The sequence below is a fragment of the Pseudomonas sp. NPDC088885 genome (assembly GCF_044750025.1).
GTDB lineage: Bacteria > Pseudomonadota > Gammaproteobacteria > Pseudomonadales > Pseudomonadaceae > Aquipseudomonas > Aquipseudomonas rustica.
In genome coordinates, this window is the sequence record NZ_JBIVJB010000021.1 from 1 (window position 1) to 57,671 (window position 57,671).

Below are 57,671 nucleotides of genomic sequence, written 5' to 3' on the forward strand. Positions count from 1 at the left end.
GTACTGTTCGAGCCTCTGAAAAACCGCGTGCTGGGCATGATCTTCGAGAAATCCTCGACCCGCACCCGGATCTCCTTCGAGGCCGGCATGATCCAGCTCGGCGGTCAGGCGATCTTCCTCTCGCCGCGCGACACCCAACTGGGCCGTGGCGAGCCGATCGGTGACTGCGCCATCGTCATGTCGAGCATGCTCGATGCGGTGATGATCCGTACCTTTGCCCACAGCACCCTGACCGAATTCGCCGCCAACTCGCGCGTGCCGGTGATCAACGGCCTGTCCGATGACCTGCACCCGTGCCAGTTGCTGGCCGACATGCAGACGTTCCTCGAACATCGCGGTTCGATCCAGGGCAAAACCGTGGCCTGGATCGGCGACGGCAACAACATGTGCAACAGCTATATAGAAGCGGCGATTCAGTTCGACTTCCAGTTGCGCGTCGCGTGCCCGGAAGGTTACGAGCCGAACCCGGAATTCGTCGCCAAGGCCGGCGATCGCGTGACCATCGTCCGTGATCCACAAGACGCCGTGCGCGGCGCGCATCTGGTGAGCACCGACGTCTGGACTTCGATGGGTCAGGAAGAGGAAACTGCCAAGCGCCTCAAGTTGTTCGCGCCGTTTCAGGTCAACCGTGCCCTGCTCGACCTCGCTGCCGAGGACGTGTTGTTCATGCATTGCCTGCCGGCGCACCGTGGCGAAGAAATCAGTCTCGACCTGCTTGATGACCCGCGCTCCGTCGCCTGGGATCAGGCAGAAAACCGTCTCCACGCACAGAAGGCCCTGCTCGAGTTCCTCGTTGAACCGGCATATCACCACGCATGAGCCATGAATTACTGCTGAACCTGCGCAATCTCGCTTGCGGCTATCAAGATCAACGCGTGGTGCAGAACCTCAATCTGCACCTCAACGCCGGTGACATCGGCTGCCTGCTCGGCTCGTCCGGCTGCGGCAAGACCACCACCCTGCGCGCCATCGCCGGTTTTGAACCGGTGCACGAGGGCGAAATCACCCTTGGCGGCGAGACCATTTCCAGCGCCGGTTTCACCTTGGCGCCGGAGAAGCGCCGGATCGGCATGGTGTTCCAGGACTACGCGCTGTTTCCACACCTGAGCGTCGCCGACAACATCGCATTTGGTATCCGCAAGCATCCGAACAAGGAGCGCGTCACCGAAGAGCTGCTGGAACTGGTCAACCTGAAAAATCTCGGCAAGCGTTTCCCGCACGAGCTATCCGGTGGTCAGCAACAACGTGTCGCCCTCGCCCGTGCGTTGGCGCCGGAGCCACAATTGCTACTGCTCGATGAGCCGTTCTCCAACCTCGATGGCGAGCTGCGCCGCAAGCTCAGCCATGAGGTGCGCGACATTCTCAAGGCCCGTGGCACCAGCGCGATTCTGGTCACCCACGATCAGGAAGAAGCCTTTGCCGTCAGCGATCACGTTGGCGTGTTTAAAGAAGGTCGCCTGGAACAGTGGGACACGCCGTACAACCTGTATCACGAACCGGCGACGCCATTTGTGGCGAGTTTTATCGGTCAGGGTTACTTCATTCGCGGTCAGCTTGGTAGCCCGGAATCGGTGCAGACTGAATTGGGCGAACTGCGCGGCAATCGGGCTTATACCTGGCCGATTGGCGGGGCGGTGGATGTGTTGCTGCGTCCGGATGACATTGTTTATGCACCGGACAGTTCGTTGAAAGCGCGGATTGTCGGCAAGACGTTCCTCGGGGCTTCGACCTTGTATCGCCTGCAACTGCCGACGGGTGCGCAGCTGGAATCGATTTTCCCGAGCCATGCGGATCATCAGGTTGGCGCGGAAGTGGGAATTCGTGTTGCGGCTGAACACTTGGTGCTGTTCCAGGCCTCCGGCAGCACCGCTGCGCAGATCCCGGCAGTTGAGAACGGCGTCCGCCGCTACAACACCGCCCTCTGATCCAACACCGAATCGAAATGTGGGTGGCTTTTGTGGCGAGGGGATTTATCCCCGATGGGGCGCGAAGCGGCCCTTAATCCTGCCAGCGCGGAGCATCTGTTGCTCCGCATGCAATGGTTTTGGGGCTGCTACGCAGCCCATCGGGGATAAATCCCCTCGCCACAAAGTTTCACTCCTACAAGGGGTTCGGACTCATCCCAATAACAGGGTGCCGCTCGCGACGAGCGTTGCATGCCCGCCAATCTTCACCCGTTCACCTTCCAGCCGACAAAACAACTCCCCGCCCCGCGCCGAGCGCTGACACGCGGTCAGGCTCGATTTGCCCAGACGTTTTGACCAATACGGAATCAAGCTGCAGTGCGTCGACCCGGTCACCGGGTCTTCATTGATGCCAATCGCCGGGGCGAAATAGCGCGAGACAAAATCGTGCTGATTGCCCCGCGCGGTGACGATTGCACCGAGCCACGGCAGTTTGGCCAGCGCGACCATGTCCGGCTTGCAATCGAGTACGGCCTGCTCCGACTCCAGCACCACAAACAGTTCGTTCGAGCCGAGCACATCAACCGCTTCAACGCCCAGCGCCCGCTCGACATCCAGGGTCACGCCAATCTCTGACGGCACGATCGAGGGGAAATCCAGCCACAAAAGCCCATCTGCCCGCGTCACGCTCAACGGCCCGGACTTGCAGGTGAAGTCGATACGCTCGGCCGTTTCCTTGTAGATCTCGAACAACACATAAGCGCTGGCCAGCGTCGCATGGCCGCACAACGGCACTTCAGTAGTAGGAGTAAACCAACGGATATGCCAGGCCGAACCTTCACGCACCAGAAACGCGGTTTCCGCCAGGTTGTGTTCACCCGCGATCTTTTGCATCAAATCATCGGCGAGCCACGCCTCCAGCCGATAAACCATCGCCGGGTTGCCACTGAACGGCCGCTCACTGAATGCGTCAACCTGATGAAACTCGAGCTGCATAACCTTCTCCTTAAGTCAGTCGGCAGAGCATGCAGCGCATGCCGGATCAGCGCCAGCGACAGAACCGGCCAATTTTCTTCATACAGAATCAGCCAACATTACGCACGACCGATGTCGGCGAATTTGGCCTGGGTGTGTTCTGCGAGCACGGCGGGTGCCAATTCGACTTCCAGCCCACGCCGGCCGGCGCTGACATAAATAGTCGCAAACGCCTGAGCCGAATTATCGATGAAGGTGCGCAGACGCTTTTTCTGCCCCAACGGACTGATACCGCCCAACAAATAACCGGTTGATCGCTGCGCCGCTGCCGGATCAGCCATCTCGACTTTTTTCACCCCCGCCGCCTGCGCCAGACCTTTGAGGTCGAGGCTTCCGACGACCGGCACTACGGCCACCAGCAGCTCACCTTTTTCACTCGCCGCCAGCAAGGTTTTGAACACCTGCGCTGGCTCGAGCGCCAGTTTTTCCGCAGCCTCCAGCCCGTAGGACGCGGCCTTCGGATCATGTTCGTAACTGTGCACGCGATGTTCGGCACGAACTTTTTTCAACAAGTCCAACGCAGGGGTCATGGCAGCTCCAGGCTCGGCAATGGCAGAAAATCCTGCGCCGGATTCTAGGACATCGAGCCGTAAAAGGCTCTATCCCGGCCCCGAATTACGCGGCTTTGCAGGTAATTCAAAACGCTACGAAAGCGGTCACCCAGCGAGTCATTCATGTGACTGATAGTTCTATTGTGACTGACGGTTCACTTTCGACCTTTGACAGGTTTGTTTCTTGTCTATATTTTTTCGAATCTGAATAATGTAAGAATTATCATCATTGCAGCACTCAGCAGTAAACCGGGAAACGAATGGGGATTCCGACCCGGTGAAAATCGCGCCTTGCCCTGTCGGCAATCGCGCCAGACAACAACAAAAATTGAGGTTTTCAATGACAACTGCTTTACAGCAACCATCGCTTTCGAGCCAATGCATGGCCGAATTTCTGGGTACTGCACTTCTGATCTTTTTTGGCACTGGCTGTGTCGCCGCGCTCAAAGTCGCGGGCGCCAGCTTCGGCCTGTGGGAAATCAGCATCATCTGGGGCGTCGGCGTGAGCATGGCGATCTACCTCACGGCCGGGGTTTCCGGCGCGCACCTGAACCCGGCCGTCAGCATCGCCCTGGCAATCTTCGCCGATTTCGAAAAGCGCAAACTGCCCTTCTATATTCTTGCGCAGATCGCCGGCGCCTTCTGCGGCGCGCTGTTGGTTTACACGCTGTACAGCAATCTATTCTTCGATTACGAACAAACTCACCAAATGGTTCGCGGGTCCGCCGCCAGCCTTGAGCTGGCCTCGGTGTTCTCGACGTTCCCGAATCCAGTGCTGTCCACCGCCCAGGCATTCCTGGTCGAGATGATCATCACCGCGATCCTGATGGGCGTGATCATGGCCTTGACCGACGACAACAATGGTCTGCCAAGAGGCCCGATGGCGCCGCTGCTGATCGGCTTGCTGATCGCGGTGATCGGCAGCTCGATGGGCCCGCTGACCGGTTTTGCGATGAACCCGGCGCGTGACTTCGGTCCGAAACTGATGACTTTCTTCGCTGGCTGGGGTGAAATTTCCTTCACTGGCGGCCGCGATATTCCGTACTTCCTGATTCCGATTTTTGCACCGATTGTCGGTGCCTGCCTCGGCGCTGCCGGGTATCGCGGGCTCATCGCCCGTCACCTGACCGGCGCCACACCTGCTACAAAGGATGCAGAACCGGCCATTGACGGCAAACCAAGAACTTCTTGAAACAGTCGGCGCAGGCTCCTGCCCATCCGAGCCTGCGCCACGGCCCAATCACCCTTATTTCGTCCAAGGCAATCGACATGACCGACATTCAGAATAAGAACTACATCATTGCCCTCGATCAGGGTACGACCAGCTCTCGCGCGATCATTTTTGACCGCGACGCGAACGTGGTCTGCACCGCGCAGCGCGAATTCGCTCAGCATTACCCGCAAGCCGGTTGGGTCGAACACGATCCGATGGAAATCTTCGCCACCCAAAGTGCGGTGATGGTTGAAGCGCTGGCACAGGCCGGTCTGCACCACGACCAGGTCGCGGCTATCGGCATCACCAACCAGCGTGAAACCACCGTGGTCTGGGACAAGACCACCGGTCGCCCGGTCTACAACGCCATCGTCTGGCAGTGCCGCCGCAGCACCGAAATCTGCCAGCAGCTCAAGCGCGATGGCCACGAGCAATACATCAGCGACACCACCGGTCTGGTCACCGACCCGTACTTCTCCGGCACCAAACTGAAGTGGATCCTCGATAACGTCGAAGGCAGCCGCGAGCGTGCGCGCAACGGCGAGCTGCTGTTCGGCACCGTCGATAGCTGGCTGATCTGGAAATTCACTGGCGGCAAGGTGCACGTCACCGACTACACCAACGCCTCGCGCACCATGCTCTTCAACATTCACTCGCTGGAGTGGGACGCGAAGATGCTGGAGATCCTCGACATCCCGCGCGAGATGCTTCCGGAAGTTAAAGCGTCATCGGAAATCTACGGCCACACCAAGAGCGGCATCGCCATCGGCGGTATCGCCGGCGACCAGCAAGCGGCGCTGTTCGGTCAAATGTGCGTAGAACCAGGTCAGGCGAAAAACACCTACGGCACCGGCTGCTTCCTGCTGATGAACACCGGCGACAAAGCGGTGAAATCGCAGCACGGCATGCTCACCACCATCGCTTGCGGCCCGCGCGGCGAAGTGGCTTACGCCCTGGAAGGCGCGGTATTCAACGGCGGTTCGACCGTGCAGTGGCTGCGTGATGAGCTGAAAATCATCAACGACGCCCACGACACCGAATACTTCGCCAATAAAGTGAAGGACAGCAACGGCGTGTACCTGGTGCCAGCCTTCACCGGCCTGGGCGCTCCTTACTGGGATCCGTACGCCCGTGGCGCACTGTTCGGCCTGACGCGCGGCGTTCGCGTGGATCACATCATCCGCGCCGCGCTGGAATCGATCGCCTACCAGACCCGCGACGTGCTCGACGCCATGCAACAGGACTCCGGCGAACGCCTCAAAGCCCTGCGCGTGGACGGCGGTGCGGTGGCGAACAACTTCCTCATGCAATTCCAGGCCGACATCCTCGGCACTCAGGTCGAGCGCCCGCAAATGCGCGAAACCACGGCACTCGGTGCGGCGTATCTGGCTGGTCTGGCGTGCGGTTTCTGGGGCAGCCTGGAAGAGCTGCGCGGCAAAGCGGTGATCGAGCGCGAGTTCGAACCGAGCCTGGACGAAGTCGAGAAAGAGAAGCTGTACAAAGGCTGGAAAAAAGCCGTCAGCCGCACCCGTGACTGGGCGCGTGAAGACGCTGAATAAGCCAACCTGAGTACTTGTAAAGGCTTGTAACTGGTAGGGAGGAGATTCCTGCGGCATCATGGGCAAATTTTGCACGGCAGCCCAAAGGAAGCCCCATGAATCTGCCTCCCCGTCAGCAGCAAATCCTCGAGCTGGTTCGCGAACGCGGCTATGTGAGCATCGAGGAAATGGCCACGCTGTTCGTTGTTACCCCGCAAACCATCCGCCGCGACATCAATCAGCTCGCGGAAGCCAATCTGCTCCGTCGCTACCATGGCGGCGCGGCCTACGATTCCAGTGTTGAAAACACAGCCTATGCGATGCGCGCCGATCAAATGCGCGATGAAAAACAACGCATCGGTGAAGCCATCGCCGCACAGATCCCCGATCACGCCTCGCTGTTCATCAACATCGGCACTACCACCGAGTCGATTGCCCGTGCCCTGCTCAATCACAACCATCTGAAGATCATCACCAATAACTTGCACGTGGCGTCGATGCTCAGTGCCAAGGATGATTTCGATGTGCTGCTGACCGGTGGCAATGTCCGTCGTGACGGCGGTTTGGTCGGTCAGGCGAGTGTGGATTTCATCAATCAATTCAAGGTTGATTTCGCGCTGGTCGGGATTAGCGGGATTGATGAAGACGGCAGTTTGCTGGACTTTGATTATCAGGAAGTGCGGGTTTCGCAGGCGATCATTGCCAATGCGCGGCAGGTGATTCTGGCGGCGGACTCGAGCAAGTTCGGGCGTAATGCGATGATTCGTCTTGGGCCGATCAGTCTGATTGATTGTTTGGTGACCGATCAGCAGCCTGTGCCGGCGTTGGCGCAGTTGTTAAGTCAGCACAAGATTCGCCTGGAAGTCGTTTAACCCTTCTTATCTTCATTGGCTGTACCGACGCCTTCGCGAGCAGGCTCGCTCCCACACTGGAATGCATTTCAAACTGTGGGAGCGAGCCTGCTCGCGAAAGCGATCACTCAAACAACACACCTCTCGCGCCATTAAGCGCCTCCCATGTTCGAAAATTTTCCTTTCCCCTCCCTTCGATGAGTTTTTTCAATCGAAGTCGACTGGCTGTGCGCGTCTTTATCGGCTACCATTTTCGCAAATGAACATTCATGTTCGATTTCCAATATAGAAAATCAAAAGAGCCTGAGGCCAGCCGATGTCCACATCTACCTTGCGTACGCCCCCTATCTCCGAGATCTACGACCTCGCCGTTATCGGCGGCGGGATCAATGGGGTGGGGATCGCAGCGGATGCCGCCGGTCGCGGTCTCTCGGTGTTCCTTTGCGAAAAGGACGACCTCGCCAGCCACACTTCGTCGGCCAGCAGCAAGCTGATCCACGGTGGCCTGCGCTACCTCGAACATTACGAATTCCGCCTGGTGCGCGAAGCACTGGCCGAGCGCGAAGTGCTGCTGGCCAAAGCCCCGCACATCGTCAAGCCAATGCGCTTCGTGCTGCCGCACCGTCCGCACCTGCGTCCGGCGTGGATGATTCGTGCCGGCCTGTTCCTGTATGACAACCTCGGCAAGCGCGAAAAACTGCCAGGTTCGAAAAGCCTCAAGTTCGGCGCCGACAGCGCGCTGAAAAGCGAAATCAAGAAAGGCTTCGAATACTCCGATTGCTGGGTCGACGACGCCCGCCTCGTGGTACTCAACGCCATGGCCGCCCGCGAAAAAGGCGCCCACGTACACACCCAGACCCGTTGCGTCAGCGCCCGGCGCGCCAAAGGTTTGTGGCACCTGAACCTGGAACGCGCCGACGGCAGCCTGTTTTCGATCACCGCCAAAGCGCTGGTGAACGCCGCCGGCCCGTGGGTTGCCAAGTTCATTCGTGACGATCTGAAGATGGAATCGCCGTACGGCATCCGTCTGATTCAAGGCAGCCATATCATCGTGCCGAAACTGTACGAAGGCGATCACGCGCACATTCTGCAAAACGAAGATCAGCGCATCGTTTTCACCATTCCGTACTTGAACAACCACTTCACCCTGATCGGCACCACCGACCGTGAATACACTGGCGATCCGGCGAAGGTCGCCATCACCGAAGGCGAAACCGATTACCTGCTGAAAGTGGTCAACGCACACTTCAAGAAACAAGTCAGCCGCGAAGACATCCAGCACAGCTACTCGGGCGTGCGCCCACTGTGCAACGACGAATCCGACAACCCGTCGGCGGTCACTCGCGATTACACCTTGGCGCTGTCCGGCAGCACTGAAGAAGCGCCGCTGCTGTCGGTGTTCGGCGGCAAGCTGACCACCTACCGCAAACTCGCCGAATCGGCGATGGCGCAACTGATGCCGTTCTTCACCCAGATGCGCCCGAGCTGGACGGCCACCGCCACCCTGCCCGGCGGCGAAGACATGACCACGCCGCAAGCCTTGAGCGCGCTGATTCGTGACAAGTACGACTTTGTGCCGAGCGAGATCGCGCGTCGCTGGTCGACCACGTACGGCAGCCGCACCTGGCGCATGCTCGAAGGCGTTGAAACCCTCGCCGACATGGGCGAACACATTGGCGGCGGGCTCTACACCCGTGAAGTCGATTACCTGTGCAGCGAAGAGTGGGCGACCACGGCGCACGACATTCTGTGGCGTCGTAGCAAGCTGGGGTTGTTTACCACTCCGGCGGAGCAGGAGAAGCTTGCGGCGTATCTGGGTAAGGTTGAGCAGAACCGTAGCAAGATTGAAGCGGCGTGATTTGAACATTGGTTAAACAAAAAGCCCCTGAATCGTAAGGTTCAGGGGCTTTTTGTTTTGTGGGTTTTATTGAATTTCATTGAGTCAGTTAGATCTTTTCCCCCTCACCCCAGCCCTCTCCCCCAGGGGGTAGAGGGGGAAGGGAGCCGATCTCTGCGGGGTTCCAAATCTGCGTTCGGCTCGGTTTCCCAAGTCGCCGTAGTTAGCTCAAACAACCCGGTCAGTCCCCTCTCCCTCCGGGAGAGGGCTAGGGTGAGGGGCTCTTTACCGTTCGGTTTTCCGAACGAGACTCCTCGGTCAATTCGGTTAACCGGATCTACCCATACAAAAAAATCCGCCATAAAACTTTAATCTCTCTATAAATCATCTACTTATCCATTCGTCACTGGTCTGGCACGAGTCATGCTCTACACTCTCTCGACGAATGCCTGTTGTGCCAACACTTCAGGAGCCGTCAGGCATTCGAAGCACAAAAGGGCCGACGAACTGGCTCCATAAAAAAAACAATGTCGAGGAAAATTTGATGCGCATCGTTCCCCATATCCTGGGCGCAGCCATTGCTGCCGCTCTGATCAGCACGCCAGTTTTCGCCGCCGAACTCACCGGCACCCTGAAGAAAATCAACGATTCGGGCACCATCACGCTCGCTCACCGCGACAGCTCCATTCCGTTTTCCTACATTGCAGATGCTTCCGGCAAACCAGTGGGCTACTCCCACGACATTCAGGTGGCTATCGTTGAAGCCCTGAAAAAAGACCTGAACAAGCCCGATCTGCAGGTCAAATACAACCTGGTGACCTCGCAAACCCGTATCCCGCTGATCCAGAACGGCACCGCGGATATCGAGTGCGGCTCGACCACCAACAACGCCGAACGCGCTCAGCAAGTCGACTTCACCGTCAACATCTTCGAAATCGGCACGCGTCTGCTGGTCAAGAAAGACAAGGATGGCAAGCCGTCCTACGCTGACTTCGCCGACCTCAAAGGCAAAAACGTCGTGACCACCGCTGGCACCACGTCCGAGCGCATCATCAAAGCGATGAACGCCGACAAGCAGATGGGCATGAACATCATCTCCGCCAAAGACCACGGCGAATCCTTCAACATGCTGGAAAGCGGTCGCGCCGTTGCCTTCATGATGGACGACGCTCTGCTGGCCGGCGAAGAAGCCAAGGCCAAGAAGCCGAACGACTGGATCATCACCGGTACTCCACAGTCCTTCGAAGCCTATGCGTGCATGGTTCGTAAAGACGACCCGGCCTTCAAGAAAGCCGTCGATGACGCCATCGTTGCGCTGTACAAGTCTGGCGAGATCAACAAGATCTACAGCAAATGGTTCGAGAGCCCGATCCCACCAAAAGGCCTGAACCTCAACTTCCCGATGAGCGACAAGGTAAAAGGTCTGATCGCCACCCCGAGCGACAAGCCGGCGCCTGACGTAAAAATCTGATTCCTGACTAACCTTATCTCCTGAGGGAGCCACTCTCCCTCAGGCGTCTGTTACTACCTGCTGGCTGTACTGTGGAACACTCGACCTGGCGGTTTTCGAGCCGATCGCGTGTGCCCGGCGTTCAACGTCGGACGGGAAAGGATTTTCCCCGAGCGGGTGCTTGTACATCGATCGATCTCGAGGGGAGACCCTAATGAATTACAACTGGGACTGGGGCGTGTTCTTCAAGTCCACCGGCGTCGGCAGCGAGACTTATCTCGACTGGTACGTCACTGGTTTGGGCTGGACCATTGCCATTGCCATCGTGGCATGGATCATCGCCTTGCTGCTGGGCTCCATTCTGGGGGTCATGCGCACTGTGCCAAACCGCATCGTATCGGGCATCGCGACCTGCTACGTGGAACTGTTTCGTAACGTGCCGCTACTGGTTCAGCTGTTCATCTGGTACTTCCTGGTGCCCGATCTGCTGCCGCAAAACCTGCAGGACTGGTACAAACAAGACCTCAACCCGACCACCTCGGCTTACCTGAGCGTTGTCGTGTGCCTGGGCTTGTTCACCGCTGCGCGTGTTTGCGAGCAAGTGCGTACCGGCATTCAGGCGCTGCCACGCGGCCAGGAATCCGCCGCGCGTGCCATGGGTTTCAAGCTGCCGCAGATCTACTGGAACGTGCTGCTGCCCCAGGCCTACCGCATCATCATTCCGCCGCTTACCTCGGAATTCCTCAACGTCTTCAAGAACTCCTCTGTGGCGTCCTTGATCGGTTTGATGGAATTGCTGGCACAAACCAAACAGACCGCCGAATTTTCGGCCAACCTGTTTGAAGCCTTCACCCTGGCCACGCTGATCTACTTCACCCTGAACATGAGCCTGATGCTGCTGATGCGCGTGGTCGAGAAGAAAGTCGCGGTGCCTGGCCTGATCTCCGTGGGGGGCAAATAATGGACTTCGATTTCAGCGGCATCATCCCCGCTATCCCGGGCCTGTGGAACGGCATGGTGATGACCTTGCAGTTGATGGTCATGGGCGTCGTCGGCGGCATCGTGCTCGGTACCATCCTGGCGCTGATGCGCCTGTCGTCGAGCAAACTGTTGTCACGCGTGGCCGGCGCTTATGTGAACTACTTCCGTTCGATCCCGCTGCTGCTGGTGATCACCTGGTTCTATCTGGCGGTGCCGTTCGTGCTGCGCTGGATCACCGGTGAAGACACACCGATTGGCGCGTTCACCTCCTGCGTCGTCGCCTTCATGATGTTCGAAGCCGCGTACTTCTGCGAAATCGTCCGCGCCGGTGTGCAGTCGATCCCCAAAGGTCAGATGGCCGCTGCACAGGCGATGGGCATGACCTATGGCCAGACCATGCGTCTGATCATCCTGCCTCAGGCGTTCCGCAAGATGACGCCGTTGCTGCTGCAACAGTCGATCATCCTGTTCCAGGACACCTCGCTGGTTTACACCGTGGGTCTGGTGGACTTCCTCAACTCCGCCCGCTCCAGCGGCGACATCATTGGCCGTTCCAACGAGTTCCTGATCTTCGCCGGTGTCGTCTACTTCATCATCAGCTTTTCCGCCTCGCTGCTGGTCAAGCGTCTGCAAAAAAGGTTCGCCGTATGATCTCTATCAAGAACATCAACAAGTGGTATGGGGACTTCCAGGTACTGACGGATTGCAGCACCGAGGTCAAAAAAGGCGAAGTGATCGTGGTCTGCGGCCCGTCCGGTTCGGGTAAATCGACCCTGATCAAATGCGTCAACGCGCTGGAGCCGTTCCAGAAAGGCGACGTCGTGGTTGACGGTACGTCGATTGCCGATCCGAAGACCAACCTGCCGAAACTGCGTTCGCGCGTCGGCATGGTGTTCCAGCATTTCGAACTGTTTCCGCACCTGACCATCACCGAAAACCTGACCATCGCGCAGATCAAAGTGTTGGGCCGCAGCAAGGAAGAGGCGACCAAAAAAGGTCTGCAACTGCTCGAGCGCGTGGGTTTGTCGGCGCACGCGCACAAGCATCCGGGGCAACTGTCCGGTGGTCAGCAACAGCGTGTGGCAATTGCCCGTGCGCTGGCGATGGATCCGATCGTCATGCTGTTCGACGAACCGACCTCGGCGCTCGACCCTGAGATGGTTAACGAAGTGCTCGACGTGATGGTGCAACTGGCTCATGAAGGCATGACCATGATGTGCGTGACCCACGAAATGGGTTTTGCGCGCAAAGTGGCCGATCGCGTGATCTTCATGGACGCCGGCAAGATCATCGAAGACTGCCCGAAAGAGGAATTCTTCGGCGACATCAAGGCCCGCTCCGAACGCGCGCAGCACTTCCTCGAGAAAATCCTGCAGCACTAAAAGCAACACACCCGCACCCTGTCTGTGGGGTGCGGGCTGCCTGACAATGAGATCCCCTGTGGCGAGGGGATTTATCCCCGTCCGGCTGCGCAGCAGTCGTAAAACCTGTGCATGCGGTCTTTCAGTTAAACCGCATTGATGGTTTTGGGGCTGCTTCGCAACCCAACGGGGATAAATCCCCTCGCCACAGAGTCCACCTCCAAACCAGCGGTGATTCACAAACAAGTGTTGTGGTTGACCCAAGGCATCTGTGATGAAATGCGACCCCAATCTCTATCGCGCCGCGCCGCCATCACTTGCCGTGAAGCCCCGTCTGATTCGTCATTTGTTCCTGCCGCCGCTGATCATCATTTTGATGGTCGGGTTGGGTTACGCCGGGTTCTGGGTCAGTGAGCACTTTGGCATTCGCAACCTCAGCGAAAACGGCCAGCGCCAGCTCGAACTGAACGCCCGCGCGGTCGAAAGCGAGATCAGCAAATACACCTACCTGCCCAGCCTGCTGGAACTCGAAACCAGTGTGTCGCGGCTGCTGGCCGACCCGACCCCGGAACACCGGCAAACGGTCAATGCTTACCTTGAAGGCCTGAACCGACGCAGTCGCAGTCGGGCCATCTACGTCATGGACACCACCGGCCGCGTCATGGCCACCAGCAACTGGCGCGATGTCGACAGTTACCTCGGTGAAGACCTGTCCTTCCGTGCCTATTTCCAGAAAGCCGTGCGCGGTGAGCCCGGGCGTTTCTACGGCATCGGCAGCACCAACGGCGAACCCGGTTACTACCTCGCCCACGGCCTCGAAGAGCACGGCAAGATCATCGGCGTCGCCGTGGTCAAAGTGCGTCTGGAAGCCATGGAAGAACGCTGGCAGCGCGCGCGTCTCGAAGCGTTTGTCAGCGATGAAAACGGCATCATCATTCTTTCCAGCGATCCGGCACGCCGGCTCAAATCAGTGATTCCGCTGAGCGAGCAAACCAAAGAAAAACTCGCCCGCAGCCTGCAGTACTACTGGTTCCCGCTCAACGAATTGCAACCGCTGGCCCGCGAAACATTGGCCGAAGGTGTGGAGAAACTCACCTTCCCGGCCAACAGCGAAGTGCAGTCAGGCGAGGACGACATCAGCTACCTGGCGCAGACTCGGCCGCTAAGCGACACGCCGTGGAATTTCACCCTGCTCACGCCGCTGCAGGACTTGCGACGCGAGGCGATCAACCAAGGCATTCTCGTCGCCGTGGCGTTCGCACTGGTCGCCTTCCTGCTGATCGCCTGGAACGAGCGACGCAAGGTCATCGCCACCCGCCTCGCCGCCCGCGAAGCCTTGCAGGAAGCCAATAATCAACTGGAGCGTCGGATTACCGAACGCACCACCGACCTGCGCGCCAGCAACGAGCGCTTGAAGAGTCAGATCCGCGAACGCCGTCAGGCCGAAGAGACCTTGCGCCGCGCGCAGGATGAACTGGTGCAGGCCGGCAAACTCGCGGCCATCGGCCAGATGTCGACCAGCATTGCCCACGAATTGAATCAGCCACTGGCCGCGATGCGCACGCTCTCGGGCAACACCGTGCGTTTTCTGGAACGCGGTCAGCTCGACGTCGCCAGCACCAACCTCAAGACCATCAACGACTTGATCGACCGCATGGGCCGAATCACCGCGAGCCTGCGTTCGTTCGCCCGTCGGGGTGACAATCAGGGTCAGGCCAGTCTCGGCAAAGCCGTGGACGCCGCACTGCAATTGCTCGGTGCGCGCGTTGAGCATGCGGCGCTGCAAATCCATCGGCAGTTCATCGACGTGCAAGTGCAGATCGACCAGACTCGCCTCGAACAGATCCTGGTCAATCTGGTCGGCAACGCCCTCGATGCGATGCAGGCGCAACCGCAGCCCGAACTGTGGCTGGAGGGCGAAGAATTCAACGGCAAATATCGCCTGCGCGTGCGCGACAACGGTCACGGCATCGACGCCGAGGCGCGCAAGCATCTGTTCGAGCCGTTCTTCACTACCAAACCCGGCGAACAAGGCCTGGGTCTGGGCCTGACGCTTTCCGCCAGCCTCGCCGCTGCCACCGGCGGTCATCTGGGTGTCGAACACCCGGGCGGCGGCGGAACCACTTTCGTCCTCAGTTTACCGTTGGTAAGCCCTACTCCCGCCGAGCCAATATGAACCAAGAACTCAGTGTGCTGATCGTCGAAGACGACCCCCATGTGCTGCTCGGCTGCCAACAAGCGCTGACGCTGGAAGACATTCCCTGCGTCGGCGTCGGCAGTGCCGAAGAAGCGCTGGAGCGGGTCGGCGACAATTTTGCCGGCATCGTCATCAGCGACATTCGCCTGCCGGGCATCGATGGCCTCGAACTGCTCACGCGCCTCAAGCAGCGCGACCGTAGCCTGCCAGTGGTGTTGATCACCGGGCATGGCGACATCTCCATGGCCGTCGGCGCGATGCAGAAAGGCGCCTACGATTTCATGGAAAAACCGTTCTCGCCGGAACGTCTGGTCGATGTTGCGCGACGTGCGCTCGAGCAACGCAGCCTCGCTCGCGAAGTGTCGTCGCTGCGTCGGCAACTGGCCGAACGTGATTCGCTCGAAGGACGCATCATCGGTCGCTCGCCGGCCATGCAGAACCTGCGCGAACTGATCGCCAACGTCGCCGACACCTCGGCCAACGTGTTGATCGAAGGCGAAACCGGCACCGGTAAAGAACTGGTCGCCCGTTGCCTGCACGATTTCAGTCGGCGCCACAGCAAACAGTTCGTCGCGCTGAACTGCGGCGGTCTGCCGGAAAACCTCTTCGAAAGTGAGATCTTCGGCCACGAGGCCAACGCCTTCACCGGTGCCGGCAAACGGCGCATCGGCAAGATCGAACACGCCGACGGTGGCACGCTGTTCCTCGATGAAGTGGAAAGCATGCCGCTGCCGTTACAGATCAAACTGCTGCGCGTGTTGCAGGAACGCACCCTAGAACGCCTCGGATCGAACCAGAGCGTGGCAGTAGATTGCCGAGTGATCGCAGCGACCAAATCCGACCTCGACGAGTCGAGCAAGGCTGGCGAATTCCGCAGCGATTTGTACTACCGCCTCAACGTGGTGACGCTGGAATTGCCGCCCCTGCGCGAGCGCCGCGAAGACATTTTGCAACTGTTCGAACACTTCACTCAGCAATCGGCCCTGCGCTTCGACCGCGCGTTGCCGGAACTGGACAACCAGACCTTGTCGAACCTGATGAGCCACGACTGGCCGGGCAACGTGCGTGAATTGCGCAACGTCGCTGAGCGCTTTGCTCTCGGCCTGCCGGCGTTCAAAAAGTCCGGTGCCAACAGCGGCGGACAAGGCCTGGGCTTTGCCGAAGCGGTGGAAGCCTTCGAACGCAACCTGCTCAGCGATGCATTGCAGCGCAGCGGCGGTAACCTGACTCAGGCGAGTCTTGAGCTGGGCATGGCCAAGACCACACTGTTCGACAAAGTAAAAAAATACGGCCTGAGCCATTAAGCGAGAACGACGTGGATCTGTTTTTCAAAGCGCTGTTGGGCGCAGCGGTGGTGCTGATCATCGCGGCGCTGTCGAAGACCAAAAATTACTACATCGCCGGATTGGTGCCGCTGTTTCCGACGTTTGCGCTGATTGCGCATTACATCGTCGGCAAGGGACGTTCGATCGAGGATTTGAAGACCACGATCGTGTTCGGGATGTGGTCGATCATTCCGTACTTCGTCTATCTGGCGACGCTCTATGTGATGGTAGACCGGATGCGGCTGGAGGCGTCGTTGGCGGTGGCGGCGGTGGCTTGGTTGATGGCGGCCACGGTGTTGGTGACGGTTTGGGTGCGCCTGCACAGTTAAGGTCAAAAGCGACCCTCACCCCAGCCCTCTCCCGGAGGGAGAGGGGCAGACCGCGGTGTCGTTCAAGTTACATCGACCTGAAAAACCGAGTCGATTATGGATTCAGCGAAGCACGCTCAGGTCGGCGAATCACTTCAGCATCCCCCAATCAGTCCCCTCTCCCTCGGGGAGAGGGTTAGGGTGAGGGGCTTTTTGGCTCCTGCCCCATATCAGCTAACCGTCCCACCCTTCGACTCGGCCATGATCTGCCGAATGGCCCCGACAAATGTTTCTACCGGTTGTCCGCCCGTCACCGCGTACTGGCCGTTAAACACCACCGTCGGCACCGAACTCACTCCCCGCTGCAACCATACCTGCTCTTCTTCGCGCACCTCATCGGCAAATTCGTCCGACGCCAGAATCGCCTCGGCCCGCTGGCGATCCAGCCCGACACTCTCAGCAATCTGCACCAGTTGGCCGTGATCGGAAGGATTGCCGCCATCGCTGAAATACGCCTTGAACAACGCTTCCTTCAACGGCAACTGCAACCCCTCAAGCTCCGCCCAATGCAGCAAACGGTGCGCATCGAAGGTGTTGTAAATGCGGCTGTTGGAATCGGTGCGAAAAGCAAACCCCAGTTCTGCACCACGAGCGCGGATCGCGTCGCGATTCTTCTGCGATTGCTCCGGCGTCGAGCCGTACTTTTCTTGAATGTGCTCGGCGATGTTCTGCCCGTCAGCGCCCATTTTCGGATTCAGCTCGAACGGCTGGAAGCGGATCTCGGCCTGCACTTCGTTGCGCAGGATTTCCAGCGCTTTCAGCAAGCCATACAAACCAACAACGCACCACGGGCAGGACACGTCGCTGACAAAATCGATTTTCAGAGCGGAATTCATCAAACACCTCGCAGGGGAAATCGTGCGGGAAAGTTTGCACGATACACCTGACCCGGATTTTTTGGTGTCCCTGTTGGCCCCTTCGCGAGCAGGCTCGCTCCCACATTTGGAATGCACTCCCCTGTGGGAGCGAGCCTGCTCGCGAAGAGGCCTTCATTAACGCCACACATCCGATGGTTACAGCAGATTCCCGCCCACCACCGGCTCAATCTGCGCCCAATGCGAAGTGTCTTCCCGGTGCGCCTGCAAATACGGCAACACTGCCGCCAGCAACGGTTCCTTGAACGCCTCCTGGAACCGATGCGCCAATCCCGGAATCAGCTTCAACTGACTGCCACGAATATGCGCCGCCAGGTGCACGCCATGCATCACCGGCAACAACGGATCGGCCGTGCCATGCACCACCAGCGTCGGTACGCGCAACTGGTTGAGCAATGCAACGCGGCTAGGCTCGGCGAGGATCGCCATGATCTGCCGCTTCACACCCTCGGGATTAAACGCGCGGTCATAGGAAGCCGCTGCCTGTTGCAGCAAAACCTGCCGATCATCCGTCACCGCCGGGCTACCCAGCGCCGCCAGCAAATCCGCCTGCTGCTCCAACGCCACCTGACGATTCGGTGCGCCACGTCGCGACAACAACTGCACCAGCGCTGCACTCGGCGCCGGCAAGCCTTCCGCGCCAGAAGTGGTCATGATCAGCGTCAGGCTCTCGACCCGCTGCGGCGCCATCGCCGCCATGTGCTGAGCGATCATGCCGCCCATGCTCGCGCCCAAGACGTGGAATTGCTCAACATGCAGCGCGTCCATCAGCCCCAGCGCATCATCGGCCATGTCCGTCAGGCTGTACGGCGCCGACACCGGCAGACCGAGTTTGTAGCGCAGCACTTCGAAGGTCAGGTTGGCCTCCTCCGGCGCCTGGCGCCAGGTCGACAATCCGACGTCGCGGTTGTCATAGCGGATCACCCGAAAACCCTGCTGACACAGCGCGACCACCACCTCATCCGGCCAGTGGATCAACTGCCCGCCCAGGCCCATCACCAGCAGCAACGCCGGATCCGACGCGCGACCAATGCTCTGATAAGCGATACTGACTTGTTGCAGATCGACGTGCTCGGTCGGCACGTTGACATCGCAACGCGCGGCCGCCATCGACGGCGCACCGAACAAAAGCGCGGCCAGCATGGCCGCGACTGATAAAAACAGCTTGTGCATGAAAAACACCGAAACGCAGAACCCCAGTAGAGCGCGAGTCTGATGAAGTTTGTTCAAGCGCGCTGCCACAGTTGCGTGACAGTTTGATGAAGAGTGCCGAGCGGTCATTGCGCCTCTCGATCAGACGCGGTCGACAGCCTCGCCAACATGAGACAAACTCACCACCATCGCTGAATCAGCAAATTCTATTCATGGAGCCATCGGTGCTTGAGATCCGCCACTTGAAAACCCTGCATGCCCTGCGCGAGGCCGACAGCCTTGTCGACGCGGCTGATCGCCTGCATCTGACGCAGTCGGCGCTGTCCCACCAGTTCAAGGAACTGGAAGAGCGTATGGGCATGCAATTGTTTGTGCGCAAGACCAAACCAGTGCGTTTCACCAGCGCCGGTTTGCGCCTGCTGCAACTGGCCGATGCGACCCTGCCGCTGCTGCGTGCCGCCGAGCGTGACATCAGCCGCTTGGCCGGTGGCACCGCCGGGCGTTTGCACATGGCGATCGAATGCCACAGCTGCTTTCAGTGGCTGATGCCGACCATCGACCAGTTCCGCGATGCCTGGCCGGAAGTCGAGCTCGATCTGGCCTCGGGTTTTTCCTTTGCACCGCTGCCGGCATTGGCGCGCGGCGATCTGGATCTGGTGGTGACATCCGATCCGTTGGAAATCGCTGGTATCACTTATGTACCGCTGTTCACTTATGAAGCGATGCTGGCGGTGGCCAATCAGCATGCGCTGGCGAGCAAACCGTACATCGTGCCTGAGGATTTGCTCACGGAAACATTGATCACTTATCCGGTGGAGCGTGATCGGCTGGACATCTTCACGCGCTTTCTAGAACCGGCGGATATTGAGCCGGCGCAGGTACGGACTTCAGAGCTTACGGTGATGATGATGCAACTGGTCGCCAGTGGCCGTGGCGTGTGCGGCATGCCGCATTGGGCGCTGCACGAATACAGCTCGCGCGGTTACGTGAAGGCCAAGCGGCTGGGTGAGAAAGGCCTGTTCGCCACGCTGTACGCGGCGATCCGTGCGGACATGCTGGATGCGCCGTACATGCGCGATTTCTTGCTGACGGCGAAGGACACTTCATTCTCGACATTGGATGGGGTTAGCGCGGTTCGCTAAAACCCAAATCAAAAGATCGCAGCCTTCGGCAGCTCCTACACAAAACCCTGTAGGAGCTGCCGAAGGCTGCGATCTTTTGATCTTTATGCCTGAGGCAGTTCACGCCACATATGGATCTTGTCGAAGTAGTCTTCGCCAACCCGCACCGCCAATGGCTCCAGACCAAACTGGATAAAGCCGCAACGCTCGTAGAGTTTGAACGCCGCGTCATTGCCGGCAGTAACGGTCAATTGAACGACCTTCAGCGCCGGATGATTCTGCGCCTCGGCCAACGCCGCTTGCACCAGTTCATAGCCCAAACCGTGCTGTCGAAAATCCGCCGACACATACATTCCGAACAACGTGGCTTTATGCCGAGCCTTCTCCCGAGGCTCAAACGCCAGCCCGACAATTCCGGCCAGCGTGCCACCCTCGAATGCCCCAAGCACCACATCGAGCTTGCTGGTCAGCCGCCCTTCCCACCAGCTCAACGGCATCACCGCGCGCTCACGCACGCTGGAGGTAAACGCCTGCGGATGGCGATCGTAAGCCTCCAACATCAACTCCCGATAAGCCAGGGCATGACTGGCATCCAGCCGTTCTATCCACATGCTCAAGCCGCCCTTCGTTGCTCAAGCATCAATCGCACGGCCAACCCGGCCAACACAAAACCCATGAAGTAACGCTGCATCGCCAGCCATGTCGGATTACGCACGAACCACGAAGCAATTCCTGCTGCGAACAACGCGATCAGCAGATTGACGGTAAAACTCACGCTGATCTGCGTCAGCCCGAGGATCAGGCTTTGGGTGAACACCGAGCCGTGCTCAGGCGTGATGAACTGCGGAAACACCGAGAGATAAAAAACCGCAATTTTCGGGTTCAAAGCACTGGTGAGAAAACCCATGGTGATCAGTTTGCGCGACGAATCTGGTGGCAATTGCTGTGCCTCAAACGGCGAACGCGCACCGGGTTTCACCGCTTGCCACGCCAGCCACAGCAGGTACAACGCACCCGCCCACTTCAGCACTTCATAAGCCATCGGCACCGCGAGGAACACTGCCGTCAAACCCGCTGCTGCGGCAAACATATGCACAAAAAATCCCGCGACCACGCCCAGCAACGAGGTGACCCCGGCCCTGCGCCCCTGACAGATCGAACGCGAGATCAGGTAGATCATGTTCGGCCCCGGCGTCAGTACCATCAGTAACGCAGCGGCGGCGAATATCAGCAGGTCTTGAAGCGGGATCATGGCAAAGTCCTTTGCGTGGATGATCAGGCGATGGCGGTCAGCGAGGCTCGATAAAACGGCAGGATCACATCGCGTGTCAATGGCGCCAAAACGACATCGCCGTCAGTGGCCGGGTCGATCCAGATCACTTCTTCGATTTCCGCTGCCGGGGAAACGTCGGCGTTGATTGTCAGTTGAAAGATATCGGCCTGTACGACACATCCCGGTTCGTTGGCAGCAGGTGCAGAAAACTGACCCAGGAAGATCGCTTGCGCCGGATCAATCTGCAGATCCAGTTCTTCTTCCAGCTCACGGGCCAGGGCATGCACCGGCAATTCGTGCGCTTCGATCTTGCCGCCCGGTTGCATGAACGCCGTGGTGCCGCGTTTGCGTACCAATAGAGTTTGGCCATTCGCGTTAAGCAGCAGAGCGGCGGCGATGCGGATGATGCGGGACGAACCAGTGGATGTCAGTGTCATGAGGTGAAAATAGCCTTGGGCGAAAAGCCGTCAGGATCCCACGCTGGGCCAATGCTCGCCACTTTCAAGATGACTTCATAGGCAAATCTGACGCCTTCGCGAGCAGGCTCGCTCCCACAGGGGAATGCATTTCAGAAGTGGGAGCGAGCCTGCTCGCGAAGGCGTCAGCCCAGCCGACAAGTTTGCCCACCAGCCTCTTGTGGGCCAGTATGCGCAGCAGCATCCGGCCGGGCATTCAAGGTAAACCGATGACACTTTCCTTCGACGACATCACCTGGCACCGCGCCGTCGGGCAATTGATCGAGGCGCTGGACAAGCCGAATTTCTGGGCGCAACTGGTGCGTTTGCTTGATCAGTACATGCCGTTCGATAGCTGGGTGGCGCTGCTGTTTAGCTCAGACCAACATCCGCAAGTCTTCGCCGCCAGCCCCGGCGTGGAAGGTATCCCGGACGCCCTGTTCGAAGATTACCTGCGCGGCGTGTACCTGCTCGACCCGTTCTATATCGCCAGTCGCGAACAATCGCGCTCGGGGTTGTATCGTCTGTGGGAAGTCGCGCCCGAGCATTTTGAGCAGACCGAGTATTACCAGCGATACTTTCGTCTGAATGTGGTCGCCGACGAAATCCAGTTCAATTGTCAGCTCGAAGGTGATCGCACGTTGTGTCTGTCGCTGGGCAGCAAACAGCGTTTCAGCAGCGAGCAGATTGCCTTGTTGTCACTGATCCAGCCGTGGGTGCTCGCGCTGTTGCGCCAGCGTCTACCCTATGAAACCAACGAAACTACCGCGCCCGCCTCCGCCGATTGGCGGGTGCAACTGGAAACTTCGGTGCAACAACTCAAGGGCGCGCAACTGACCGCCCGCGAACTGGATGTCGGGCGTTTGATGCTCAGCGGTTGCTCCAGTAAAGAAATCGCCCGTAAGCTGGAAATCTCCGTAGAAACCGTGAAAGTCCATAAGAAACACATGTACAGCAAGCTGGGGATCAAATCCCAGTCCGAGCTGTTTTCGATTTTTCTTCAGGCACAAAACGCCTGAAACAGCTTTCCTGTGTCGATGAATCCCCTGTGGCGAGGGGATTTATCCCCGTCCGGCTGCGCAGCAATCGTAAAACCTGTGCATGCGGTCTTTCAGTTAAACCGCAGTGATGGTTTTGGGGCTGCTTCGCAACCCAACGGGGATAAATCCCCTCGCCACAAAGGCCCATCCAATAGGTTTGCAATCCACTGAGTCCGAACCAAGGAAACCGTATGAGCCTGTCACTCCTGAGCCGCTACGCCTTCTTTGCCGTCTGCGTGATTTTCACCCTCGCCAGCCTGCCTTTTCTCGACCACGACTGGCTGTGGCCGATCACCGCCGTCACCGGCGTCCTCAGCCTGATCGGTCTGTTCGACCTGCTGCAGACCCCGCACGCCGTGCGCCGCAACTACCCGATCCTCGGCAACATCCGCTACCTGGTTGAAGGCATCCGCCCGGAAATTCGCCAATACTTGCTGGAATCCGACAGCGACGCCCTGCCCTTCTCCCGCGCCCAGCGCTCGCTGGTTTATTCCCGAGCGAAGAACGAAACCGCCGACAAACCGTTCGGCACGCTGATTGACGTTTACCAGTCCGGCTTCGAATTCATCGGCCACTCGATGCGCCCGGCGCCGTTGAGTGACCCGAACAGTTTCCGCGTCACCGTCGGCGGCCCGCAGTGCTCGCAGCCTTACTCCGCGTCGGTGTTCAACATCTCGGCGATGAGCTTCGGCTCGCTCAGCGCTAACGCCATTCGTGCGTTGAACCAAGGCGCGAAACTCGGCAACTTCGCCCACGACACCGGCGAAGGCAGCATCAGCCCGTATCACCGGGAAAACGGCGGCGACCTGACCTGGGAACTGGGCAGCGGCTACTTCGGCTGCCGCACCAGCGACGGCCGTTTCGACCCGGAGCGCTTCGCCACCCAAGCGCAAAACCCGCAAGTACGGATGATCGAAATCAAAATGAGCCAAGGCGCCAAACCCGGCCACGGCGGCATCCTGCCGAAACACAAAGTCACCAAAGAAATCGCTGAAACCCGTGGGATCATGATGGGCGAAGACTGCGTGTCGCCATCGCGTCACAGCGCGTTTTCCACGCCGATCGAAATGATGCATTTCATCCAGCAACTGCGTGAACTGTCCGGCGGCAAACCGGTGGGTTTCAAGTTCTGCCTCGGCCATCCGTGGGAGTTCATGGGCATCGCCAAAGCCATGCTGGAAACCGGCATCCTCCCCGACTTCATCGTCGTTGACGGTAAAGAAGGCGGCACCGGCGCGGCGCCCGTGGAATTCACCGACCACATCGGCGTGCCGATGCGCGAAGGCCTGCTGTTTGTGCACAACACCCTGGTCGGCCTCAACCTGCGCGACAAAATCAAACTCGGCGCCAGCGGCAAGATCGTCAGCGCCTTCGACATCGCCAGCGTGCTGGCCATCGGCGCCGACTGGGCCAACTCGGCGCGCGGCTTTATGTTCGCCATCGGCTGCATTCAGTCGCAAAGTTGCCACACCAATAAATGCCCGACCGGCGTCGCCACACAGGACGCTTTGCGCCAACGTGCGCTGGTGGTTCCGGACAAAGCGCAGCGGGTGTTCAACTTCCATCGCAGCACGCTGAAAGCGCTGGCGGAAATGCTCGCGGCGGCGGGGCTTGAGCATCCGTCGCAACTGTCGGCCAAGCATCTGGTGCGACGCATGTCGGCAACCGAAATCAAACTGTTCTCGGAGCTGCACGTGTTCTTGAAACCCGGTGAATTGCTCACGGGCGAAGTGAGCGGCGCATTCTATTCGCGGATGTGGCAGATGGCGCGGGCGGACAGTTTTGAGCCGAATGAAATCGCGGCGGCATAAGGTTGAATGCGCCAGTCTTAACCACAGGCTGGCGCCTCAAATTTCATACTCGCGAAACAATACAAAGCGGAAAAAACAGTACCCGAGCAATAGATTCAGCACGGTAAAGGACGCCACTGTGATCAGCCCGTGCAGCGCGTGAGCATCGCCAATCAAGCCGATGCCCACACTCACGCCAGCCATCACACAGATGAACAGCAGATAGCTGAGCAATGACGTTCCCGTCTCGAAGGTGTAAAGCATGTTCACGTACAGCGTGAACGCCGCCGCCACGCAAAACGCAGCGAAGTTACTGGCCGCCTGGGACAAGCCACCGGCACTGCACATGACGAAAAATACCTGCCAGTGGATCAACGCATCGGCCAGGCCGATGACCATTAATGCTGAAAATCCTTTCATTAGCGTTCCTTGCCATGATTTGACAGGCATTCACGCTAAGTCAGAAATCGAGCGCGGTCTACTGTCAGAAATTACAGGTAAGGCGCCTCTTTCGACGAGCGGTGCGGGCGCATTACTGCGGCAATCGGTCGTGCGGCTCGTTTATAGAAAGCAAAAGATCGCAGCCTCCGGCAGCTCCTACAGGAAACACGTTCCAAGGTAGGAGCTGCCGAAGGCTGCGATCTTTTGTTTCAGAGGCTATGAATCAGGAAGCCGAACGCGCCGCACCTTGTGTGACTTGCGTCGGTTGCAGCTTGAACACGTAGAACAACACGGTCAGCAACACCAGGAACGCAGGCCCCACATACAGCGCCACGCGCGTGTCCGGGAAGTACGCCATCAGGCCGACCACCAGCACCAGAAACGCCAGGGCAAAATACGAGCTGACCGGGTACAGCCACATTTTGTACTTGAGGCCGGCACGCTCGCTGGCGCTCAGGCCTTTGCGGAACTTCAGTTGCGCCAGCAGGATCATCACCCAGGTCCAGATCGCGCCGAAGGTCGCAATCGAGGTCACCCAGACGAAGACTTTTTCCGGCACCAGATAGTTGAGCATTACGCCCAGGAGCAACACCGCAATCGACAGCAGCAATGCACGACGCGGCACACCGTTGTTCGACGTCTTGGCGAAACCGGCCGGGGCCTGACCGTTCTGCGCCAGGCTGTAGAGCATGCGCCCGGTGCTGAAGATGCCGCCGTTGCACGACGACAGCGCCGCGGTGATCACCACGAAGTTGATGATGCCGGCAGCGGTTTTGATGCCCAGACGTTCAAACGTCATCACAAACGGGCTGCCCTGGGTGCCGATTTCATTCCACGGGTAGATCGACAGGATCACGAACAACGCGCCCACATAGAACAACAGAATCCGCCAGAACACCGAGCCGATCGCGTCGGGAATGGTCTTCTGCGGGTTTTTCGCTTCACCGGCGGTCAGGCCGATCATCTCGACACCGAGGTAGGCGAACATGACCATTTGCAGCGACATCAACACGCCGGTCACGCCGTTAGGCATGAAGCCGCCGTGGGCCCACAGATTGGAAATGCCCAGCGCCACGCCGTCATTGCCGAAACCGAAAGCGATGATGCCGACGCCGCCGATGACCATGGCAATGATGGTGACGATCTTGATCAGCGCGAACCAGAATTCGAATTCACCGAAGGCTTTTACCGCGATCAGGTTGATCGAGCCCATGCTGATCAGCGCCGCGAGGGCCCAGATCCAGCGCGGTACGTCGGGGAACCAGATGCCCATGTACACGGCCACTGCAGTGATTTCGGCGACGCAGGTCACCAGCCACAGGAACCAGTAATTCCAGCCAGTAAGGAAGCCGGCCAATGGGCCGAGGTAGTCTTGCGCATAGCGGCTGAACGAACCGGCGACCGGGTTGTGCACGGCCATTTCGCCGAGGGCGCGCATGATCACCAGGATCGCCAGGCCGCCAAGAATGTAGGAAATCATGATCGCCGGGCCGGCCATTTCGATGGCCTTGGCCGAACCTAAAAACAGACCGACGCCGATACAGGCACCGAGCGCCATCAGGCGAATGTGCCGTTCGCCGAGTTCGCGTTTGAGCGGACCGCCCTGAGCGGTTTCGCCGTGAGGCAGGTGATTGCCGACTGGCATGGGGTACAACCTCGTCTTGTTATTGGATATGACCACCGAGTGTCGCAACGTCGGCCGGTAAGCCTTGGCTGCCGTGAAACCGCGTCGGCCTCGTGGGCAAACGCGTCTTGTAGGACAAAACCTGCAAGATCAGCGGGGCGTGCAGTATAAAAAGCCTTGGGCAGGGCTTTTCACTCTATAAACCACAACATTCAGCGACAACTCTCGGCAAAAGCCCGGTTTGCGGAGAGGCATTCCCTGCTACACGTAGGAATATTCGCCACCGAAAAAGGCGCCGAGTATTGCACAGCATTGGTGCATCGTCATGTCCCTGCTTTGGCAATATTGACGGATGGATAGCTCTATACCGGCCATTTCCAGCCTTCGTTCACTCTGTCAGCAGACGGGGTTTCTTGTGGCGAGGGGATTTATCCCCGTTGGGCTGCGCAGCAGTCGCAAAGCCTGCAAATGCATTCTCACAGAAGGATTGAGATGTCTGGATTTGGGGCTGCTTCGCAGCCCAACGGGGATAAATCCCCTCGCCACAGATCATTCACTTATCTCAGACATTTCCTTCAGGGATTGCAGATCCGAATCGGACGACCGGGCACAAGTCTTGATGTGTGATCAATCAATGCAAGGAAGCAATATGACCGTCCAACCCAACTCCCACCGTCTACGCCAAGGCCGATTCTCCGAACCCGGCCGCGCCTATTTCATCACCTCAGTCATTCACCAGCGCCAACCCGTCTTCGCCGATTGGCAAACAGGCCGAATGCTCGTGGCAGAGCTTCGCAAGGCACATGACCAAGGCTGCGTAGAGTCCATTGCGTGGGTGGTGATGCCTGACCATTTCCATTGGCTGGTGCAGCTGCAAAGCGGTTCGCTCGCGGAGGTCATTGGTGCAATAAAAGCGCGCTGCACTCAGGCCGTCAATCAGAAAACCGGGAAACAAGGGCCGTTGTGGCAGAGCGGCTTCCACGACCGTGCGATTCGTGATGATGAGGATTTGCTGCCGTTCGCCCGGTACATCGTGGCCAATCCATTGCGGGCTGGTTTGGTCAAGAAGATAGGTGACTACCCGCTCTGGGATGCCTGCTGGCTGTAACCCCACTTCATTGGTTTAGATAACCTGTGGCGAGGGGATTTATCCCCGTTCGGCTGCGCAGCAGTCGCCAAACCAATCAATGCGGTGTGTCAGAAAAACTGCATTGGCTGGTTTTGGGGCGGCTTCGCCACCCAGCGGGGATAAATCCCCTCGCCACAAAATCTCCAACCTCACAGCCATGTGCCGCTCTTCCAGATTTATTCAGCAACTCTCGCCACCCAACCCGTCACAATTTTTTCACCACTGCCAACCACCGTCTAAGCTTCAAACAAGTCCGATCAATCTGCGTGAATGGATCAATCGACTATGGGCGCTTTGTGGCAAACCGATTCGAGTAAATCTGTGGTTCCGACTGAGAGTGTGGATCAAGCGCCTGTCCCCGAAAAACCACGCCGTCCCCGGCATGGCTGGAAGGCTTTCTGGTTATTACTGCTGATTATTGCAATCGTGGTGGGAATGGCTGCGGCCAAGGAAATGCGCACCTCGCGTTTCCAGTCGAGTGAGCTGAGCAAATTCGCCGCCTCGCTGACCTACAAACTGGAACCGGGCCCCAGTGAAGCGATTCACTACCCCGGCAACGGCCCTTTCGATTTGCGCCTGGGTTACAGCGCCCTCGATGAATTCCTGCCGCGTCTGCTCAAGCGTAATTACGTGATCACCGAGCAGACCCGCTTTTCCCCCGCCCTGCTCAGCTACACCGGCAAGGGCCTGTTCGTGCCCTATTCGGAAAAGATTCAGGCCGGCCTGACCATCACCGATTGCCGCGCTGCGCCGCTGTACAAATACAACTATCCGCAGCAGCTCTACTCGAACTTCGCGGCGATCCCGCCGGTGGTGGTCAGCAGTCTGTTGTTTATTGAAAACCGCTTTCTGCTCGACCCCAAACAACCCCGGGCCAACCCGGCGGTGGACTGGCCGCGCTTCGGCATGGCGGCGTGGTCGCAAGTGGCGAAGTTGCTGCACCTGCCCGGCCAGTCAGCCGGCGGAAGCACCCTGGCCACGCAACTGGAAAAATATCGCCACTCGCCGGATGGCCTGACCGTGTCAGGCGCCGAGAAGATCCGCCAGATGATTTCCGCCAGCGTGCGCGCCTATCAGGACGGCCCGGACACCCTGGGTTCTCGGCAGAACATCGTCCGCGATTACCTCAACAGTGTGCCGCTGTCGGCAGTCCCGGGGCACGGTGAAGTGCACGGCATGGCCGAAGGCTTGCGCGTCTGGTACGGCAGCGATTTCAACAAAGCCAACGAACAACTCAACAGCCCGGCCACCGACCCGAAAACCATGGCCGACAAAGGTCTGGCCCTGCGTGAAATGCTCTCGCTGATGATCGCCCAACGCCGTCCTTCGCACTACTTGACCAAAGGCCGCGAAGAACTCGCCGACCTCACCGACAGCCACCTGCGTCTGCTTAAACAGAACGGCGTGATCGACAGCGCACTGGCCGATGCCGCGCTCGCCAGCAAGGTCACTTATCGCGACTGGCAGACCCAGCCGACCATCCAGCCGATTGAAACCAATAAAGGCATCAGTGTCGCCCGCAGTCGCTTGGCGAGCATGCTCAACCGTCCGCTGTACGACCTCGATCGTCTCGACCTCTCGGCCACCAGCACCCTGCAAGGCGACCTGCAAATGCAGGCCACCGAGTACCTGAAAAAACTCGCCGACCCGGCCTTCGCCGCCGAAATCGGCCTGATGGGTGAACGTCTGCTGACGCCCACCAGCACCACCCAGGTTCGCTACAGCTTCACCCTGTTCGAGCTGACCCCGGACGGCTCGCGCGTGCGCATCCAGACCGACAGCACCGATCAGCCCTTCGACATTAATGAAGGCAGCAAACTCGAACTCGGCTCGACGGCGAAAATGCGCGTGCTGACCACTTACCTGCAAATCATCTCCGAGTTGCACGACAAATACGCGGGCATGTCTGTACCGGAACTGAAGAAAGTCGAGGTGCCGGATCAGGATCGCCTGAGCCGCTGGGTCATCGATTATCTGGTGCAAAACAAGGATCGCGACCTGTCGAAAATGCTCGGCGCCGCGCTTGATCGCAAATACTCGGCGAGCCCCGGCGAAGCGTTTTTCACCGGCGGCGGGCTGCACTTTTTCCACAACTTTCGCAAGGAAGACAACGGCCGCCTGCCGACCCTGCGCGATGCATTGCGCGAGTCGATCAATCTGCCGTTCATTCGCCTGATGCGCGATGTGGTGCGCTACGTCACCTACTCCGGCCCGAACAGCAGCGCCGAATTGCTCAAGGACGACCGCGACCCTCGGCGTCAGGAATACCTGGCCAATTTCGCCGACCGCGAAGGCACCGCGTTCCAGCTCAAGTTCTGGAAAAAGTACAAAAACAAGGACACCCAAGCGCGCCTCGAAACCTTCCTCGACAGCATGCGCCCGACCCCGATCCGCATGGCCGCCGTGCACCGTTATCTATTGCCGGATGCCAGTCAGGAAGACTTCAACACCTTCGTCCGCGCTCACCTCAAAGGCGCCAAGCTCAACGAAAAACTCACCGACGATCGCTTGATTCGCCTCTACGATTCCTACGGCCCGGGCAGCTATGATTTGCCCGATCAGGGCTTCATCGCCAAGGTGCACCCGCTGGATCTGTGGATGATGGGCTACCTGCTGCACAACCCGGACGCGACCTTCAGTCAGATCGTCAAAGCCAGTCACTTTGAGCGTCAGGAAGTCTATAGCTGGCTGTTCAAGAGCAAACACAAAGGCGCGCGCGACAGCCGCATTCGCACCATGCTCGAAATCGAAGCGTTCCTTGAAATTCACCAGCGCTGGCAGAAAGTCGGCTACCCGTTCGACCACTTGGTGCCATCGCTGGCGACCGCGATCGGCAGCTCAGGCGACCGTCCTGCGGCGCTGGCCGAACTGATCGGCACCATCCTCAACGACGGCGTGCGCATGCCGACCCTGCGCATCGACAGCCTGCATTTTGCCGCCGGCACGCCGTACGAAACCCTCGTGACCAATGATCCTCACGTCGGTAAACGAGTGATGCCATCCGAAGTCGCCACGGCCATGCGCGAGGCGCTCTCGCAAGTGGTCGACTCCGGCACCGCCAAGCGTGTTTCTGGCAGTTTCAAAACCGCCGACGGTACGCCGTTGGTCATGGGCGGCAAGACCGGCACCGGTGATAACCGCATCGAAGCGATTGGCTCGGGCGGGCGGATTCTCAGCTCGAAATCGATCAACCGCACCGCGACCTTCGTGTTCTACATCGGCGACCATCACTTCGGCACGCTAACGGCGTTTGTCCCGGGACGCTCGGCGGAAAACTTCAAGTTCACCTCGGCGCTGCCCGTGCAGGTGCTCAAAGGCATGGCGCCGATTCTGTCGCCGTATCTGCAGCCTGACTCCCACACCCGCTGCGAGGTGCCTGTCGTCGCCCAGCGCAATTGAAATATTCGGTAAACCCTGCAAACACTGCGATACACAAACGATAACTATGTATCGCATGCTCTCCTGAGCAGCCGCGCAAACTGACATCCTTTCTACGCCAAAAGGATTTTGCGCATGTTCGACTCCCGTGCCCGGGGCATTCACTTCGAGACCTTGAAAAAGGCCATTCCAGCGGTGCTGATCAAGGCCTCGGCGAAACGCCGGGCCGAGTTGCGCGAGACCCGAGCGCAACTGCCGGGCTGGTTTACCAAAGCGTCGAACACCCAACAACAGACGCTGAAACTCGCTATCGAGGCGCTGCACCTGCGCCAGAACGAGCGGGACGCGCTGTTCGACAAGGTGCAGAGCATCGAAATCTTTGCAAAAAACCTGCTGGCGCCGGAACTGCAAAAACTCGACGAAAAATTCGATGCCGACAAGACCTGGCTACGGCTGTACGCGCCAAAAAGCCTGGGTATTTTCGGTCTGAAGACCGAGGCGCTGACGGTCAAGACCCTGTCCCTGCTGCAAGCCGCTCTGCATAACTTTGAATACGACGAGACCCGGCCCGGTTATTACGACGCGAGTTCGTGTTTCATCAGCCGGCCGGACGCCAATGGTCATTTCGAACCGGTCGTAACGTCGGTCAGCATCGATGCCTTTGCCCGACTGTGTCGGCGCCTGAATATCGGTGAGCAATATCAACGCTACCTGAAAGACTTCCTGCGCCCGCCCGGAAACCGCTTGGTCGAGCATCTGCTGCAGGAGATCAATGGCGCCTGGTACAAGCAGTCGCTGCACGCGGCAGCCTGTCTGGCACTGATCAAAAAAGACATCCGCCAGAGCGACTACGACTCCTTGATGAAAGTGGTCGAGGGCCACAGCGTCATCATGGATGGGAAAAAACAACTGCGTTTTCGCGGCCTGAGCATCATGGGCCTGCGCCTGACCGGTTGCGTCCTGTTCGTACCGTGCGAGGCGCAGCGCTACAGCAATGGCGCGCTGATGGCCTGGATCCCCGACGACCCGGAACACCCGCTCAAGCGCTACTCCAGTTATCAGGCGTTCCAGCAGGAGCTGACCCGGCAACTGACTGCTCGCCCTTCCGCCAGCAACCTCGGCCCCGATGCCGGTAAACCGACGGTTTATCAACTGTTCTTCAGTCGCTTCGTTGCACAAAAAGACCGGCCCTACTATTTCCGCCGTTTCACCGAAACCGTCGATGACGGCCCAACGCGCTCGTTTATCGACAAGTGGCGATACCACGAACTGGTGCAGCTCGGCGAACGACTGGTGTTGCACGCCGCTATTCCGGCACCGCGTGAATTGGCGGTTCGTCAGGACCCACTGACGACAGCGGACTTCCACATCATCGACTGCAACCTGCCGGGCAAAGGACTTTGGGAGGACTTCGAGCTGTGGCCGGTGCTGCATGAAAGCGCGCTCGATCAGATAATCAGCGATGCCAGAGTCATCGCCGTGCCCAACGCCGACGAAGACGCCAAAGCGCGTTCCGAACGCTGGGCCAACTACCTGAACATCGGTTTTATCGCGCTCGGCGCCTTTGCACTGGTCGTGCCCGGACTGGGCGAACTGATGTTGCTCGCCACGGCCGGGCAATTGCTCTACGAAACGTTTGAAGGTGCAGTGGAGTTGAGTGAGGGTGATCGGCAAGCAGGCTGGGCGCACATCACCGATGTCATCGAAAATCTCGCCACGGCTGTCGCGCTGGCGCCGGTGTTTCACTTCACTGTGTCGCCATTCATCGAGAGCCTGAAAACCGTACGCCTGCCGAATGGCAAGACCAGACTGTGGAAAGCGGATTTCACGCCTTATCGCTTCAAGGGCTCCCTGGCGCAAGACCTTGCGCGAGACAGTCGAGGTCTGTTTCAACACGAGGGCAAAACCCTCTTGCGGGTGGACGAGCACCATTACCAGGTGTCGGAGCAGGCGTTTACCGGCGAACTGACGGTGCCGCATCCCTCGCGACCGGAGGGCTTGCAACTGTCGGTCAGACACAACGGTGAAGGCACCTACGTACTGGAAGGCGAAGACACGCGCCGCTGGGATGACACCACCCTGATGCGCCGACTGGGCCATTGCGTCGAGGCCTTCAATGATCCGCAACAACTCGAGCTGATCCGAAAAACCAGCGGCACCTCGCCCGACGTGCTGCGTCGCATGTACCACGATAATGCCCGGCTGCCGCCGCTGCTCGCCGACACAGTGCAACGCTTCACGGTCGAGCGAGACGTGCGCCACTTCGTTGATCACGTCACCAGCGACGATCCGCTGCTGCAGGCCCGTGCGCGCCGCGATCCAGCCAGCCAATTGCACATCATCGAGGCACAAGGCATATGGCCCGCTGATGTGGCGTTGCGCGTGTATGACAGTCGTGGCCAGAGGCTTTGGCAATCAGCGGCGGCGAAAACCGCTCAGGGCAGAAAACTGGTGGTGCAGCTCAGTGATCAGCAGATCGCCGACGGTCAGGGCTTGCGCAACGTCATGCAAACGCTGGAAGCCAACGGCACGCCGCTGCACATCGCCAGTGAAGCGCAGCTGCAAACTCACATCGCCAGCAGCGCGAAAGACTTGCGCCAAGAACTGTTCAATCGGCGTTATCAACAGCCGGATATTCCCGCCAATCCATCCAGACCCGTCGTGCAACAGACTTTTCCGAACCTGCCCGTGACGATGACCGAAACGTTGCTCGGCGAAGCATCACTCGATGAACTCGACCTGATGAGCCAACAGCAGTACTTGCCACTGCGTCTGAAACATCTCGCCGGCGAACTTCAATTCGAAACCCGGGGCACTCACGCCTGGCAGGGCTTTCATCATCAGTGGCTGGCGACCGCCGACACCGAGCGTCTGGCGCTCAATGCCCTGCGCGTCCACAGCGATGCTCTGGCGCAATTGCGCATCGAGGTTCGTCAGCAAACGCTGGATGGCTCTTTGATTTGCAGTGTCGGTGACGAAGCGGCGACCACGGTTCGCACGTTGGTCAAGGACGCAGATGCTCAATACCTGGCCCACGATGATCAGGGCCAGCGCCTGCAACGACAGCCGAGCGATCTGTTTCAGTCGATCCTCGTTGCCCTGCCCGACGATCAGCGTCTGGCGCTCGGTTATCGGCTCGATGACGCCGCCGGTTTCAAACAATGGATCATGGCCAAAACCGAACCGGCCAGCGTCCGTCGCACCCTGTTGGCCGAACCCGCGAACCCACCGGTGGTGTCGAGGGAAACCATCACTCTGCTCGGCGGCCCCGGTTACTCAAGGGTGGGCGAAACGGTGCAGCAACGCATTCAGGATATCTATCCGCACTTCAATGAAGGTGAAGTGCAAGGGTTTGCCCAGTCATTGGCCACCCATGGCGATGCAGAGTCGGGTATTCGTCGGATCGAGCATGATCTCGACACGCTGCGCATCGCCCTCGATACCTGGCGATTTGAAGAAGTCATCAATTGGAATGCCGGCAACGGCGTCACGCACAACCTGGCGTTCACGCTTGACGGCGGGCTGCATATATCCGAAAGACTGATGGCGTGTTTCGAGCGTAAAGCCGAAGTATTCGGTGAGCGCAGCGTCGCACCGCACGCCGGTTACGCCCTCGATCTGTCATCGCAAATGCGCCGCTACAACCTTGAACACTGGTGGAAAAAGCTGCCGGATCTCAAGCCCTACCTCGATCAGATCACCAGCCTCTCGCTCGATAACGTGCCGCTGAGCGAAGGGCCTGACGGGTTGCTCAAAGACTTTCCTCACCTGCGCCAACTGAGCGCACGAAACTGCGACTTGAAAACGCTGCCGAATACCATCAGCAAGATGCGCCAACTGGAAACCCTGCGGCTGTCCGGTAACCGCATCCAGTTGACACCGCAGTCGGTCGAGCAACTGAAGAATCTCACCCGCCTGCAAACCCTGCGTCTGGATGAAAACCCGTTGGGCCTTGCACCCGATGTTCGTCGCATGCCGCGCCTGAGCATTTTGTCGCTGAACCAAACCGGGCTGACGACCTGGCCCGAAGGTCTGTTCGAGAAGCATCGGCCTCGACAGTTTTTTCTCGACATGCTCGACAATCCGATCAGCGACATTCCGCACGTGGTGCCAGGCTCCAACAATGCCTTCATTGTGGCTCGAACGCGTCTGATGGCCGACGAATTATCCGACGTCAATCGCATCCTTTACCAAAGCTACCGAGAGTCGGTGGGGCTGATCCCGGAACATGTTGCGTCGTCGACCACCACCGAGATGCTCAGGCGCTGGCCGCTGAAAACCGACGCGCTGTTTTCGCGCATGTCCGGTCTGGGGATTTATCGGCCCGAAGCCTGGCCTGATCTGGCCTCCGAACCGAACTCCAGAGGCTTCTTCAAAATCGTCAATGACCTGACTCAGTCAGCAGACTACCGCGCAGGAGGCTCGGCACTGGAGCAATTGAGTGATCGCGTCTGGCGAATGATTCATGCCGTCGACATCGACAAAAACCTGCGTCAGGACCTCTTCGAAATGGCCATCGCCCCGGTCAATTGCCGCGACGCCGGTGCGCAGGTGTTCAATCAGATGGGCATCAAGGTGCTGGCGGCCGAGGCGCGACTGACTTCGACGTCGAGTGAAATGCTCGAGCAAAAACTGGTCACGCTGGCCCGAGGCTCGGCCCGTCTGGAGCAGGTCGATAATATTGCCCAGGCCGATATTCAGAGCCGTGGCGGCAACCCGGACGTGGTCGAGGTTTACCTGGCTTATCAGACGGGACTGGCGCAGCGACTGGACTTGCCATGGCAATCGCAGAACATGCTGTATCGCGTCACGGCGGGTGTCGACGAGGCAAAAATCGATCAAGCCTTTGCAACGGTCAAGGCGATGGAAGCAGGCGACGGTTTGATCAACGGCATGCTTGAGCAACCGTTCTGGACTGACTACCTGCGCGAGGCCTACCAGGAACGTTACTTCGCCAACAAAGTCCACTTCGAGGAAAAAGCTTCACAGCTCGACGACCTGCGTACAGCGCAGGCTGACTGGGCCGGGTCCAGCGATCCCTATCTGCAGAAAGCCGCATTGCGCGACAAACTCAAGGATCTCGCGCGCCTCGTCGGTGTACCCAAGGAGCAAGTGTTGACCGGGCAGCCCATGCCGGATTCGCTGTACGAGCGGCTGATCAACGACCTTGGCGATCAGGAGCAACAGCTCAGCCGTCAGCAGACACGTGAGGCACTGAAGAAAATCGGCGATTGAACCGTGCCAATCAGGTGAAACCGGCGAGCACTTGTTGCGGCGGTTTCACCTGATCAACCCACCTCGGAATCCCAGATCACGGTGACGTTGCCCTTATACGTGGCGGCTTCGCGAGACAGCATGTCAGCCACGTCGCCTTGCTCGATATCGAAGTGCAAGGTGCCCGGTTTGCGGTCGACGTAGATGCCGGGCTGGAACAGTTCGGTACCCACGCCGCTGACACGCAGTGGTTGGCGGACCACTGCGCGCCCGCCTTCGCTGGTCAGGCCGTAAGGCAACGTCACCGCCACTTGCAGGGGTACCTGATTGCCTGAGGGATCTTGCACTGCGCAGGTGTCGCCTGCGGAGTGCTGGCATTGCATCTGCATTTTGAAGCGCGAGCTGGACGAGATATTGAAGGTCTGATCACGGAACAGCCGTGTCGGTTTTCTGCCCTGCGTCAACCACGCCTGCCATCCGCCCTGCGGCAGCAGTTCCACTTGCGTGCCGCCCGGTGGGATATCGACCTTGAGGGTGTGCTGAACTTCCAGTTCGAAGTTCATGGTCAGCGTGGAGCTGGTCGGAATCATGATGTCGCCGAAATCAAAGTCAGCGCCGGGACCGAGGGTGTACGTCAGAGTGCCTATGTATGTGCCCGTGGACATTTCCAGCGGGCTCGGGGTCTCCAGTTCATAGGCGAAGTCGAGGTAGTCATAACGCATCCACGGGATATCGTATTTTGCCTGACGCGAACACACGCCCTGGGTGGGCGTTTTCCAAAAAAACTTATAGATATACTGCCCAGCAAAACCCACGCCGCTGTAGGTACAGGGTGGTGGCGTGTTGACCCACGTGCCGTCCCATAACTTCCAGTGCGCATCTGTTAACTGGTCGGTAGGACCTACCAATTTATAGATGTCGTCAGTGCGGTAGGTCGAGCCAATTCCGGCGATCCGCACCCTTAGCGTTTTGGTTTCAGCCGTCCCCAGATGAGTAACCGTGAGATCCCGCCATTGGGTGGGTATATCGAACATGGCTCCCTGCCGAACAGACGCATGATTGGCCTTAATCGGTTCCGTGGAATAGGCACGAATCGGCACCTGCAAGCTGAACATGTCATTGTCTTTGCACTGCGATGGATGGTCGGCGCAATAACCGCTGGACGGCGTGTCATTGGTGAATTTGTTGCGCAGGGGATGTGCCGAGTCCGGTTTGAACGAAGCGTTGATCGACACCTGTTGAGCACTCGCCGATGCCCCGCCCATCAACAGGAGTGCCACGGCAAATCGGTAAAATATCCGCGAACTCATCATCCTTCACACCTCAATGAATCGTTCATCACGCCCCCGGTAAAACAGCGTTGAACATCATGTTGACGTTGCCGAAATACTTGCCCGGTTTGTAAACCCCATCACTGGGCAACTGCGGGGTAATTTCCAGCAACACGCGTTTACCCTGCCGACCATCTGCCGAAGAAACCACCTCGATCGCCTGGCCAACTTTCAGCTCTTTGCCGTTGAACAGCACCTGCAAATTGATATCGTGGCGGTCGTCGCCATTGGACAAAACAGCCTCGCCATCCAGCCGCGCCTCAATCGCGCCGCCCTCATTTTTCACGTCAAAATCCTTGCGCAATCCACCCAGCGTCGAGTTCAACAAACTCCACTGCAAACGTTGCTCGCGGCTGAGCCAGCCGGGGTCGGCCGGCAACACATGAAACCTGGAAGTGGGAATGCTCACCGACACTTCGAATTCATATTCCTCGCGCGCCGCATGGGCGCAGGTGCATGCCAGCAACAACCCTGTCAGCGCCACCAGCACTACTTTTCGTCTGTTCATGATTGATCCTCTGCCATCCGAATGGCGTTGCCTCTAACCCTTCACCTCGACTTTCTTTTTCGCCGTGCCTTCAATCAGGGTGAAGCGATAGTGACGCCCCGCCTGCTTGTCGAAACGGAAAGTACGGCCGGCGAGAATGTGGTGTTTGGTGGTCGGTTGGCAGTCTTGCTCATTGCCCACGACACAGTCCTTGAACTCGTCGATGACCACGACGCTGTTGCCGTTATTGCGGATTTGATACTGGCCGCTGCCGTCGTCGATGACGCTGTCGAACCGGGTGTTTTTCGGGCGGACAAAGAACACCGTGCCGTAACCTGCCAACACCGTCACACCTGCCGCCAGATCCTTTTTGTAATCCGCCTGTTCTTCGTCAGTGAGGGCGAACTCATCGGCTTGCTCCGGAACGACCGGGACAAAACGCACACGGAAATATCGTTCCTTTTCACGCTCGCCCATGTACAGCAGACGCGTGCCCTGGGTGCCGTTGGCCGGGACGATCAGGCGCGCTGGGCTGGCCATCAAGCCGTCACGAGCGCTGCCGCCGGCCTGGGTTTGCAGCGGTACTTCTCGGGCGGCGCCCTGTTCATCAAAGATCATTTCGAGAATGTTGATCCTGATAAAAGCCGTGCTGTCGCCACCGTTGAACACGCGTTTCAGATAGGTACTTTTATCGCCGTCCAGATAGTCATACACCACACCGACATTGATTTGCGGAGCAGCCACAGCCACCTGTGCACTCAGGAAAAAAACCATCACCAACCAACGCTTCATTTTGATCTGCCTCTGTGTTTTGAACTCAGCCGAAACCGGCTGTAGCAGCGAATAAACCGGTTAAACCTCGGAATCCCAGACCACCGCCACCGTGCCGGAATAGCGCCGCTCGCGTCCGTCCTCAAGCATGTCGGCAACGTGAGCGGGGCTGATTTCGAAGTGCAGCGTGCCGGCTCGGCGATCCAGATAAAAACCGGGCTGGAAGATGTCCGATGCGTTGTCCTTCAGACGCAGCGGCCGACGATTGACCGGGCTTCCCGACTCATCAACCAACCCATACGGCAAGCTCACACTGACGTTCACCGGCACCGAGTGACTGGAGACGGGGTCGCGGATGTGGCAGGTATCGCCACCGGCGGAGTCCTGACATTGCAGCCACATCCGAAAGCGTGATGAGGTGGAGATATTGAAGGTCTGGTCACGGAACAATCGTGTCGGCTTACGACCCTGGCTGAGCCATTGCTGCCAGCCACCCTGAGGGAGTAATTCGATGTTGTTGCCGCCCGGAGGCAGGGTCACTTTCAGGGTGTGCTGCACGTTCAGCGTCAGCGTCAGCGTGACTTCGGATTCGCTGGTGACCATGACATCGCCCATGTCGAAATCCATGTTCGGGCCGATGCTGTAGGTTATTTCTCCTTCATAGTCGCCGTCCGACATGCCCAGCGGATTGGGCGTGCGAAGTTCGTAGGCGAAGTCGACGTATTCGTACCTGAAGGCAGGAATGCGGTACTTGGCTTGCTTGGCACACACCATTTCGTTAGGTGTCGTCCAGAAGGAGGCATAGTGGTTGGTCCCCCAATCGGCTGAGCCGCTGTAGCCACAGCCATTGGGCGGATACACCCAGGGACCGCCCTCCCAGAAGATCCGGTGAGCCTGCGCCCAATCGCCGTTATCAAACCCCGCAAGGACGTCGACGCGCTCGTCCGTCTTCCACAGCACGCCAATACCGGAAATACGGACTTCCACGGTTTCTCGCTGGTTGTTCTTTTTATTGATGACTTCAACCGGACGCCACGTCGCCGGCACCTTGAACATGGCCCCTTTACGTTGATCAGTTTCGTTAGCTTCAATCGCCACCACCGAAGAAAACCTGATCGGCAGTTGCAGACTGAATGTGTTGTACGCCGCACAGTTCGTCGGATACCTGACGCAATACCCTTCCTGCGGCGTGGTATTGACGAAGATGTTTTGATTCGGCTTCGCCGGGTCGACTTTGAATTCTGCCGTTATGTTTTTAGTGATGGCTGCAACGTCGGACGAAGCGCTGAGCAACACGCCTGCCCACATCACGCTAAGGATTAGTCGCTTGGCTGTTCCCTGAGTCTGCACGTTCAAAATTCCCTGATTAACCTGCGGCTTCAACAGCGCTGGCGACGTCCGCCAACGTATCCGGCGTACAACGCAGATCACCAATCATCAGCACGTTGTTTTCCACGCGCGCCGCGTCCGTGTCCAAACGGAAGCGGCAAAGCAATTGATCGCCCTGACGCACTTCGAGCGTCGGCGCGCCAGCGTTCATTTCCATCGAGAAGAACCCGTCGACTTCGCTCACGCCACGGCTGGCGTGGTTGATGATGTGGTGGCCCTTGAGCGGCTGGCCTTTGGGGTCGATCAAGCGACCGAGAACGGTGAGGGTTTTCATCACACGGATCTTTCGATAATCGACGCCGCCCTTGTTCAAGTGGTAATTCATGCGCGCTGGTTGAATGGCGGCGGCCGGTACGTCGCTGCCCTCGAAGTCGAAGCTCACCGTGCCGTTTTTGTACGCGGTGATCGGGATGAAATTGCGCCCCGGTCGCAGGTTGGCGCTGCCGCCGCTGAGGTCATCCGCGCGCAGGGCGATGTCGTCCAGATCGGACTCGACATCGACGATCATCCCGGCGCCACCGCGATCATGCTGACTGGTCATGGCCAAGTGTTGGCCGCTGAGGGCGACGGTGCTGTCGAGGTTCAAACCGCCGGTAAATTTGTTGTTGTACGAAGAGCGCTGGACGAAACCGTCGCCGTTGACCGCATCGGTCTGGAAGCTGCCGGTGCCGGAAAGTCCGAGCCCGTAGGTGTCGGTGATGGCGGTGGCGGATACGCTTTGCAGAACGTGATCCTGCAAATCCTTGCGATAGGTCACGGAGGCATTGTTGTCGCGTCCGCCGTCACGCGAAGTGCGCGAGCCAAGGCTGCCGGAGATCTGTTCGCCCGGGCCGCCGAGTGCGAGGCTGACACTCAGATCAACGCCGCGATTGCGCGCATCGCCGCTGCTGAAACTGCCGGGACGGTCGAACACGGAAAAGCGCCAGTTGGCATCGCTGCCGAATAATTCGCCGCGCTGGGTCCAGCCCAGATCAACCCCGACGCCTTCGACGTTGCCGTCACTGTGCGAAACCCGCGCGTTGATCGAGCTTTTGTTGCTGACCCGATGATTGACCGACAGTGCTGAATTGCTGGTCTGGCCGATAAACACATTGCGCTGACGCACCCGCGTGCCGTCGGGCAGGGTTTCATAAGTGTTGGTGGTGTCGAGCCAACTACGGTTATGCGTCAGAAAAATGCTCCCCGAGCCGTAGCTGTACATGCCTTGCACATCGAGGCCAGTGCCGTGGTCTTCGGTTTGATAGAGGTTGCCGAACACGCTGCTGTTATTGGCCAGCGTCCAGTCGATCGAGGTGCCGTACTGCAGTTTTTCGCTGATCTGGCGTCCGGAGAACCCGACGATGACCCGAGGGTGCAGCAGGTAGTTGAACGCCGCGCCAGCGGTCATGCCGCCGGAGGCCTGATCGTCCCAGTTGCTCCACAACTTGCTCTCGCGCCCGGCGAACACGTTGTAGCGCCAGCGCTCGTCGGGATTGCGCCAGTTGTTCGGTTTGTAGATCAGCTCTGAGGTGGTGGAGGTGATCTGACCGTCTTCGATCAGGCGCACTTCGACTTCATAGATGCCGCCGGGCAGCGGTCGCGTGTCGAGGGTTTGCAGGCCGGCGTCGACCGGTTGCGTATTGATCAGCATGCCGTTGCGATAAATCTCTACCGACGCCTGGCGATTGGCCGTGACGTAAAGCGGATAAACGCTGGGTTTCGGATTGTCGATGGCGAGGCTGTCGGAGCTGCCGTACATGGCGCCCACTGCGGTGTCCGGGCTGGCGCCGAACGAACGCGGCTGGCGAGTCAGGCCTTCGGAGTCGGGCATGAAATAGCCCAGGCGAACAAAACTGCCCTGCAGTTCTTTCTGGCTATAGAGCTCTTGCACGGCGTGATACATCTGCTCGTCCGAACCGCCCAGACGCGCCATTTGTACGTTGAAACTTTGCGTCCAGTTACCGAGGCTGCTGGTGGTGACCAGACCGTAACGGCCACCGAGGTCTTGATCCTGGCCGCCATTGAGATTGAGCTGATTGCGCACGATCAACCCGGTGCTGCCGGCTTTCGGTTGCACGTAATAGCGCGGGGCCTGGCTGTCGCGCTCGGCATTTTCGGTGACGATCGACACCAGTGAATTTTCCAGGTTGTAGTGCACCGCGAGCATCTGCGCCGGGCAACTTCCCTGACAAGATCCCAAAACAACGCCACGACCGAGATATTCGGCCCAGACATCGCGCTCGGTGGCGTTGAAGTTGCTGTCGATACTGTCGGTGAATTCAAGCAGGGTGATGCGATCATCGCGCGATAAGACAATCATCGCCTCGCCGAGAAACTGTTGATCCAACTCCACACGCACCGCCAACGGCACATCAAAGAAGTGCTCTTCGAATTCACTTGGCAGCCCTTTGGCCTGCGCCAACAAGTTACGCGGCGTATGACGGTCATCCGTAGGCGCAGCCAAGGCATTGGCACATAAAAAAAGTGCAAGCGCTGCCGCGATGGGTGTCATCGGAAACATGAACTTAGTTACTCTTTTTGTTTGATCGGCCAAACCCCGACCGGACGCTATTGACTAGCGGCCGGCCGGGCGTACCCATTGCCAAACAGGCAGTGGTCGAAAGCGCCTTATGGCGTAACGCGCGGGATGGCGTCGAACATCACCACCGGGGTGGCGGTGTATTGGCCGGATTGACCGTCGGCAGGTTTGGCGGCGGTGATGACCAGGTCGGCACGCATACCGCCGTTGGATTCGGTATCACCAACAACTTCCTGCGATGCACCGGTCAGGGTTTTGCCATTGAAGGTGTAGGCCAGAGCGATGGTGTTGGCGCCGTTGAACAGCGGCTGCGGGCCACCTTCGACATAAGCACCGACCGCGCCCTGGGTGTGTTGAATGTCATAAGTGCCGCGTACCGGGGACAATGTGCCGGCGCCAATGATGTAGCGCATTTCTTCGTTTTTACCGAAGTTGGGATCGACCGGTTGAGCATGGAATATCTTGCTCGGAATGTCCGCGACGATATTGATCGCGGTACGCGATTCTTCAGCCGCAAAGGCCACCGAAGCACCCAGCGTCAGCATGACCAGTGGAGTAGCGATTGCAAGTTGCTTGAGCATGATTAACTTCCTGTCATTTCGTTGTGGGAGATGGCTGAAGTCCTGAGCCTTGTTACAGCGTCTGAAGAATGAAGCCAGCTGATTTCAGACATGTAAGAAAGTGGACGTTCAACGCCGAGGAATATTCCCCTATTCCCACCATGAAATAAGCAGGTCGTTTCTGACGAGTGCGTAGCCAAAGTGCTATTTGACTTGAAAGAAAAACATCAACTTTCAAGAAAAACACCTGAGCAACTGTAAGACCGGTACTACATCAAGCAAAAATATAAGAGTTATCCATCACGCCACTTCTGTAAGAACAAAACTACACACGCGTTAAAACAAGGACGACACCGTTGCTTTAGAGTAATTAATCAAACTTAATCAAAGTTGCATAGGCATTTATTGTTACCGACACGGCGGAAAAATCTTTTCAATTCGCCCCTTGCGCCGTCCCGGCGCTCGTGCAGACCCAAGCGACCGTTGGTCATTTCAGCTTGATCACGCCATAAGATATATCTTAAGTTGTATCTAAACACGACGAGAGAAGACTGAAATGAGAGACCATCATTCCCCCCACCGCGAACATGGCGACGGCCGTGACGGCTTCGAAAAACGCCCCGGTCGCGAACGCGGCGGTCGCGGCCCACGGGTGTTCGCCCCCGGCGACTTGAAATTACTGTTGCTGGCACTGATCGCCGAACAGCCGTGCCACGGCTACGACCTGATCCGCCAGATCGAAGGCATGTTCGACGGCGCGTACAGCCCGAGCCCCGGCGTGATCTACCCGACCCTGACCTTCCTCGAAGAAAGCGACCTGATTGCCGGTGACGCCGAGGGCGGCAAAAAACGCTACAGCGTCACCGAGGCCGGTCGTTTGTCTTTAGGCGAACAAGCCGTGGCGCTCGATGGTGTACGCATGCGCATTGATGTGAGCAAACGCTCGCTGCGCGGCCATGACCGCCCTGCCGAAATCCATGAAGCCGTACACAACTTGCGCCACGCCCTGCAAATGCACCACGGGCGCTGGAGCCCGGAAGAAATCCTGCGCGTGCGTGACCTGCTCAACGACACCGCCAAAGCCATCGTCGACGGCCCCGCCGTTCAACCTGCCTCGGAGAAAGCCGAATGACTGCAGTCGATACCCAAACCATTCACCGCGTGATGCACGAAATCAAACGCCGCAAGCTTGAAGTGTTGCGCGTGGTTGACCTGACGCCGCGCATGCGCCGCATCACCCTCGGCGGGCCTGAGCTGGCCGGGTTTATCAGCCTGGGCACGGACGATCACGTCAAACTGCTGTTCCCGCAGAACGCCGAGCAGGCCGCCGCGCTGGAAACCATGGTGCTCGGCGCCGGCAAGGACGATGGGCCGAAGCCTGAAATGCGCGATTACACACCGCGTCGTTATGACCTGGATGCGCTGGAACTGGACATTGATTTCGTGCTGCACGGTGACGGCCCTGCGTCGACCTGGGCTGAGCAAGCCGCACCGGGACAATTCCTGCACATCGGTGGGCCGCGTGGCTCGATGATCGTGCCGGATATTTTCGACAGCTACCTGCTGATCGGCGACGAAACCGCCCTGCCCGCCATCGCTCGCCGCCTCGAAGGGCTGGCGGCGAATCGTAAAGCGCTGGTGGTGATCGAAGTGGAAAACGGTGCAGAACAGCAAGTGCTGGAGAGCGCGGCGCAGATCAATGTGATCTGGGTGTTGCGTGAGGGCGGCCAGGATAACCTGCTGACCACGGTGAAGCAGTTGCAGGTGCCGAAGGGCAATCTGTACGCGTGGGTGGCGACGGAGACCAAGGTGTCACGGCAGATTCGCCGTGTCCTGATCGATGAGCACGGGCTGGATGAGCAACTGATCAAAGCCGTCGGCTACTGGCGCGCTGAGGGCACTTCTGAAGAGGAGTGACACAAATCCCCTGTGGCTGGGAACTACCTGTTTCTGCTGATCACCTGTGGTTGATGATCACCTGTGGTTAGTGATGACCTGTGGTTAGTGATGACCTGTGGCGAGGGGATTTATCCCCGCTGGGCTGCGAAGCAGCCCAGAAACCGGGCACTGCGGATTACCTGACACAACTCATTGAATGTTTTGGGGCCGCTTCGCAGCCCAACGGGGATAAATCCCCTCGCCACAGGTTTCTCATTTACCACAGGTTCCTCACTGGTCTAAAGATCGGGATGCGCGCCAGCGATCCAGGCCGATGACCAGCAACCCAATCATTACAAACCCCAGCAATATCCCCCCGGCATTGACGAACACCTGTGGATAACCCAACACCGCGACATCAATGAACGGATACGCATACGCGCCGAGCAAATGCCCGCGCAGCAAGGCGTAGATGAAGTACACCAGCGGATAAATCAGCCACAACGGCAGATGCCACAGGCGCAACGTGCCCTTCGGTACGCACACCCACCAGTACCCCAAAAACAGCAGCGGCATCACGTCGTGCAGCAATTCATCGGCAACAAACTGCCAACCTTCCGGGTGCCACAAATGCCGCAGCAAAATGCTGTAGGCCAGGCCGACCACGACAATGCTCACGGCAATCCCACTGCTCACCCACGGCTGTAGAAACCAACGGCGTGCGGCGGACTCACGCTCGGTCACTGCACACGTCAGCACCGTCGCCACCAGCGTATTCGTCCATATCGTGAAGTAACTGAAAAAGCTCACCAGCCCGCCCAACAGACTGGCGCTGACGCTTAAGCGTGCGAAGAAAATCAGGTACAGCTGAATAGCCAACCCCGCCCAGCCCAATATGGCCGCGCAGGTTATCAGGCGATGGCGCCAGACGGCGTCCATCTCAGAGTGGTCGCTTGGTGCGCATCAACTTCACGTACAGACGCTCGACCTTCTCCCGCGCCCACGGGGTTTTGCGCAGGAACGTCAGACTCGACTTGATGCTCGGATCGCTTTTGAAGCAGCGAATATCAATGCGCTCGGCCAGCCCCGACCATTCGTAATGAGTCAGCAAAGCGTTGAGGATCTGTTCGAGGGTGACGCCGTGCAGCGGATCGGGGGTTTGGTCGTTCATGCCAGGCCTTTGGGCGAAGTGAAAAATGCGGAAGCCGCGCACCTTAGCCGAGGGGGTGGTTCGGTGGAAGGGCTTCCTTCAAATGTAGGTCAAGGGCAAAAGATCGCAGCCTTCGGCAGCTCCTACTGGTGCACGCATTTCAATGTAGGAGCTGCCGAAGGCTGCGATCTTTTCGCACTGTTACCAAATCTGAAAGGATGCATGTTCACAAAAGGCCTTTCTCAATTTGTTACAGATCATTATCCTGCCGCCCTTCAGCTGAATCGCTTCACTGCCTGCGACATATTGAAGCGCTCAGTTTGCACCCCGAAAACACCAAAAAAAGACTTATTCATGCCCGATTTTTCCTTCTCCCGAGACAGCGCTATCTCAGCCCTGCGCGCCATCGGTGGCTGCACCGCCCTTGGCCTCGCCACTTGCGTCCAAGCGGCGCCCGCGTTCGACAGCGAATCACCGTACATGCTCGGTGACTGGAACGGCACGCGCACCGAACTCTCGGAAAAAGGCTACGACTTCAAACTCGATTACACCGGCGAAATGGGCAGCAACCTGCACGGCGGCTACGACCATGACCGCACCGCGCGTTACAGCGATCAGTTCGGTCTCGGCACGCACCTCGATCTGCAAAAGATCCTAGGCTGGGACGATGCCGAGTTTCAACTGACCATCACCAAGCGCAGCGGCAACAACATCAGCAACGATCGCATCAACGATCCGCGCGTCGGCGGCTTCACTTCGGCCCAGGAAGTCTGGGGCCGTGGCCAGACCACGCGCCTGACGCAGATGTGGTATCAGCAGAAATTCTTCGATCAGAAACTCGACATCAAAGTCGGTCGTTTCGGCGAAGGCGAAGACTTCAACAGCTTCCCGTGCGACTTCCAGAACCTCGCGTTCTGCGGCTCGCAGGTCGGCAACTGGGTCGGCGGCATCTGGTACAACTGGCCGGTCAGCCAGTGGGCGCTGCGCGTCAAATATCACCTGACCCCAGAGTTGTACGCGCAGGTCGGTGCCTACGAGCAGAACCCGTCGAACCTTGATCGCGGCAACGGCTTCAAACTCAGCGGCAGCGGCACCCAGGGCGCGATCCTGCCGATCGAACTGGTGTGGACGCCGAAGCTCAACGGCCTGCCGGGCGAATACCGCGCCGGTTACTACTACAGCAACGCCAAAGCCACTGACGCTTATAAAGATCAGAACGGCCAACCGGCGGCCCTCAGTGGCGAAGCCTATCGCAGTGCGTCGAGCAAACACGGGGTGTGGCTGGGTATTCAGCAGCAAGTCACCAGCGTTGCCAGCGACAACAGTCGCGGTTTGAGCGTATTCGCCAACGGCACCATGCACGACAAGAAAACCAACGCGATCGACAACTACGTGCAGGCCGGCATCACCTACAAAGGCCCGTTCGACGCGCGCGCCAAGGACGACATCGGTTTCGCCCTCGCCCGCGTGCACGTCAACCCGGCGTACCGCAAAAACGCCGAAGCGACGAATCAGGCCAACGCCGTATACGACTACGACGATCCGTCCTTCCTGCCACCGCAAGACACCGAATACAGCGCTGAGCTGTATTACGGCGTGCACGTGACCAACTGGCTGACCGTACGCCCGAACCTGCAATACATCCGCCACCCCGGTGGCGTGAACAACGTCGACGACGCCCTGATCGGCGGGATCAAAATCCAGTCCTCGTTCTAAAGAAACACTGAGATCCAATGTGGGAGCGAGCCTGCTCGCGAAAGCAATTTCAACTTCACCAAAGAAGTCGACTGACACACCGCTTTCGCGAGCAGGCTCGCTCCCACATGAAATTCGTTAGCTAGACAAGTTTTTATCTGAACCATGCCCACGCTCAATCGTCATCTACAGTGACTACAGCGCGGGACTACATAAACGTCACGGAGAATCACACTATGAGCACCGAAAGTGCTTCGAGTCGGGGCCGTTTGCTACCGAGCCTGCTCGGCATTCTGCTTCTACTGATGGGCCTGGCCATGTTGGCCGGAGGGGTCAAGCTGAGCATGCTCGGCGGCTCGTTGTATTACCTGCTGGCCGGTATCGGCATTGCGCTGAGCGGCATCCTGTTGCTGATGCGCCGTCGCGCGGCGCTGGGCCTGTACGCCATCGTTCTGTTCGCCAGCACCGTTTGGGCGCTGTGGGAAGTCGGTCTGGACTGGTGGCAACTGGTGCCACGTCTGGCCCTGTGGTTTGTCCTCGGCTTCGTGATGTTGCTGCCGTGGTTCCGTCGTCCGCTACTGCTTGACGGCCCGGCGCCGATGGGCACTCGCGGCCTGACCGTGGCCGTGGTTCTGGCCGGCCTCACCGCGCTGATCAGCCTGTTCACCCACCCGGGCGAAACCTTCGGCGAACTGGGCCGCGACACCGCCGACACCAGCAGCACCGCACCAGCGATGCCGGATGGCGACTGGCAGGCCTATGGCCGCACCGAATTCGGTGACCGTTATTCGCCGCTGAAGCAGATCACCCCGGCCAACGTCGGCAAGCTGCAAGAAGCCTGGCGCATCCAGACCGGCGACCTGCCGACCGCGGATGACCCGGTCGAGCTGACCAACGAAAACACCCCGCTGAAAGCCAACGGCATGGTCTACGCCTGCACCGCGCACAGCAAAGTGTTGGCACTGGATCCGGACACCGGTAAAGAACTGTGGCGCTTCGACCCGCAGATCAAGAGCCCGGTCGGCTTCAAAGGCTTCGCCCACATGACCTGCCGTGGCGTGTCGTACTACGACGAAGCCGCGTACGCCAAAACTGAAAACGCAGCCTCCGCTGTGATTTCCGAAGCCGGCAAAGCCGTTGCTCAGGCTTGCCCGCGTCGTCTGTACCTGCCAACCGCTGATGCCCGTCTGATCGCACTGAACGCCGACACCGGCAAAATCTGCGAAGGCTTCGGCACCAACGGTGTGGTTGACCTGACCCAAGGCATCGGCCCGTTCACCGCTGGTGGCTACTACTCCACCTCGCCGGCCGCGATTACTCGTGATCTGGTGATCATGGGCGGTCACGTCACCGACAACGAATCGACCAACGAGCCATCGGGTGTGATCCGCGCCTTCGACGTGCACGACGGTCACCTCGTATGGAACTGGGACAGCGACAAGCCAGACGCCACCGAGCCTTTGGCACCGGGTGAAACCTACAGCCGCAACTCGGCGAACATGTGGTCGCTGGCCAGCGTCGACGAAAAACTCGGCATGGTTTACCTGCCACTGGGCAACCAGACTCCAGACCAGTGGGGCGCTGACCGCACCCCGGGCGCCGAGAAATTCAGCGCCGGTATCGTTGCTCTGGACCTGGCCACCGGTAAAGTGCGCTGGAACTACCAGTTCACCCACCACGACCTGTGGGACATGGACGTTGGCAGCCAGCCAACCCTGCTCGACATGAAAACCGCCGACGGCGTGAAACCGGCGCTGATCGCCCCGACCAAACAGGGCAGCCTGTACGTCCTCGACCGTCGTGACGGCACGCCGATCATTCCGATCAAGGAAATCCCGGTACCGCAGGGCGCCGTAAAAGGCGACCACACCGCACCGACCCAGGCCCGTTCGGACCTCAACCTGCTGGCCCCGGAACTGACCGAAAAAGCCATGTGGGGCGCGAGCCCGTTCGACCAGATGCTGTGCCGCATCCAGTTCAAAGAACTGCGTTATGAAGGCCAGTACACCCCGCCGTCGGAACAGGGCAGCCTGATCTACCCGGGTAACGTGGGTGTGTTCAACTGGGGCGGCGTTTCGGTCGATCCGGTTCGCCAAATGTTGTTCACCAGCCCGAACTACATGGCCTTCGTTTCGAAAATGGTGCCACGCGAGCAAGTCGCCGCCGGCAGCAAACGCGAAAGCGAAACCGCTGGCGTGCAACCGAACACTGGCGCGCCATACGCCGTGATCATGCACCCGTTCATGTCGCCACTCGGCGTACCGTGCCAGGCCCCGGCCTGGGGCTACGTTGCCGGTATCGACCTGACCACCGGCAAAGTCGTGTGGAAACGCAAAAACGGCACCAGCCGCGACAGCTCGCCAATCCCGATCGGCTTCACCCTGGGCGTGCCTAGCATGGGCGGCTCGATGGTCACGGCTGGCGGCGTCGGCTTCCTCAGCGGCACCCTCGACCAATACCTGCGCGCGTACGACGTCAACAGCGGTAAAGAGCTGTGGAAATCGCGTCTGCCGGCGGGTGGTCAAGCGACCCCGATGACCTACACCGGCAAAGACGGCAAGCAATACGTGCTGCTCGTTGTTGGTGGTCACGGTTCGCTGGGCACCAAAATGGGCGACTACATCATTGCCTACAAACTGCCGGAATAAGCTTTAACGGCGGTAAAACAAAGGCGATGCCCCGCAAGGGACATCGCCTTTTTTGTGCACCACATATCCATGTAGGAGCTGCCGAAGGCTGCGATCTGTTGACTTTGATTTTTAAAAGCCAGATCAAAAGATCGCAGCCTTCGGCAGCTCCTACAGGGTGGAATGGGTTGGCTGTGGGAAATTTGCTCGTCCTACAAATGCTGGTGATTGAACGGAGTTTTTCCCACAAGTCGCGTCGGTTGTGCCTCGGAAGTGGGGTGGATAGGCTCTGAGGGTCGCTGCAAATTCAGCGAACGGGCGTCGCGGCCCGATAACTGATGCATAATCGCCAACCTCACGGCACCTCGGTGCCTGTAGCTTGTGTCATGGCGGCTGTGCGCGGGATACCGTCCTTGGAGGTATGCCGATTTCTCAGTTATCGGTCCGCGAACCCGCGTACAGCTGCCACCTCAGATTGCGTCGCGGCAATCGAAGGCAGCTCCACTTTCACCAACTGAGTATTCACCATGATCAAACCAACACCCAATCCGCCCGCAGCGGACGACACCACCCCTTACGAATTCCCCGGCTCAAAAAGATTCCACGACGCCGCCGAACGCGCCCTCGACCACTACCTGAAACCCAACGCACTCACCCTGCGCTTCCACAAACCCAGCACCATGTTCCAGGTCGCCCCCGATCAAGACAACGAAAGCCTGCTGGTCCACGCCTGCGAATCCCTTGCCCAGGCCAGCCTCATGACCAGCGACATCGCCGCCTACATCGAACTGCCGCAGCGAAGGACGATTCTGGCGATCCAGCAAATCATCATGCTCGCCGAACTCGCGGTGAACCGCGCACTGGATAACCACGAAATCCCCACCCAAAACTGACACCGACCTGTAGGAGCTGCCGAAGGCTGCGATCTGTTGACTTTGATTTTTAAAAGCCAGATCAAAAGATCGCAGCCTTCGGCAGCTCCTACAGGGTGAAATATGTTGGCTTGTGGGAAATGTGCTCCTCCTACAAATGCTGGTGATTGTGCGGAGTTTTTCCCACAAGTCGCGTCGGTTGTGCCTCGGAAGTGGGGTGGATAGGCTCTGAGGGTCGCTGCAAATTCAGCGAACGGGCGTCGCGGCCCGAGCAGTTCATTCGATTTGATGCATAATCGCCGACCCAAACGGGAGCGCTCAGGTGCTTGTTGTTTGGTTTGATGGTGGCTGTGCGCGGGATACCTTCGGGTATGCCGAGATTGCCGAATGGCTCGGTCCGCGAACCTGCGTACAGCTGCCACCCTTTGTCGCGTCGCGGCGATTGAGAGTGACAGCCCCACTCATCATTCGGAGCTTCACCATGATCAAACCAACACCCAATCCGCCCGCAGCGGACGACACCACCCCTTACGAATTCCCCGGGTCAAAAAGATTCCACGAAGCCGCCGAACGCGCCCTCGACCACTACCTCAAACCCAACGCCCTAACCCTGCGCTTCCACAAACCCAGCACCATGTTCCAGGTCGCCCCCGATCAAGACAGCGAAAGCCTGCTGGTCCACGCCTGTGAATCACTGGCCCAAGCCAGCCTCATGACCAGCGACATCGCCGCCTACATCGAACTGCCGCAGCGACGCACGATTCTGGCGATCCAGCAAATCATCATGCTCGCCGAACTCGCGGTGAACCGCGCACTGGATAACCACGAAATCCCCACCCAAAACTGACACCGACCTGTAGGAGCTGCCGAAGGCTGCGATCTGTTGATCTGGATTTTTAAAATCAAAAGATCGCAGCCTTCGGCAGCTCCTACATTTGAATCGAGGTCATCCGCCAGAACCAGGTCGGCTGTCAGGCCGCCATCGCTGGCAAGCCAGCTCACAGGAATTGAGTTCACCCGATAAATTTTCGCATCGAGCCCGCTCTTCACCACTCAACACGATGAGCGCAAGCTCGGGTGAAGCTTTTGATCTTGATCCACGAGCGACGTCGGAAGGCTGAGTGGAGGGATTGATCCGGGGGTGGGAGCGCAGCGACCGTTTGGCGCAGCCAAACACAGCGAGAGGAGGTGCAGCGAAGCAAACCGTAGGCGCTGCCCCCGGATCAATCCCGCAGCGAAGGAACCCCGAGCCCCAGCGAGCGGGCCGCACGTAGGAGCAAGCGTTTTTTTGCTTACTTTTTTGAGGCGTTTGTCAAAAAAGTGAGTCGCCGTCAGGGCGAAACCCTAAGCAGCCGTTACCGCAGCAACGGATATACACCCAAACCCCCAAGAACATGGCCGGCCCAAAGGCCGCCAAGCCCAAAGCGTGCCCCCTGTCAAAACCCTGAACACACAAGCAGAAACATCGCCCACCATTGAAACCACCGAAAGCCTGCCCCATCTAAGACCCATACCCCATTGCGCAGGTGCCCCATGAGCGACCAGCAAGAATTCCCCGATCACCCCGACGACTACACCGAAGACGACCACATCGAACACACCTCCTCCGGCAAAGGCCTCGCCCTGCCAGGCCAAAACCTGCCGGACAAGGTCTACATCATCCCGATCCACAACCGCCCGTTCTTCCCGGCCCAAGTCCTGCCGGTCATCGTCAACGAAGAACCCTGGGCCGAAACCCTCGACCTCGTCAGCAAATCCGACCACCACTCCCTGGCCCTGTTCTTCATGGACACGCCCCAGGAAGACCCGCGCCACTTCAACACCGGCGCCCTCCCCGAATACGGCACGCTGGTCAAAGTCCATCACGCCAGCCGCGAAAACGGCAAACTGCAATTCGTCGCCCAAGGCCTGAGCCGCGTACGCATCAAAACCTGGCTCAAACACCACCGCCCACCGTATCTGGTCGAAGTCGAATACCCGCACCAGCCGACCGAGCCGACCGACGAGGTCAAGGCCTACGGCATGGCGCTGATCAACGCGATCAAGGAACTGCTGCCGCTCAACCCGCTGTACAGCGAAGAGCTGAAAAACTACCTCAACCGCTTCAGCCCCAACGACCCGTCGCCGCTGACCGACTTCGCCGCCGCGCTGACCTCCGCCACTGGCCCCGAGCTGCAAGAAGTGCTCGACTGCGTGCCGATGCTCAAGCGCATGGAAAAAGTCCTGCCGATGCTGCGCAAGGAAGTCGAAGTCGCGCGCCTGCAAAAAGAGATCTCGGCGGAAGTTAACCGCAAGATCGGCGAGCATCAGCGCGAGTTCTTCCTCAAGGAACAACTCAAGGTCATCCAGCAGGAACTCGGCCTGACCAAGGACGACCGCAGCGCCGACCTCGAACAGTTCGAACAACGTCTCGAAGGCAAAGTCCTGCCTGCGCAGGTGCAGAAGCGTCTCGAAGAGGAAATGAACAAACTGTCGATCCTCGAAACCGGCTCGCCGGAGTACGCGGTCACCCGCAACTACCTCGACTGGGCGACCTCGGTGCCGTGGGGCGTGTATGGCGAGGACAAACTCGACCTCAAGCACGCGCGCAAAATTCTCGACAAACACCACGCTGGCCTTGATGACATCAAGGATCGCATCCTCGAATTCCTCGCCGTCGGTGCTTATAAAGGCGAGATCAGTGGTTCCATCGTGCTGCTGGTCGGCCCGCCGGGCGTGGGTAAAACCAGCGTCGGCAAATCCATCGCCGAATCCCTCGGGCGGCCGTTCTATCGCTTCAGCCTCGGCGGCATGCGCGACGAAGCCGAGATCAAGGGCCATCGCCGCACCTACATCGGCGCACAGCCGGGCAAACTCGTACAGGCGCTGAAGGACGTCGAAGTGATGAACCCGGTGATCATGCTCGACGAGATCGACAAGATGGGCCAGAGCTACCAGGGCGACCCGGCCTCGGCGCTGCTGGAAACCCTCGACCCGGAACAGAACGTCGAATTCCTCGACCACTACCTCGACCTGCGCATGGACTTGTCGAAAGTCCTCTTCGTCTGCACCGCCAACACCCTCGATTCGATCCCCGGCCCACTGCTGGACCGGATGGAAGTGATTCGCCTGTCGGGCTATATCACCGAAGAAAAAGTCGCCATCGCCAAGCGTCACCTGTGGCCGAAATTGCTGGAAAAGGCCGGTGTGTCCAAGGGCAGCCTGAGCATCAGCGACAGCGCGCTCAAGTCCCTGATCGACGGTTACGCCCGTGAAGCCGGCGTGCGCCAGCTGGAAAAGCAAATGGGCAAACTGGTGCGCAAAGCGGTGATGAAGCTGATCGACGACCCGAAAGCGGTGATCAAACTCGGGCCGAAAGATTTGGAAGCGTCGCTGGGTCATCCAGTGTTCCGCAACGAACAAGTGCTGTCCGGCACCGGCGTGATTACCGGTCTGGCGTGGACCAGCATGGGTGGCGCGACGTTGCCGATCGAAGCGACGCGCATTCATACGCTCAACCGTGGCTTCAAACTCACCGGGCAACTCGGTGATGTGATGAAGGAGTCGGCGGAGATCGCCTACAGCTACGTCAGCTCGCACTTGAAACAGTTTGGCGGCGACGCGAAGTTTTTCGACGAAGCTTTCGTCCACCTGCACGTACCCGAAGGCGCGACCCCGAAAGACGGCCCAAGCGCCGGCGTGACCATGGCCAGCGCCCTGCTCTCGCTTGCGCGTAATCAACCGCCGAAGAAAGGCGTGGCGATGACCGGCGAACTGACGTTGACCGGGCATGTACTGCCGATTGGCGGGGTGCGCGAGAAGGTGATTGCGGCGCGTCGGCAGAAGATTTTCGAGCTGATTTTGCCCGAGCCGAACCGGGGCAATTTTGAGGAATTGCCGGATTATCTGAAAGAAGGGATTACCGTGCATTTTGCGAAAAAATTCGCGGACGTGGCAAAAATACTGTTTTAACTGAGTCCATAACCCTTGCGAACAGTTGTTCGCAAGGGTTATGCATTTTTACTCCATTTGGAAGTAAAACCAGCTCATATCATTCTAAAAACCTGTCAGTTATGACAGTTACATTAATTAATCCCTACTCTGACACTGTGTACTCCTCTGGCAATTACCCAGGAGTACTTCAGTGAACAATCCAAACGCCGTTAGTGCCAACACATTGCATAGCTTCTCTGGTAAATTTGAAGCTACCTTTTCCAGCGAATCCGGTTCGGAAACAGTGCGACACCCTTATTCATCTCAAACTATCCATAGTCTCCTGGCCAGCAATCCTGAAGTTCTCGACTTTGAAAGTCGCTCAGGCACCAGCTCTGTTCACTCAATTATAACAACCGACCACAGAATTATAAGGATCATAATGAGATCCGGCATTGCATCCGGAACTTATTCATTCCCCGAGAATGATGCTGTGATCAATGTGGAGTATGGAGAATATGGTAAAGTTGGCACGGGCTTCTATTTCCAATCTCATAAAGCAACCAAGGCAATCCTTGATCTGAAAATAACAAATCAGGGAAGAAGTTATTCAGGCACACTCGAATTCGAAGTATTGATTAACGGAGAGACAATTAAAATCGATTCAAGCTTCGAAGTCATATTAAACCTTAGCAATTCCTCGAAAGACCAATACCGCACAACCAGCGCCTATACGCCGACGTTAAACACACAAAATGAAAATCTGCAGAATATCACCGGGGATTTTCAAGCGACTTTTCCAGCCTCTATAAATCCTATAGAGACATCTTTTACTCGAGCACCGTATCGTTCCTCAGAATTTTATTACATGCTACCCCCCCCTAACGAATAATATTAACTTTCACAGCTCCAGTGGTTCTCAAAAACCAGATGCCTACATTGTTCGAGATGGTCGAACATTCACAATAGAACTAAAGCAGGGAATCACGTCCGGCATTTATACCTTTCCGAGCGCGGGCGGACAGATAATACGTCTGGAATACGGAGAAATCCGCAAGATGGGTGACACTTACAGATTAACGAATCTGGAAATAGTAGAAGCCAAGCTTGATCTTGAGGTCACTGATGGGCGGCACTATGCCTCGAAAGATTTATTCATAACTGCCAAAACCCCCACAGGCACTCCATTCTTCATCAAGGCGAACTTTGATATTCACTTGGCTCTGGATTGACTCCAAACCTGACCCGTGACGGCTTAAACGTTACTGACGTTTGAGCCGTTGTAAGCGAGAAGGGATTACAGCCCGATGACACACTTTGTCTCATCTTCAGTTATGCTCGCCGTTCGTCGTGAACGCCCGGAGCCGCTGACCTTATGTCCCCCACTCGCCTGTTTGTCCCCCTCGCCCTCTCGTTGCTGGCCGCATGCGCCAGCCAACCGAAACAGAACGTGACCGTGGAAAAACAAAGCGAATGCCCGGTGAAACTCACTAACGGGCAAAACCTGATCATCACCCTGCCAAGTAATCCAACCACCGGCTACCGCTGGGCCATTCAGGATTCCGCTGGCGGCGTGCTGCGTGCACTCAGCCCTGAGGTTTACAGCAATCCGGAAGATGCCGGCGTGGTCGGTGCCGCCGGAATTTCAACCTGGCGCTTCCAGGCGTTTGCGCCCGGTACCGGACGTCTGCGTTTGACCTCGCAACAGCCGTGGGCGCCGGAAGTGCTGCCGGTGGAAACCTTTGATTGCGCGATTACGGTGAACTGATCGTGGGTTGGTTGATTCTGGCGATGATGGGCGCAGTGACGTTTCTTTATGGTTTGAGCACCCACGCGGCGCTCCTGTGTTTGTTGGTCAAACCATTGCCGGTGCTGGCGCTGCTCGGCTGGCTGCATGATGCGCCGCCCAGCGACTATCGGCGCTGGATCAGTCTGGGGCTGATTTTCTCGTTGCTCGGTGATGTGTTGCTGGCGTGGCCGGGGGATTTGTTCGTGTTCGGGCTTGGCGCGTTTCTGGTCGCGCACCTCGCGTATCTGAAGGCTTATCTGAGTGACTGCAAACGTCTGGCGATTGTGCCGCTGGTACTTGCCCTCGCTGTTGGCGCGGTGCTGTTGGGGATGCTGATTTCCAGCGGGCTCGGGCCGTTGCTGGTGCCGGTGATCGTCTATGGCACAGCGATCAGCGCGATGCTTTGGCGCGCCCTCGCTCGTCTCGGTACCGATGTGCCGAAACGTTCGGCGTTGCTCGCGGCCGGCGGTGCGCTGGCGTTTGTATTCTCCGACAGCGTGATTGGCATCGATCGTTTCGTATCGCCATTTCACGCTGCGCCATACGTCATCATCCTCAGCTACTGGCTCGGCCAGTGGGGCATCGCCGC

At 58.5% G+C, this 57,671-nt stretch carries 47 protein-coding genes (1 of these 47 running past the window's edge); 30 read left to right on the top strand and 17 right to left on the bottom strand.

Going from position 1 to position 57,671, the window contains the following annotated elements; translation table 11 throughout:
* Window positions 1–819 (top strand): ornithine carbamoyltransferase (gene argF / locus ACIP1X_RS11820; protein ID WP_400752201.1); only part of this gene is annotated, 819 nt, incomplete at its 5' end.
* Complete coding sequence (locus tag ACIP1X_RS11825) at window positions 816–1,925, top strand: ABC transporter ATP-binding protein (protein WP_212548824.1); 1,110 nt, start codon at window positions 816–818, stop codon at window positions 1,923–1,925. The genes argF and ACIP1X_RS11825, both read left to right, overlap by 4 nt.
* Window positions 1,926–2,117: 192 nt before the next feature.
* Here the strand turns inward: ACIP1X_RS11825 and ACIP1X_RS11830 are convergent, their stop codons facing one another.
* Window positions 2,118–2,900, bottom strand: coding sequence for a PhzF family phenazine biosynthesis protein (locus ACIP1X_RS11830; RefSeq protein WP_400752204.1), 783 nt, complete (start codon window positions 2,898–2,900; stop codon window positions 2,118–2,120).
* Window positions 2,901–2,998: 98 nt separating this feature from the next.
* A complete protein-coding gene (gene ybaK / locus ACIP1X_RS11835; RefSeq protein WP_053123427.1) occupies window positions 2,999–3,469 on the bottom strand; it encodes a Cys-tRNA(Pro) deacylase in 471 nt (156 codons plus the stop codon).
* Between the two features lie 361 nt (window positions 3,470–3,830).
* Here ybaK and ACIP1X_RS11840 point away from each other — a divergent pair, with 361 nt between their 5' ends.
* The 11 genes from ACIP1X_RS11840 (at window position 3,831) to ACIP1X_RS11890 (ending at window position 16,572) form a co-directional block, all read left to right on the top strand.
* The gene (locus ACIP1X_RS11840; protein WP_053123429.1) at window positions 3,831–4,682 is read left to right on the top strand and encodes an MIP/aquaporin family protein; all 852 of its coding nucleotides are present in this window, start codon (window positions 3,831–3,833) and stop codon (window positions 4,680–4,682) included.
* A 77-nt stretch (window positions 4,683–4,759) separates the two neighbouring features.
* The gene (glpK, locus tag ACIP1X_RS11845; RefSeq protein WP_212546291.1) at window positions 4,760–6,262 is read left to right on the top strand and encodes a glycerol kinase GlpK; all 1,503 of its coding nucleotides are present in this window, start codon (window positions 4,760–4,762) and stop codon (window positions 6,260–6,262) included.
* Window positions 6,263–6,357: 95 nt separating this feature from the next.
* A complete protein-coding gene (locus ACIP1X_RS11850; RefSeq protein WP_400752208.1) occupies window positions 6,358–7,113 on the top strand; it encodes a DeoR family transcriptional regulator in 756 nt (251 codons plus the stop codon).
* Window positions 7,114–7,408: 295 nt separating this feature from the next.
* Window positions 7,409–8,950: a glycerol-3-phosphate dehydrogenase gene (gene glpD / locus ACIP1X_RS11855; RefSeq protein ID WP_400752211.1), complete on the top strand. Its 1,542-nt coding sequence runs from the start codon at window positions 7,409–7,411 to the stop codon at window positions 8,948–8,950.
* 523 nt (window positions 8,951–9,473) lie between these two features.
* Complete coding sequence (locus ACIP1X_RS11860) at window positions 9,474–10,400, top strand: glutamate/aspartate ABC transporter substrate-binding protein (protein ID WP_400752214.1); 927 nt, start codon at window positions 9,474–9,476, stop codon at window positions 10,398–10,400.
* Window positions 10,401–10,593: 193 nt separating this feature from the next.
* Complete coding sequence (locus ACIP1X_RS11865) at window positions 10,594–11,340, top strand: amino acid ABC transporter permease (RefSeq protein WP_053123437.1); 747 nt, start codon at window positions 10,594–10,596, stop codon at window positions 11,338–11,340.
* Window positions 11,340–12,011, top strand: a complete 672-nt coding sequence (locus ACIP1X_RS11870; protein WP_003227756.1) for an amino acid ABC transporter permease — start codon at window positions 11,340–11,342, stop codon at window positions 12,009–12,011. Before ACIP1X_RS11865 ends, ACIP1X_RS11870 begins: the two co-directional genes overlap by 1 nt.
* Entirely contained in the window at window positions 12,008–12,742 is a 735-nt protein-coding gene (locus tag ACIP1X_RS11875; RefSeq protein WP_053123439.1) for an amino acid ABC transporter ATP-binding protein, read from the top strand. The genes ACIP1X_RS11870 and ACIP1X_RS11875 overlap by 4 nt, the downstream gene beginning before the upstream one ends.
* A gap of 253 nt (window positions 12,743–12,995) precedes the next feature.
* Window positions 12,996–14,897: an ATP-binding protein gene (locus ACIP1X_RS11880; protein ID WP_400752216.1), complete on the top strand. Its 1,902-nt coding sequence runs from the start codon at window positions 12,996–12,998 to the stop codon at window positions 14,895–14,897.
* The gene (locus tag ACIP1X_RS11885) at window positions 14,894–16,222 is read left to right on the top strand and encodes a sigma-54 dependent transcriptional regulator (RefSeq protein ID WP_053123444.1); all 1,329 of its coding nucleotides are present in this window, start codon (window positions 14,894–14,896) and stop codon (window positions 16,220–16,222) included. The genes ACIP1X_RS11880 and ACIP1X_RS11885 overlap by 4 nt, the downstream gene beginning before the upstream one ends.
* Window positions 16,223–16,233: 11 nt before the next feature.
* The gene (locus ACIP1X_RS11890; protein ID WP_008079444.1) at window positions 16,234–16,572 is read left to right on the top strand and encodes a GlpM family protein; all 339 of its coding nucleotides are present in this window, start codon (window positions 16,234–16,236) and stop codon (window positions 16,570–16,572) included.
* Between the two features lie 209 nt (window positions 16,573–16,781).
* Here the strand turns inward: ACIP1X_RS11890 and ACIP1X_RS11895 are convergent, their stop codons facing one another.
* Together ACIP1X_RS11895 and ACIP1X_RS11900 are read right to left on the bottom strand one after the other, a co-directional pair.
* A complete protein-coding gene (locus ACIP1X_RS11895) occupies window positions 16,782–17,447 on the bottom strand; it encodes a DsbA family oxidoreductase (protein WP_400752219.1) in 666 nt (221 codons plus the stop codon).
* A 177-nt stretch (window positions 17,448–17,624) separates the two neighbouring features.
* Window positions 17,625–18,659: an alpha/beta fold hydrolase gene (locus ACIP1X_RS11900; protein ID WP_212548820.1), complete on the bottom strand. Its 1,035-nt coding sequence runs from the start codon at window positions 18,657–18,659 to the stop codon at window positions 17,625–17,627.
* A 203-nt stretch (window positions 18,660–18,862) separates the two neighbouring features.
* Between ACIP1X_RS11900 and metR the strand changes: the two genes are divergently transcribed.
* Window positions 18,863–19,780 carry a transcriptional regulator MetR gene (gene metR / locus ACIP1X_RS11905; protein WP_008087231.1) on the top strand — a complete coding sequence of 306 codons (918 nt, stop codon included), beginning with the start codon at window positions 18,863–18,865 and terminating at the stop codon, window positions 19,778–19,780.
* Between the two features lie 83 nt (window positions 19,781–19,863).
* Here the strand turns inward: metR and ACIP1X_RS11910 are convergent, their stop codons facing one another.
* Genes ACIP1X_RS11910 through ACIP1X_RS11920 form a run of 3 tightly spaced genes read right to left on the bottom strand, consistent with a single transcriptional unit; the run spans window position 19,864 to window position 21,469 of the window.
* Window positions 19,864–20,370: a GNAT family N-acetyltransferase gene (locus ACIP1X_RS11910; RefSeq protein ID WP_053123451.1), complete on the bottom strand. Its 507-nt coding sequence runs from the start codon at window positions 20,368–20,370 to the stop codon at window positions 19,864–19,866.
* A gap of 2 nt (window positions 20,371–20,372) precedes the next feature.
* Window positions 20,373–21,011: a LysE family translocator gene (locus tag ACIP1X_RS11915; RefSeq protein ID WP_282359200.1), complete on the bottom strand. Its 639-nt coding sequence runs from the start codon at window positions 21,009–21,011 to the stop codon at window positions 20,373–20,375.
* A gap of 23 nt (window positions 21,012–21,034) precedes the next feature.
* Window positions 21,035–21,469: an NUDIX domain-containing protein gene (locus ACIP1X_RS11920; protein WP_400752222.1), complete on the bottom strand. Its 435-nt coding sequence runs from the start codon at window positions 21,467–21,469 to the stop codon at window positions 21,035–21,037.
* A 248-nt stretch (window positions 21,470–21,717) separates the two neighbouring features.
* On the opposite strand from ACIP1X_RS11920, the gene ACIP1X_RS11925 reads away from it, so the two are divergent.
* Window positions 21,718–22,506, top strand: coding sequence for a response regulator transcription factor (locus ACIP1X_RS11925; protein WP_400649407.1), 789 nt, complete (start codon window positions 21,718–21,720; stop codon window positions 22,504–22,506).
* 212 nt (window positions 22,507–22,718) lie between these two features.
* Window positions 22,719–24,338, top strand: coding sequence for an FMN-binding glutamate synthase family protein (locus ACIP1X_RS11930; protein WP_212546298.1), 1,620 nt, complete (start codon window positions 22,719–22,721; stop codon window positions 24,336–24,338).
* 36 nt (window positions 24,339–24,374) lie between these two features.
* Here ACIP1X_RS11930 and ACIP1X_RS11935 read toward each other — a convergent pair whose 3' ends face one another.
* Window positions 24,375–24,716: a polysaccharide synthesis protein GtrA gene (locus ACIP1X_RS11935; RefSeq protein ID WP_400752224.1), complete on the bottom strand. Its 342-nt coding sequence runs from the start codon at window positions 24,714–24,716 to the stop codon at window positions 24,375–24,377.
* Window positions 24,717–24,981: 265 nt separating this feature from the next.
* Window positions 24,982–26,403: an amino acid permease gene (locus ACIP1X_RS11940; protein ID WP_053123460.1), complete on the bottom strand. Its 1,422-nt coding sequence runs from the start codon at window positions 26,401–26,403 to the stop codon at window positions 24,982–24,984.
* A gap of 628 nt (window positions 26,404–27,031) precedes the next feature.
* Here ACIP1X_RS11940 and ACIP1X_RS11945 point away from each other — a divergent pair.
* The 3 genes from ACIP1X_RS11945 (at window position 27,032) to ACIP1X_RS11955 (ending at window position 36,124) form a co-directional block, all read left to right on the top strand.
* Window positions 27,032–27,490 carry an REP-associated tyrosine transposase gene (locus ACIP1X_RS11945; RefSeq protein ID WP_400752227.1) on the top strand — a complete coding sequence of 153 codons (459 nt, stop codon included), beginning with the start codon at window positions 27,032–27,034 and terminating at the stop codon, window positions 27,488–27,490.
* A gap of 306 nt (window positions 27,491–27,796) precedes the next feature.
* Entirely contained in the window at window positions 27,797–30,910 is a 3,114-nt protein-coding gene (locus tag ACIP1X_RS11950) for a transglycosylase domain-containing protein (protein WP_400752229.1), read from the top strand.
* Between the two features lie 114 nt (window positions 30,911–31,024).
* Entirely contained in the window at window positions 31,025–36,124 is a 5,100-nt protein-coding gene (locus ACIP1X_RS11955) for an NEL-type E3 ubiquitin ligase domain-containing protein (protein WP_400752232.1), read from the top strand.
* A gap of 53 nt (window positions 36,125–36,177) precedes the next feature.
* On the opposite strand, the gene ACIP1X_RS11960 is transcribed toward ACIP1X_RS11955, so the two are convergent.
* The 6 genes from ACIP1X_RS11960 to ACIP1X_RS11985 form a co-directional block, all read right to left on the bottom strand.
* Complete coding sequence (locus ACIP1X_RS11960) at window positions 36,178–37,416, bottom strand: hypothetical protein (protein WP_400752235.1); 1,239 nt, start codon at window positions 37,414–37,416, stop codon at window positions 36,178–36,180.
* 25 nt (window positions 37,417–37,441) lie between these two features.
* Window positions 37,442–37,942, bottom strand: coding sequence for a CS1 type fimbrial major subunit (locus ACIP1X_RS11965; protein WP_400752238.1), 501 nt, complete (start codon window positions 37,940–37,942; stop codon window positions 37,442–37,444).
* A gap of 33 nt (window positions 37,943–37,975) precedes the next feature.
* A complete protein-coding gene (locus ACIP1X_RS11970) occupies window positions 37,976–38,713 on the bottom strand; it encodes a molecular chaperone (RefSeq protein WP_400752241.1) in 738 nt (245 codons plus the stop codon).
* Window positions 38,714–38,773: 60 nt separating this feature from the next.
* Window positions 38,774–40,042 (bottom strand): hypothetical protein, encoded by a 1,269-nt coding sequence (locus ACIP1X_RS11975; RefSeq protein WP_400752243.1) that lies wholly within the window; start codon window positions 40,040–40,042, stop codon window positions 38,774–38,776.
* 16 nt (window positions 40,043–40,058) lie between these two features.
* The gene (locus ACIP1X_RS11980) at window positions 40,059–42,581 is read right to left on the bottom strand and encodes a CS1-pili formation C-terminal domain-containing protein (protein WP_400752246.1); all 2,523 of its coding nucleotides are present in this window, start codon (window positions 42,579–42,581) and stop codon (window positions 40,059–40,061) included.
* Window positions 42,582–42,688: 107 nt separating this feature from the next.
* Entirely contained in the window at window positions 42,689–43,180 is a 492-nt protein-coding gene (locus tag ACIP1X_RS11985; RefSeq protein WP_400752248.1) for a CS1 type fimbrial major subunit, read from the bottom strand.
* A 535-nt stretch (window positions 43,181–43,715) separates the two neighbouring features.
* Here ACIP1X_RS11985 and ACIP1X_RS11990 point away from each other — a divergent pair.
* Entirely contained in the window at window positions 43,716–44,291 is a 576-nt protein-coding gene (locus ACIP1X_RS11990; protein ID WP_122589924.1) for a PadR family transcriptional regulator, read from the top strand.
* Window positions 44,288–45,076 (top strand): siderophore-interacting protein, encoded by a 789-nt coding sequence (locus ACIP1X_RS11995; RefSeq protein WP_400752250.1) that lies wholly within the window; start codon window positions 44,288–44,290, stop codon window positions 45,074–45,076. Before ACIP1X_RS11990 ends, ACIP1X_RS11995 begins: the two co-directional genes overlap by 4 nt.
* Window positions 45,077–45,328: 252 nt before the next feature.
* On the opposite strand, the gene ACIP1X_RS12000 is transcribed toward ACIP1X_RS11995, so the two are convergent.
* The gene (locus ACIP1X_RS12000) at window positions 45,329–45,976 is read right to left on the bottom strand and encodes a Pr6Pr family membrane protein (RefSeq protein ID WP_400752252.1); all 648 of its coding nucleotides are present in this window, start codon (window positions 45,974–45,976) and stop codon (window positions 45,329–45,331) included.
* Window position 45,977: 1 nt separating this feature from the next.
* Window positions 45,978–46,208, bottom strand: coding sequence for a VF530 family DNA-binding protein (locus ACIP1X_RS12005; RefSeq protein WP_400752254.1), 231 nt, complete (start codon window positions 46,206–46,208; stop codon window positions 45,978–45,980).
* A 333-nt stretch (window positions 46,209–46,541) separates the two neighbouring features.
* On the opposite strand from ACIP1X_RS12005, the gene ACIP1X_RS12010 reads away from it, so the two are divergent.
* The 9 genes from ACIP1X_RS12010 to ACIP1X_RS12050 all read left to right on the top strand — a co-directional run.
* Window positions 46,542–47,903, top strand: coding sequence for a carbohydrate porin (locus ACIP1X_RS12010; protein ID WP_400752257.1), 1,362 nt, complete (start codon window positions 46,542–46,544; stop codon window positions 47,901–47,903).
* Between the two features lie 215 nt (window positions 47,904–48,118).
* Entirely contained in the window at window positions 48,119–50,530 is a 2,412-nt protein-coding gene (locus ACIP1X_RS12015; protein WP_400752260.1) for a glucose/quinate/shikimate family membrane-bound PQQ-dependent dehydrogenase, read from the top strand.
* Between the two features lie 506 nt (window positions 50,531–51,036).
* On the top strand, window positions 51,037–51,402 hold the full coding sequence (locus ACIP1X_RS12020; RefSeq protein ID WP_158833875.1) for a DUF6124 family protein: 366 nt from the start codon (window positions 51,037–51,039) through the stop codon (window positions 51,400–51,402).
* Between the two features lie 460 nt (window positions 51,403–51,862).
* Window positions 51,863–52,228, top strand: a complete 366-nt coding sequence (locus ACIP1X_RS12025) for a DUF6124 family protein (RefSeq protein WP_400752262.1) — start codon at window positions 51,863–51,865, stop codon at window positions 52,226–52,228.
* A 686-nt stretch (window positions 52,229–52,914) separates the two neighbouring features.
* On the top strand, window positions 52,915–55,332 hold the full coding sequence (gene lon, locus ACIP1X_RS12030; protein ID WP_400752265.1) for an endopeptidase La: 2,418 nt from the start codon (window positions 52,915–52,917) through the stop codon (window positions 55,330–55,332).
* Between the two features lie 172 nt (window positions 55,333–55,504).
* Complete coding sequence (locus ACIP1X_RS12035; protein ID WP_400752267.1) at window positions 55,505–56,185, top strand: hypothetical protein; 681 nt, start codon at window positions 55,505–55,507, stop codon at window positions 56,183–56,185.
* A 166-nt stretch (window positions 56,186–56,351) separates the two neighbouring features.
* A complete protein-coding gene (locus tag ACIP1X_RS12040) occupies window positions 56,352–56,525 on the top strand; it encodes a hypothetical protein (protein WP_400752268.1) in 174 nt (57 codons plus the stop codon).
* A 143-nt stretch (window positions 56,526–56,668) separates the two neighbouring features.
* Window positions 56,669–57,061 carry a protease inhibitor I42 family protein gene (locus tag ACIP1X_RS12045; protein ID WP_212545607.1) on the top strand — a complete coding sequence of 131 codons (393 nt, stop codon included), beginning with the start codon at window positions 56,669–56,671 and terminating at the stop codon, window positions 57,059–57,061.
* A gap of 2 nt (window positions 57,062–57,063) precedes the next feature.
* A protein-coding gene (locus ACIP1X_RS12050; protein ID WP_400752287.1) for a lysoplasmalogenase crosses the window boundary here: on the top strand, window positions 57,064–57,671 show its 5' portion. It continues 31 nt past the right edge of the window; the window shows 608 of its 639 coding nt (coding positions 1–608); the start codon lies at window positions 57,064–57,066; its stop codon lies beyond the right edge, outside the window.

Excerpts from the sequence above, each read along its gene's own strand:
- ACIP1X_RS11825 (WP_212548824.1), top strand. The coding sequence starts at position 816 with ATGAGCCATGAATTACTGCTGAACCTGCGCAATCTCGCTTGCGGCTAT.
- ACIP1X_RS11830 (WP_400752204.1), bottom strand. The coding sequence starts at position 2,900 with ATGCAGCTCGAGTTTCATCAGGTTGACGCATTCAGTGAGCGGCCGTTC.
- ybaK (WP_053123427.1), bottom strand. The coding sequence starts at position 3,469 with ATGACCCCTGCGTTGGACTTGTTGAAAAAAGTTCGTGCCGAACATCGC.
- ACIP1X_RS11840 (WP_053123429.1), top strand. The coding sequence starts at position 3,831 with ATGACAACTGCTTTACAGCAACCATCGCTTTCGAGCCAATGCATGGCC.
- glpK (WP_212546291.1), top strand. The coding sequence starts at position 4,760 with ATGACCGACATTCAGAATAAGAACTACATCATTGCCCTCGATCAGGGT.
- ACIP1X_RS11850 (WP_400752208.1), top strand. The coding sequence starts at position 6,358 with ATGAATCTGCCTCCCCGTCAGCAGCAAATCCTCGAGCTGGTTCGCGAA.
- glpD (WP_400752211.1), top strand. The coding sequence starts at position 7,409 with ATGTCCACATCTACCTTGCGTACGCCCCCTATCTCCGAGATCTACGAC.
- ACIP1X_RS11860 (WP_400752214.1), top strand. The coding sequence starts at position 9,474 with ATGCGCATCGTTCCCCATATCCTGGGCGCAGCCATTGCTGCCGCTCTG.
- ACIP1X_RS11865 (WP_053123437.1), top strand. The coding sequence starts at position 10,594 with ATGAATTACAACTGGGACTGGGGCGTGTTCTTCAAGTCCACCGGCGTC.
- ACIP1X_RS11870 (WP_003227756.1), top strand. The coding sequence starts at position 11,340 with ATGGACTTCGATTTCAGCGGCATCATCCCCGCTATCCCGGGCCTGTGG.
- ACIP1X_RS11875 (WP_053123439.1), top strand. The coding sequence starts at position 12,008 with ATGATCTCTATCAAGAACATCAACAAGTGGTATGGGGACTTCCAGGTA.
- ACIP1X_RS11880 (WP_400752216.1), top strand. The coding sequence starts at position 12,996 with ATGAAATGCGACCCCAATCTCTATCGCGCCGCGCCGCCATCACTTGCC.
- ACIP1X_RS11885 (WP_053123444.1), top strand. The coding sequence starts at position 14,894 with ATGAACCAAGAACTCAGTGTGCTGATCGTCGAAGACGACCCCCATGTG.
- ACIP1X_RS11895 (WP_400752219.1), bottom strand. The coding sequence starts at position 17,447 with ATGAATTCCGCTCTGAAAATCGATTTTGTCAGCGACGTGTCCTGCCCG.
- ACIP1X_RS11900 (WP_212548820.1), bottom strand. The coding sequence starts at position 18,659 with ATGCACAAGCTGTTTTTATCAGTCGCGGCCATGCTGGCCGCGCTTTTG.
- ACIP1X_RS11910 (WP_053123451.1), bottom strand. The coding sequence starts at position 20,370 with ATGTGGATAGAACGGCTGGATGCCAGTCATGCCCTGGCTTATCGGGAG.
- ACIP1X_RS11915 (WP_282359200.1), bottom strand. The coding sequence starts at position 21,011 with ATGATCCCGCTTCAAGACCTGCTGATATTCGCCGCCGCTGCGTTACTG.
- ACIP1X_RS11920 (WP_400752222.1), bottom strand. The coding sequence starts at position 21,469 with ATGACACTGACATCCACTGGTTCGTCCCGCATCATCCGCATCGCCGCC.
- ACIP1X_RS11925 (WP_400649407.1), top strand. The coding sequence starts at position 21,718 with ATGACACTTTCCTTCGACGACATCACCTGGCACCGCGCCGTCGGGCAA.
- ACIP1X_RS11930 (WP_212546298.1), top strand. The coding sequence starts at position 22,719 with ATGAGCCTGTCACTCCTGAGCCGCTACGCCTTCTTTGCCGTCTGCGTG.
- ACIP1X_RS11935 (WP_400752224.1), bottom strand. The coding sequence starts at position 24,716 with ATGGTCATCGGCCTGGCCGATGCGTTGATCCACTGGCAGGTATTTTTC.
- ACIP1X_RS11940 (WP_053123460.1), bottom strand. The coding sequence starts at position 26,403 with ATGCCAGTCGGCAATCACCTGCCTCACGGCGAAACCGCTCAGGGCGGT.
- ACIP1X_RS11945 (WP_400752227.1), top strand. The coding sequence starts at position 27,032 with ATGACCGTCCAACCCAACTCCCACCGTCTACGCCAAGGCCGATTCTCC.
- ACIP1X_RS11950 (WP_400752229.1), top strand. The coding sequence starts at position 27,797 with ATGGGCGCTTTGTGGCAAACCGATTCGAGTAAATCTGTGGTTCCGACT.
- ACIP1X_RS11955 (WP_400752232.1), top strand. The coding sequence starts at position 31,025 with ATGTTCGACTCCCGTGCCCGGGGCATTCACTTCGAGACCTTGAAAAAG.
- ACIP1X_RS11960 (WP_400752235.1), bottom strand. The coding sequence starts at position 37,416 with ATGATGAGTTCGCGGATATTTTACCGATTTGCCGTGGCACTCCTGTTG.
- ACIP1X_RS11965 (WP_400752238.1), bottom strand. The coding sequence starts at position 37,942 with ATGAACAGACGAAAAGTAGTGCTGGTGGCGCTGACAGGGTTGTTGCTG.
- ACIP1X_RS11970 (WP_400752241.1), bottom strand. The coding sequence starts at position 38,713 with ATGAAGCGTTGGTTGGTGATGGTTTTTTTCCTGAGTGCACAGGTGGCT.
- ACIP1X_RS11980 (WP_400752246.1), bottom strand. The coding sequence starts at position 42,581 with ATGTTTCCGATGACACCCATCGCGGCAGCGCTTGCACTTTTTTTATGT.
- ACIP1X_RS11985 (WP_400752248.1), bottom strand. The coding sequence starts at position 43,180 with ATGCTCAAGCAACTTGCAATCGCTACTCCACTGGTCATGCTGACGCTG.
- ACIP1X_RS11990 (WP_122589924.1), top strand. The coding sequence starts at position 43,716 with ATGAGAGACCATCATTCCCCCCACCGCGAACATGGCGACGGCCGTGAC.
- ACIP1X_RS11995 (WP_400752250.1), top strand. The coding sequence starts at position 44,288 with ATGACTGCAGTCGATACCCAAACCATTCACCGCGTGATGCACGAAATC.
- ACIP1X_RS12000 (WP_400752252.1), bottom strand. The coding sequence starts at position 45,976 with ATGGACGCCGTCTGGCGCCATCGCCTGATAACCTGCGCGGCCATATTG.
- ACIP1X_RS12005 (WP_400752254.1), bottom strand. The coding sequence starts at position 46,208 with ATGAACGACCAAACCCCCGATCCGCTGCACGGCGTCACCCTCGAACAG.
- ACIP1X_RS12010 (WP_400752257.1), top strand. The coding sequence starts at position 46,542 with ATGCCCGATTTTTCCTTCTCCCGAGACAGCGCTATCTCAGCCCTGCGC.
- ACIP1X_RS12015 (WP_400752260.1), top strand. The coding sequence starts at position 48,119 with ATGAGCACCGAAAGTGCTTCGAGTCGGGGCCGTTTGCTACCGAGCCTG.
- ACIP1X_RS12020 (WP_158833875.1), top strand. The coding sequence starts at position 51,037 with ATGATCAAACCAACACCCAATCCGCCCGCAGCGGACGACACCACCCCT.
- ACIP1X_RS12025 (WP_400752262.1), top strand. The coding sequence starts at position 51,863 with ATGATCAAACCAACACCCAATCCGCCCGCAGCGGACGACACCACCCCT.
- lon (WP_400752265.1), top strand. The coding sequence starts at position 52,915 with ATGAGCGACCAGCAAGAATTCCCCGATCACCCCGACGACTACACCGAA.
- ACIP1X_RS12040 (WP_400752268.1), top strand. The coding sequence starts at position 56,352 with ATGGGTGACACTTACAGATTAACGAATCTGGAAATAGTAGAAGCCAAG.
- ACIP1X_RS12045 (WP_212545607.1), top strand. The coding sequence starts at position 56,669 with ATGTCCCCCACTCGCCTGTTTGTCCCCCTCGCCCTCTCGTTGCTGGCC.